General features: G+C 48.1%; 38 protein-coding genes, 1 pseudogene and 1 riboswitch. Of the genes and pseudogenes, 18 read left to right on the top strand and 21 right to left on the bottom strand.

Going from position 1 to position 44,742, the window contains the following annotated elements:
- The first annotated feature begins 364 nt into the window (after positions 1–364).
- Positions 365–1,588: an N-methyl-L-tryptophan oxidase gene (gene solA, locus AC58QD_RS31935; RefSeq protein WP_497339097.1), complete on the top strand. Its 1,224-nt coding sequence runs from the start codon at positions 365–367 to the stop codon at positions 1,586–1,588.
- Positions 1,589–1,641: 53 nt separating this feature from the next.
- Here solA and AC58QD_RS31930 read toward each other — a convergent pair whose 3' ends face one another.
- The 4 genes from AC58QD_RS31930 to AC58QD_RS31915 all read right to left on the bottom strand — a co-directional run bounded on the left by AC58QD_RS31930 (position 1,642) and on the right by AC58QD_RS31915 (position 6,202).
- The gene (locus AC58QD_RS31930; RefSeq protein WP_497339096.1) at positions 1,642–2,832 is read right to left on the bottom strand and encodes a KamA family radical SAM protein; all 1,191 of its coding nucleotides are present in this window, start codon (positions 2,830–2,832) and stop codon (positions 1,642–1,644) included.
- 170 nt (positions 2,833–3,002) lie between these two features.
- Positions 3,003–3,143, bottom strand: a riboswitch (cyclic di-AMP (ydaO/yuaA leader).
- 223 nt (positions 3,144–3,366) lie between these two features.
- The gene (locus AC58QD_RS31925) at positions 3,367–4,818 is read right to left on the bottom strand and encodes a nicotinate phosphoribosyltransferase (protein ID WP_497339095.1); all 1,452 of its coding nucleotides are present in this window, start codon (positions 4,816–4,818) and stop codon (positions 3,367–3,369) included.
- Complete coding sequence (locus tag AC58QD_RS31920; RefSeq protein ID WP_497339094.1) at positions 4,815–5,357, bottom strand: cysteine hydrolase family protein; 543 nt, start codon at positions 5,355–5,357, stop codon at positions 4,815–4,817. The genes AC58QD_RS31925 and AC58QD_RS31920 overlap by 4 nt, the downstream gene beginning before the upstream one ends.
- Positions 5,358–5,428: 71 nt before the next feature.
- The gene (locus AC58QD_RS31915; protein WP_497339093.1) at positions 5,429–6,202 is read right to left on the bottom strand and encodes an NUDIX domain-containing protein; all 774 of its coding nucleotides are present in this window, start codon (positions 6,200–6,202) and stop codon (positions 5,429–5,431) included.
- 148 nt (positions 6,203–6,350) lie between these two features.
- Here AC58QD_RS31915 and AC58QD_RS31910 point away from each other — a divergent pair, with 148 nt between their 5' ends.
- Positions 6,351–6,572, top strand: coding sequence for a hypothetical protein (locus AC58QD_RS31910; protein ID WP_497339092.1), 222 nt, complete (start codon positions 6,351–6,353; stop codon positions 6,570–6,572).
- Between the two features lie 603 nt (positions 6,573–7,175).
- Here the strand turns inward: AC58QD_RS31910 and AC58QD_RS31905 are convergent.
- The 8 genes from AC58QD_RS31905 to AC58QD_RS31870 all read right to left on the bottom strand — a co-directional run bounded on the left by AC58QD_RS31905 (position 7,176) and on the right by AC58QD_RS31870 (position 19,353).
- On the bottom strand, positions 7,176–7,355 hold the full coding sequence (locus AC58QD_RS31905; protein WP_497339091.1) for a CsbD family protein: 180 nt from the start codon (positions 7,353–7,355) through the stop codon (positions 7,176–7,178).
- A gap of 175 nt (positions 7,356–7,530) precedes the next feature.
- Positions 7,531–12,198, bottom strand: a complete 4,668-nt coding sequence (locus AC58QD_RS31900) for an OmpL47-type beta-barrel domain-containing protein (protein ID WP_497339090.1) — start codon at positions 12,196–12,198, stop codon at positions 7,531–7,533.
- Between the two features lie 336 nt (positions 12,199–12,534).
- On the bottom strand, positions 12,535–13,905 hold the full coding sequence (locus AC58QD_RS31895) for an extracellular solute-binding protein (RefSeq protein WP_497339089.1): 1,371 nt from the start codon (positions 13,903–13,905) through the stop codon (positions 12,535–12,537).
- 446 nt (positions 13,906–14,351) lie between these two features.
- Positions 14,352–14,573: a GapA-binding peptide SR1P gene (locus AC58QD_RS31890; RefSeq protein ID WP_497339088.1), complete on the bottom strand. Its 222-nt coding sequence runs from the start codon at positions 14,571–14,573 to the stop codon at positions 14,352–14,354.
- A 301-nt stretch (positions 14,574–14,874) separates the two neighbouring features.
- The gene (locus tag AC58QD_RS31885) at positions 14,875–16,506 is read right to left on the bottom strand and encodes an HD-GYP domain-containing protein (protein WP_497339087.1); all 1,632 of its coding nucleotides are present in this window, start codon (positions 16,504–16,506) and stop codon (positions 14,875–14,877) included.
- Positions 16,507–18,408, bottom strand: coding sequence for a SpoIIE family protein phosphatase (locus AC58QD_RS31880; RefSeq protein ID WP_497339086.1), 1,902 nt, complete (start codon positions 18,406–18,408; stop codon positions 16,507–16,509). It lies immediately after the preceding gene.
- On the bottom strand, positions 18,405–18,797 hold the full coding sequence (locus tag AC58QD_RS31875; protein WP_497339085.1) for a DUF1987 domain-containing protein: 393 nt from the start codon (positions 18,795–18,797) through the stop codon (positions 18,405–18,407). Before AC58QD_RS31875 ends, AC58QD_RS31880 begins: the two co-directional genes overlap by 4 nt.
- Positions 18,798–18,807: 10 nt before the next feature.
- Positions 18,808–19,353 carry a SiaB family protein kinase gene (locus AC58QD_RS31870; RefSeq protein ID WP_497339084.1) on the bottom strand — a complete coding sequence of 182 codons (546 nt, stop codon included), beginning with the start codon at positions 19,351–19,353 and terminating at the stop codon, positions 18,808–18,810.
- Positions 19,354–19,528: 175 nt separating this feature from the next.
- Between AC58QD_RS31870 and AC58QD_RS31865 the strand changes: the two genes are divergently transcribed.
- The 3 genes from AC58QD_RS31865 (at position 19,529) to AC58QD_RS31855 (ending at position 21,639) form a co-directional block, all read left to right on the top strand.
- A complete protein-coding gene (locus AC58QD_RS31865; RefSeq protein WP_497339100.1) occupies positions 19,529–19,801 on the top strand; it encodes a GNAT family N-acetyltransferase in 273 nt (90 codons plus the stop codon).
- 480 nt (positions 19,802–20,281) lie between these two features.
- Complete coding sequence (locus AC58QD_RS31860; RefSeq protein ID WP_497339083.1) at positions 20,282–20,833, top strand: C39 family peptidase; 552 nt, start codon at positions 20,282–20,284, stop codon at positions 20,831–20,833.
- Between the two features lie 29 nt (positions 20,834–20,862).
- Entirely contained in the window at positions 20,863–21,639 is a 777-nt protein-coding gene (locus AC58QD_RS31855) for a hypothetical protein (RefSeq protein WP_497339082.1), read from the top strand.
- Positions 21,640–21,937: 298 nt separating this feature from the next.
- Here AC58QD_RS31855 and AC58QD_RS31850 read toward each other — a convergent pair whose 3' ends face one another.
- From AC58QD_RS31850 to AC58QD_RS31840, 3 genes are read right to left on the bottom strand one after another with little or no spacing between them, the layout of a single operon-like run.
- The gene (locus tag AC58QD_RS31850) at positions 21,938–22,078 is read right to left on the bottom strand and encodes a hypothetical protein (protein WP_497339081.1); all 141 of its coding nucleotides are present in this window, start codon (positions 22,076–22,078) and stop codon (positions 21,938–21,940) included.
- Positions 22,079–22,104: 26 nt separating this feature from the next.
- A complete protein-coding gene (locus tag AC58QD_RS31845) occupies positions 22,105–23,058 on the bottom strand; it encodes a hypothetical protein (protein WP_497339080.1) in 954 nt (317 codons plus the stop codon).
- A gap of 14 nt (positions 23,059–23,072) precedes the next feature.
- The gene (locus AC58QD_RS31840) at positions 23,073–24,056 is read right to left on the bottom strand and encodes an Ldh family oxidoreductase (RefSeq protein ID WP_497339079.1); all 984 of its coding nucleotides are present in this window, start codon (positions 24,054–24,056) and stop codon (positions 23,073–23,075) included.
- Positions 24,057–24,179: 123 nt separating this feature from the next.
- Here AC58QD_RS31840 and AC58QD_RS31835 point away from each other — a divergent pair, with 123 nt between their 5' ends.
- The 5 genes from AC58QD_RS31835 (at position 24,180) to AC58QD_RS31815 (ending at position 29,505) form a co-directional block, all read left to right on the top strand.
- Entirely contained in the window at positions 24,180–24,881 is a 702-nt protein-coding gene (locus AC58QD_RS31835) for a winged helix-turn-helix domain-containing protein (RefSeq protein ID WP_497339078.1), read from the top strand.
- 1 nt (position 24,882) lies between these two features.
- Positions 24,883–25,854 (top strand): sensor histidine kinase, encoded by a 972-nt coding sequence (locus AC58QD_RS31830; protein ID WP_497339077.1) that lies wholly within the window; start codon positions 24,883–24,885, stop codon positions 25,852–25,854.
- 102 nt (positions 25,855–25,956) lie between these two features.
- Positions 25,957–26,727, top strand: a complete 771-nt coding sequence (locus AC58QD_RS31825) for an ABC transporter ATP-binding protein (RefSeq protein WP_497339076.1) — start codon at positions 25,957–25,959, stop codon at positions 26,725–26,727.
- Positions 26,702–28,648, top strand: coding sequence for an FtsX-like permease family protein (locus AC58QD_RS31820; RefSeq protein ID WP_497339075.1), 1,947 nt, complete (start codon positions 26,702–26,704; stop codon positions 28,646–28,648). The genes AC58QD_RS31825 and AC58QD_RS31820 overlap by 26 nt, the downstream gene beginning before the upstream one ends.
- Before the next feature lie 23 nt (positions 28,649–28,671).
- Positions 28,672–29,505, top strand: coding sequence for an undecaprenyl-diphosphate phosphatase (locus AC58QD_RS31815; RefSeq protein WP_497339074.1), 834 nt, complete (start codon positions 28,672–28,674; stop codon positions 29,503–29,505).
- Between the two features lie 253 nt (positions 29,506–29,758).
- Here AC58QD_RS31815 and AC58QD_RS31810 read toward each other — a convergent pair whose 3' ends face one another.
- From AC58QD_RS31810 to AC58QD_RS31795, 4 genes are all read right to left on the bottom strand, one after another.
- Positions 29,759–30,226, bottom strand: coding sequence for a RidA family protein (locus tag AC58QD_RS31810; RefSeq protein WP_497339073.1), 468 nt, complete (start codon positions 30,224–30,226; stop codon positions 29,759–29,761).
- Positions 30,227–30,257: 31 nt separating this feature from the next.
- A complete protein-coding gene (locus tag AC58QD_RS31805; RefSeq protein WP_497339099.1) occupies positions 30,258–31,856 on the bottom strand; it encodes an N-acyl-D-amino-acid deacylase family protein in 1,599 nt (532 codons plus the stop codon).
- 345 nt (positions 31,857–32,201) lie between these two features.
- Positions 32,202–33,362 carry an alanine racemase gene (locus AC58QD_RS31800; protein WP_497339072.1) on the bottom strand — a complete coding sequence of 387 codons (1,161 nt, stop codon included), beginning with the start codon at positions 33,360–33,362 and terminating at the stop codon, positions 32,202–32,204.
- The gene (locus tag AC58QD_RS31795) at positions 33,362–34,021 is read right to left on the bottom strand and encodes a helix-turn-helix transcriptional regulator (RefSeq protein WP_497339071.1); all 660 of its coding nucleotides are present in this window, start codon (positions 34,019–34,021) and stop codon (positions 33,362–33,364) included. Before AC58QD_RS31795 ends, AC58QD_RS31800 begins: the two co-directional genes overlap by 1 nt.
- A gap of 174 nt (positions 34,022–34,195) precedes the next feature.
- Between AC58QD_RS31795 and AC58QD_RS31790 the strand changes: the two genes are divergently transcribed.
- The 8 genes from AC58QD_RS31790 (at position 34,196) to AC58QD_RS31755 (ending at position 42,407) form a co-directional block, all read left to right on the top strand.
- Positions 34,196–36,016, top strand: a complete 1,821-nt coding sequence (locus AC58QD_RS31790) for a sensor histidine kinase (RefSeq protein ID WP_497339070.1) — start codon at positions 34,196–34,198, stop codon at positions 36,014–36,016.
- A complete protein-coding gene (locus AC58QD_RS31785; RefSeq protein ID WP_497339069.1) occupies positions 36,013–37,584 on the top strand; it encodes an AraC family transcriptional regulator in 1,572 nt (523 codons plus the stop codon). The genes AC58QD_RS31790 and AC58QD_RS31785 overlap by 4 nt, the downstream gene beginning before the upstream one ends.
- Before the next feature lie 94 nt (positions 37,585–37,678).
- Positions 37,679–39,004 (top strand): extracellular solute-binding protein, encoded by a 1,326-nt coding sequence (locus tag AC58QD_RS31780; protein WP_497339068.1) that lies wholly within the window; start codon positions 37,679–37,681, stop codon positions 39,002–39,004.
- A gap of 135 nt (positions 39,005–39,139) precedes the next feature.
- Positions 39,140–40,015, top strand: a complete 876-nt coding sequence (locus AC58QD_RS31775) for a carbohydrate ABC transporter permease (protein WP_497339067.1) — start codon at positions 39,140–39,142, stop codon at positions 40,013–40,015.
- Between the two features lie 18 nt (positions 40,016–40,033).
- On the top strand, positions 40,034–40,912 hold the full coding sequence (locus AC58QD_RS31770) for a carbohydrate ABC transporter permease (protein WP_497339066.1): 879 nt from the start codon (positions 40,034–40,036) through the stop codon (positions 40,910–40,912).
- Between the two features lie 130 nt (positions 40,913–41,042).
- Complete coding sequence (locus tag AC58QD_RS31765; RefSeq protein ID WP_497339098.1) at positions 41,043–41,546, top strand: ferritin; 504 nt, start codon at positions 41,043–41,045, stop codon at positions 41,544–41,546.
- Between the two features lie 170 nt (positions 41,547–41,716).
- Positions 41,717–41,944 (top strand): DUF1450 domain-containing protein, encoded by a 228-nt coding sequence (locus AC58QD_RS31760; RefSeq protein ID WP_497339065.1) that lies wholly within the window; start codon positions 41,717–41,719, stop codon positions 41,942–41,944.
- An 82-nt stretch (positions 41,945–42,026) separates the two neighbouring features.
- Positions 42,027–42,407, top strand: coding sequence for a hypothetical protein (locus tag AC58QD_RS31755; RefSeq protein ID WP_497339064.1), 381 nt, complete (start codon positions 42,027–42,029; stop codon positions 42,405–42,407).
- Positions 42,408–42,872: 465 nt separating this feature from the next.
- Here the strand turns inward: AC58QD_RS31755 and AC58QD_RS31750 are convergent.
- Positions 42,873–43,034, bottom strand: a pseudogene (locus AC58QD_RS31750) (slipin family protein); the annotation flags it as partial.
- 62 nt (positions 43,035–43,096) lie between these two features.
- Positions 43,097–44,320 carry a YecA family protein gene (locus tag AC58QD_RS31745; RefSeq protein ID WP_497339063.1) on the bottom strand — a complete coding sequence of 408 codons (1,224 nt, stop codon included), beginning with the start codon at positions 44,318–44,320 and terminating at the stop codon, positions 43,097–43,099.
- Positions 44,321–44,742: the final 422 nt, after the last annotated feature.

Here is a 44,742-nt window from a genome sequence, read left to right as displayed (position 1 = left end):
AGGTCTCATTATACCTTTGTCTCTTGTCGCCCATCGTTAACACCTCTCGGTTTTGGTATATTCATTATCTGTTTACCGAGTTATGGGTGTCCACTTTTTATTCTAGGTGCAGTGAGTGTTGCAGCGCGCTGCTTGGGGATCATTTAGTTGCTCAAAAGGCAACTAAATGAACTCCGCGCACCAGAATCAGCAGTTTAGTTGCTCGAAAGGCAACTAAACCAAGATGGTCTCCTTAAAATGGCGGATCATCTGCATTTAATTGCTTTTTGCGCAACTAAATGGAACGCAAATACAGGCAGCGCCTGATTAGTTGCTATTCGCGCAACTAATCAGTTATCCCGCTCCAGGGAGGAGTTTGCCTTATATGCGGAGAAAGGTATCCGTACAAAAAGAAGCTGTGGAGGTTCATGTGAATCAGAATCAGACTGCACAACTGAAACATTTCGACGTGATTGTTATTGGAGCTGGTTCCATGGGGATGGCTGCCGGCTATTCAACCGCCAAGCAGGGACTCACAACGCTGATGATCGATGCCTTCGATCCGCCGCATGTATTCGGCAGTCACCATGGAGATACGCGGATTATTCGTCACGCTTATGCGGAAGGCAAGGAATACGTCCCCTTGTTGCTCAGAGCTCAGCAATTGTGGAATCAGTTAGAGTCTGAGACGGGGAACAAGCTATTCCATCAAACTGGGGTGCTAAGCGTCGGGAGGAAGAATACTACTTACATCGAGACCATAATGGACAGCGCTAGACAATACGGATTGCCTCTTGAGCTGTTAGAAGCCCGGGAGATTTGCCACCGGTGGCCTGGAATTCGTCTGGAGGATGACTTCATAGGTTGTTTGGAGACTAGCTCCGGGGTGCTAAAGAGCGAAGTATGCGTCCAATCTTACAAGGGTCTTGCTTTGGCGCATGGAGCCAAGCTATTGACCGGCCAACGGGTTCGAGCGATCGAGCTCGCTCAGAGCGGAACTATAGTGAAGACAGACGAAGGGACCTTCCATGCAGATCGAATTGTTGTGAGTGCTGGAGCCTGGGTCCCTTATCTTCTGGAGACGGCGGGAATCCATGCGGCGGTACAGCCCACTCGCAAAACTGTTGGATGGTTCGAGTCTGATGCGGAGTTGTATCACTCAAGCCGCTTCCCTGCTTTTATATTCCAACTTGATGGAGGTACTTTCTATGGCTTCCCTGATATGGATGGGGGCGGTGTTAAGGTAGGCAGACATGATAGCGGTCTTCCAGTTCATCCTGACGAGGTGAATCGCCAGTTCGGCGTTAGGCCGGAGGATGAGGGCGATCTCAGAATGTTTCTTGAGACCTGCATGCCCCAGGCCGCAGGATCACTGCGTGAGGGGAAAGTATGCCTATACTCCATGACCCCTGATGAAGATTTTATTGTCGATGTGCTTCCAGAGCACCGGCATGCTGTTATCCTTGCCGGATTTTCTGGACATGGCTTCAAGTTCTCAAGCGTTATGGGCGAAATCGCGGCACAGCTGCTGACCGAGGGGAGCTCCAGCTTTGATTTGTCCTCGTTCTCTATAACGAGACCAGCACTTGCAGCTCGGCGTCGGCGATAGCAGGGGCCCTATTTACAAGAGTAACCGCCCGGATTGGGCGGTTACTCTGATATTCAGTCTCCGATGATCCTCATCGGATAAGAATGGATATATACGGTTGTATGATCGAAGTCTTCCAAGCCTGCCAGTTCAACAACTTTCAACTCGTCGGCAGCGTAATCTTCATTCCCGACTTCAATCTGTTCATCGAGAAACAGAGCTTCGTCAGGACAATCCCAGATCATGAACTGTCCGTCTCGATTGTCGCGCGACTGTACATATTTCAAATACGCCTTGCCCTGCTCAATCGCCAGCACTTCAATTCGTCCAGAAGCATGGCCGACGTATAGGCGAACCCGTTTGCCGAACCCGGATGTGCGTGTTTTGGTTTCTTCGACAAGTGTGTAAGCTTTGGCGAGAGGAAGAGATACGTCTGCAGCAACAGCCGCCTCGGAATTATGAACGTAAAAATAGTTCGGTGTAACCCCAACCTGTGTAATGCAGTCCAGCAAATGGCTCAGTACTACAGAATCGTCGTTGATGCCCTTCCATATAGGCGTGTGATTGACCACGATCGCCCCTGCTTGCCTCAAGGCCTCGAAGCAGCTTCTCGCCTCAAGAGTAAGCTCATCGGGATGATGGATGTGCGCCTTGACATAAATACGTTGATCAGGACGCGAGCAGGAACGAATAATATCCAACAATTCCATATCAGCGGTAACACGCATGGGGTATAAGATCGGAAGCTTGGATTCCAGACGGATCGTGCGTACATGTTCAGCTGCGCTTAACCGCCTCATAATGTAACCCAATAGAGAAGTAGGCATAACAAAGCTGTCTCGACCGCTCAGCCATACATTGCTAATCTCAGCATGCGACTCGATAAAAGCGAGTCCCGCTTCCAACTGCTCCATCGGAGCATTGAGCGTACTGCCATTCAGCGGTGCGCAGTTACTGCAGCCGCACCCCCGGTCACTTCTTACATCAGGCAAGCTCAGCCTCACTGTGTTCCCGCCGTAGCTGGAATAACCATGATCAACCTCGCCTTCCAGTTCAAGCCCAGCTTCATCCCATCTGTCATACTCATCCATTCCGTTCTCATTCTCCATTACAGCAATGAGCCTGCGCATCGATTCTTGTGCGTCCGTCCGATCGACTAGCCCCCGATAATAATCGTTGATGCTTAGAACACATTGATCTGTGACCGCATCCGGCGAGACACTCTCCTCCTGTGGTTGGGCAATGGATAACTTACGCTTCAGCATACTTCTCATCCTCCTCTTCACTGGTCCTGTTATACGATCCGGGGCAGCGGTGAGTACATGCCGAATAGACCCACTGCCGCAACGCATCGATAAGCGCTAGTGCATACAGAGGGTCATAAATATAAAAAAGACCCTTAGCCGGGTCAATTGTGCGTAATAATCACAAATAAACTTGACCCATCTACTGCTGACGAGGTTAGCTGACGGACTCGGGAAAGATGGTTCCCTACGATCACATGATCGATTCGCCCCTACAAATTGGTTCCCCCGCTTCCCGGAACACAAAACCGGAAATTAAGCGCTACTCTAATTTTATTGGATGATACCAGGTATGTCAATGCTGGAGCGCATATAGCATAGCTGCTACCCCACCTGGATTGTTGCTGCACGGCTATGCAAACGATCCGGAATCATCAAAATAAACAGAACCTAAATTAGTGTATGCAGGGCGATATCCTTTGGTGCACAATACGTTTCCAATTCATGCACTTTCTTACATGGAGTCAGCCCATATCCTTAATAAGCCAGATGTTACTAATTAGGTTTGCGATGTTTCTCGATCAGTTCCATCTTCAGCTCCCATACCGCAGTACTCAAGTTAACGCGATACATCTCCGGATTCAGCTTACGAAGTATTTGCGGCCAGAACAGGGTCAGCTGCTCCTCATGGTAGGCGCGAATATGCTCCAAGCCAGGCAGCTGATAAACCAACTCCCCCTCGTGAAATATCGGTTCCAACAGAGCGACAGCCTCATAATTCTCAATGAATTTATGAATATACGGATGGACGGGATCGAACAGCTTAATCCGCTCACCAGCCCGAACATCTACCTCATGCCCCAGTGCTACGTAATCGGCTTCCGCTTTCCCCGTCGCCTTGTTCACGATCCGGTACACATCCTTGAACCCTGGATTCGATACTTTCTCTGGGTTGCCTGAGATCTTGATGACCGGTACGTACTTTCCCGCCTTTTCCCTCGCGACTAGCTTATACACCCCGCCAAGCGCAGGCTGATCACCGCCAGTTATTAATTGAGTGCCCACTCCCCAAATGTCGATCTTTGCACCCTGTGCTTTGAGGTTGAGAATAATATTCTCGTCGAGATCATTCGAAGCTACGATCTTCACGTCCGACAGGCCTGCTTCATCCAGAAGCTTCCGCGCGCTCTGTGAGAGGTAAGCCAAGTCTCCGCTATCCAGCCTGATGGCGTTCAGCTTCTTGCCCATACCTTCCAGTAACCGCGCCGTCTTGATCGCATTAGGCACTCCGCTGTTCAAAGTATCGTACGTATCTACCAGCAAGGTGACTTGATCGGGAAGCGCTTCTGCATATTTATTGAACGCCTCTTCCTCCGTATCGTGCCCTTGCACCCAGGAATGGGCGTGTGTTCCTTGGGTCGGGATACCGAACATCATACCGGCTCTCATGTTAGAAGTAGCATGGAAGCCTGCGATGTACGCTGCACGTGCTCCCCATACTGCTGCATCTGCTTCCTGCGCCCGTCTCGTACCGAATTCAAGCAGCCGATCCTGTGATGCCACTTGTTTCACACGGGAAGCTTTGGTCGCAATTAGTGTCTGGTAGTTCATAAAGTTCAAGATCGCCGTCTCGATCAACTGGGCCTCGAACACCCTGGCCTCCACACGAACCAAGGGCTCGCTCGGGAACACAATCGTTCCTTCAGGGACTGCCTGCAGGCTGCCCGTAAAGCGGAAATTCCTAAGCTCCTGCAGAAATTCCTCCTTATAAGGCTCCTCCTGCTGACGCAAGTATTCAATCTCTTCGTTACCGAACTGCAGATTTTGAATGTAATCGACGATCCGCTCCAATCCAGCAAACACCGCGTAGCCATTGCCGAAGGGCAGCTTCCGAAAATACGCCTCAAAGACCACCTTCTCCTTCCAAGAGCCATGTACCCAGTGGGCGTACATCATATTGATCTGATATTTGTCCGTATGAAGGGTTAAGTTGTTGTTGAATGTCATACCGCGGATTCCACCTTTGCTCCTAGAGTTCCCTGAAAATGCGTCAGCGCCCATTCATGGCCTAATGGATTAAAGCTTGCTACAGCGTCGGCGTGGACAACAATTGTATATCCTCGATTGTAAGCATCCACTGCTGTGTGAAGCACGCATATATCGGTGCACACTCCGACTAAATGCAGCTCCTGTATGCCCCGTGCTCTTAACTGCAGCTCCAGCTCTGTCCCGCAAAAAGCGCTATATCTTGTTTTGTCCATCCAATAGATGTTCTCCTGATTAGCCTCATATACATCATTCAACTTGCCATACAGCTTGCGGCCTTCTGTCCCGCGAATATTGTGCGGAGGAAACAGCCGATGCTCGGGGTGATACGCATCATTCTCATCATGCAGATCAACAGCCATGACTACGAAATCACCCTGTTCTACAAACTCCTTCGTAAGCGAAGAGATTCGATCCTCAATCTGAATACCCGGGTCACCGCATGGTAATTTTCCAACTACAAAATCCACCGTGTAATCAATCACTACTAGTGCCTTCATCCTTCCCAGCTCCTTCGATCAAGTATATTTAATAGTATTAATAGACATTATTAACTAACAGGCCTGCACCCTTAACTATAGATCGACAGCTGCGGCACGTATTCGGTAAATCGATACAATTGCGCATGACGCTGTGAGTATTGGTTCGACATTTTCAATTCCCCGCGGTGGTCACGAACTTCTTCAAGGAGACCTTTGCGGCTCTGAGTAGAGGTAATCTTACGAATGAAATTATGCTCTGTGAACTCCGGGACTACCGTCTGAATGACTTGATACAGCTCACTAATCGTAAATTCATCCGGTAAAAATTGCTTGGCAATAGCCGTCGTCAGCATCTTCGTCTGGACCTGTGCGAGTGCGTCCGCCAGTATGCTCCGGTGATCAAAGGCAAGGTCCATCGCCAGAGCGGTCTTCACTTCGAATAACCGAACATCTGCAGCATCATCCGCCGCCCGGCGATTAGCCAGAAGCTTCTCATGCACAAGAGCAAAATAAGCATGCGAGATCATCCATCCGCGAGGATCACGTCCAGGTGTGCTGTACGCATTGAAAAACTCAATATGCACATCCGCTACTCCTGTCTCTTCGAACAGTTCACGCTTGGCACTCTCCAGAATCGTTTCCGTCTCCGTCGAGAAGCCGCCCGGCAATGCCCATTGCCCTTCGTAAGGCCATCGCTCCCTCTGGATGAGCAGCACTTGAAGCTCTCGGAGCGGGAGTGACTTCTTGGCAGTAAGTCTATCTGTTGATGTAATGGTGAAAATGACGATATCAGCAGGCGCGCCGTCAGGAGTGCGGTATTTGCTAGCTGTATAATTAGACTCGTTCTCGATCTGGTTGTTCATGGCATCATCACCCCTGATGTCGGATTGTTCTTCGTATTTGATATTGTCATTATGACATATTGAAATCGGATGTCAAGTCACATACATTCTTTTTGTTATGAAATAGATCATTTGGGGTAAACAATACCTATGAAAGGAGAGGATGAGCATGATAGACAATAATTCGAATAATCCCATACCGCCGGTAATCCCTAACATTAATCCCGAACAGAAGCCTGAGGTTATTCCGCCGACACCACCCGAGATCAAACCAGAGGTGCCAAGTCCGGAAATTCCGCCTAAGCCTGATCCAGAGATCAAGCCAGTGCCTACTGAGCCAGAGATTCAACCGGATACACCGCCAGAGGTCCCTCCGCAGCAGCTGCCATAAGCGGCTGACTCGCAGGCGGTCTAAGAAAAACCTGACCGGAAGTTTGGTCAGGTTTTTGGCGGTTGCGTTTGGGTGAGCGGGAAGGGCGGGCAGACGGGCTCCAATTGCTCTTCGGTTTGGGTAGAGCCTTTTCAGACCTCTAATTTTATCCAAATTGTTACTAATTAGGACTATGGAGATCCGTTAGCCAATGCTAGTATAGGTATTTCGGGCTGAAAAGGCGGTTCTTTCTGGAATAGCAAGTTTTACTATTGGTTATTGGGCTAGCTTTTAGGAGTATCGATTCATAATGAGGAAATAAGGGATAGTCAAATGGGCTAATTAGTGCCTGAGTAATGAAATGGCCCAAATAAACAATAGTAAAATGGCTTATTTATCAGCGAGGTACCCCTAAATTCAAGATTCCACAAAAAGCTTGGAGTGAAGCAGCAAAGAACACGGATATTTCGTTTGTGGAAGGCGGAAAATCACACTACGGATTCCAGAGAAATCAAGACCCTGTTAGGCTCCAACATGATCATAACAAAAAGGGCGTTCAGCGCTCCCGACTCCTAAGAGCGGGAGCGCTGAACGCCCTCTTACTGATTGATTGAAGGCCGAAGACTAGTCGAGCTTATCTTTCAACTCACCGATCTTCTTCTGCGCTTCACCTTTGGCTTTATCGATTTTCCCCTCTGCTTGAAGGGACTTGTTATCGGTAGCATTCCCGATCTGATCCTTCACTTCACCCTTAGCTTTGGAAACATTGCCTTTTACTTTATCACTTAGTCCTGAATCAGCCATGTGTTCTCAGCTCCTTTGTATGGTATATCCCTATATACCCCTATTAAGCAGGGATTCAAACAGAGTCTTGCGAACCTGAGCTGCAGCAAGACGCAAACAGAGCGGGATGCTTGTTGTTTTAACAAGCATCCCGCTCTGTTTTGTTTGAGTTATTACACAGCTGCACCCTGAGATATTACTTTCCGATTTTGATCTCTCCGGATAGCTCCGCTGTTAGATTAATCAGAGGCGCACCTGTAGGTTCATTTCCGTTCCAAACCTGGATGGATACGGCTTCTTTTTGTCCTTCTCCACCCTCCGAAACGATCAACCGCACAGTATAATCCTCACCATCTACTCTCTTCGCGCCTTGCAGATATGCGCTATCTTCAGAGACAATTACCCAATCCACGGCTGTTATATCCACATCAAAACCCTTCGGTTCAACGCGCATTCTCCATTTATCTTTCTTCTCCGGGCTCAGCTTTACATCGAAATGCAATTTGTCCCCGATGCGTCCGAACATAGTGTCGACCGGTAAATGGATAAAGCCATTAATCTTCACTTCAATGTCATTATTATTACTTACTGCTAATTCGGAAACCGCAGACGCGTTCATATAGTTCCCATTCTCCACAAGCTCTGTATGAACATCGTACAACCCTGCAGGCAGCGACACATGGACAGATACATTCCCTTGACTGTTGGTTGTATATATTTCCTGTAAACCAGGTACAACCACAGGCACTCTTGAACCATCCATCCCAATGGACTGAACCACGAACCGGATCGGTAATCCGTCCAGCTTGCCAAGATTTCCGTCCTGCTCCTGCTGTACTTGTGCAGCTAGAAGCAGAGGACCCACCTCGACTGCCTGACGGTCACCCGTATAAGCTACGGTTGCGTTCTCCTTACTAACTGTTAATAGAGCTGTGTTAGTTGTACCGCGTAAGAACTTGCTATCATTCTGATTATATACAGCGCTGATGCTGTAAGGTTCGTTGGTTGTATTCTTTGTGCCAACTGCCACAGTGTACATTGCAGCTGCCTGCCCTTGCGCATCGGTTTGCGCCGTTGCCACAACCTCTCCGTTCACTTGGAACGTGATTGTTTCGTCGGCTATAGGGGCACCGCTTCGATCCATTAACTTGGCATTAAGCTGCGTAGCGTCGCTGTATACCCCTGCCGCGTTGTCGACTGTAAGTATCGTGCTCGTATATAGGCTAAAATGAATCTCTTTTGTTGCAGAATTACCAGCTTTGTCCACGGCTGTTACAGATAGTGTGTGAGCACCCGCTGCGGTTATGGCATTACCTTCCGTCCACTTCTCTCCATCCAACAATACAGTCAACTGTTTCACACCGCTGCCTTGATCCGATACAGCTACGGTCGGCATAACAGTGTCGGTATAATCTTTACCCTCAGCCACCCCGTCAATCGTAATGGTTGGAGCGGTTTGATCTGCCTGCACGGTTACAAGAGGTAATTCAATAGTTGTGCTTTTACCGAGACCGGTCACATGTGCATAAACATTATACTTATGCGCACCTGCTGCAGGACCTGGAATCGTCACGGTTACTGGTGTATCCTCACCCGCTCCGCTCGCTTGGGCCACTATGAGGTCTCCCTCTTTAACCATAATCGTCGAACCGTTCGTTGCAGTCACATTGAAAGTAATATTCGTTCCCTCGGTTACATTAGTAACAGGTTCTCTTCGCAACGTTAGCTCAGTGCGTTCCTCTGGGGCAACTACGGTAGCTACAGATGCATTGTCCACATAGACGGATGCAACAAATGCTGTTGCTCCAACCATAATCAATCGAATGAATTTGGCACCAGCCGGTGCTGGAGTCGTAAGAGACACATTACCCCATTGATTAATCGTTGTCGTTACTTCCTTGCTCATCGTAACACCTGGAACGACTGCCATCTCTTTACCCGTTGCGTCATGGTAACGAACTTGCAGAATGGGACGATTGGAAGTGCGGCCTGGTGGATTGGTGGTACGGAATACATCCATGGACGAAGTATACGTCCTTCCTCCAATTACTGGAACTAATCCAGAATCTACCGCAACCTCCAGAGCAGTCTCATTATCAAACAGCCGCAGGCTCTTGCTCCCGCTCTTTGCCTGATCCGTTGAAACTTCAATAGCGGCTTGCTTGCCAACAAGAGTCTCTGGCTTGCGGATCAACCAGCCCGGGATCGTACCGTTCGCATTCAGCGGTTGCTCAAAGCCGGCATTCACTACATCAAGTTCCTGTGTTACAGGACCTGCTGGAGGAGCATCCGTTATCATCTTCTTAAATACTTTGACATTGTCAAAATACGCTGTTCCTACCCAAGCTAACGAGCAGAATAAGACCAATTTACCTGTCACCGCGCCTTCTGGCGCCATCGAGCTGAATTCTGCTTGGGCCCACTGCCCTGTCGGAGAGGAGAAGTAGTTCGCCGGTGCTGGCGTTAATTTGATTTCCTTCCCTTCCGAATCGTAATATCTCATAGCGAAAATGGTTCGTCCGCTGTTCAGGTAAATATCAGCTTTCCCTTTATACTCCAAACCTGGGGTGACCGGGAACGGAGCAGAGATAACACCCGTTTCTGCTTCAATCGAAGTATCCGCGATCTTCAAGCTACGGGTACCTTCGTTCGATTTCTCGTTCGTTACTTCATAATTTGCAGCACTCGTATGAGATGCAAGCTGTTCCCAACCTGGAATTGTACCATCTTGGTTCACTTCTTCGAAGTTGCCATTCACAACAGGAATTTCCACATCGACGTAAGTTGGTGGATTACCTGGCGTTACAGTAATTTTTTTCAAAATCGCTGCTTCGTTGTAGTAAATGTTGCCATCATGTCCTACGACCATCAGGTTGGTCTTGGTTCCTGGAATGGTAACGTGCGCCATTGTTTTGGGATCCACAACCGTTACGGTACTGCCTAGAGTCGTGAACAAGAAGCCATTTTTGTCCCAACGCAGTTTCACCGGGACCCAATAGTGACCGAATACCCAATTGGTCGAAATAATCTCTTTCTGTTTAACAATTTCATAAGTGTCTGGATTCATTGCGAACAGGGTACCGTAGGCTGCCCCCCATAATAATCCATCCGGACCGAACGACAATCCGCCTATCGCCTTTGGCTTTACTCCGCCTGCCTGCTGAATAGCGGGAGTAAACTCTTTTATTACTTTCTTCGTTTTAACATCCCAAACAAACATTTTTGCTTCTGGCTCGCTTGGTTCTATTCCTAAGCCACCCCATACCGTGGTAGATCCATATAATAAACCCTCACCTTTGACCGCACCCTTTCGGTACGCAAGCCCCATGATACTCTGGTTCTGTACGACATTTCGATGAGTTTCCCAGGTCGAACCGTCGTAGATCGTAAGAGCACCACCTAATTCACCCAGTTTCGGGATGGTTCCATTGAATAACAAATCATCACCCGTTACCATCACGAATGGACGATCTTGTTGATCCTCAATATGATGAATGATCTTCGGATTAATATTCCGTTCAAGAGGAAGAGTGGTATCCAGCTCATGTATAAAGCTAGCCGGGTATACTCCAAACATCATTTTGTTACCATATGGAGCCATTCCCTCCGCTTGCCCCATACTGAACAACTCTTTGTTACCAGTCTCAATGTTGTAACGAGCTCCGTAAGCACCCAGATAACCAGAACTGTATAACAAGCCTTCAGGACCTAACTCCAAGGATTGTATAGATACGGGTGTTCCAGGTACAACGGGTTCAAAAGTTTTCACTGTATTGGTCGTAAAGTTCAGTACGGAAATCCCGCCATTAGTTAAAACCGTAGCAAGTGACTTACCGGGAAGCTCAGGATCATTCATCTCAACCCACCCCGGTTGGCGAAGATACGTAGAGAATTCAAGATTGGTCGGTGTAATTTTTCGCGTTTCCAGATCGAATGTCTGAATTTTCCCTTCCATGCCTAAATACACTTTTCCATCCAGCTCTGGCGAGACGTTCATCCCTCGATAATATCTATCGAGATCTTCCGCCGATGACCACTCGGGCAGCCAAGCTTGAGCATTCAAATCATAAATGAGCAATCTCTGGGAACTCAATAGAATAAACATATAATTTCGCACGATACTAATCGAATAAAGTTGCATAACTTTTTCTTCTGTATACTGCGGAACGTTTGGAAAAGGAATGAGTACTTTACTGCCGTCGTTCGGGTTTACTTTATACAATTCACCGACGGCTCCAGTACCTGCATACAGATACCCATCATAATAAGCTAACGCTCTTATATAATCCTTGCCCTCTGAAATCCGACCAAATACGGTGAGCTTGTTTGCGGTAGTGTCATATTTAAAAATACTCGCTGTCGGAAATGTACCACCATAAATATTGTCATGTTCATCAACTGAGAGTCCGTATAGTTCGCTTGCACCTGCGATGCCTGCTAGTCTCTCTGCTTGTTTAGTGACAGGGGAGTAGCGGTATAGTCCATTTTTTGAACCCATATATACTTGCCCTTTGGAATCGATCACATGACTGTTTGAACTGCCCCCTTCAGGTAACGGAACAGTGCGGATCAAGCTGTAATTCTCCATATCCACTACGCTAAATAATCCCGGATCACCTGTTACGGTTGTGTACATGACCTGCTTGCCATCCTCTACACCAAAAACAGCATCTGACGCTTTAGGTGATGTTACCATTGGACCAATATCTTCTGGCGAAGAGAATTGCAACGGAACTACGGGAGTTGGTGCCGCCTCGACTGTTGTTTGCGGAAGGATGGGAACGAATAATGATACTCCTAGAATAGCGACCAGCATTTTGGTCATCACTTTACGTGACTTTCTTACAACGTGTTTGGATAACATTTTCTCAGCTCCTTTTTAACTATTGAGATCTATCACTAAATGTTAACGCTTACAGATCGAGAAGATTTTTTTATAAGTCCTTGCTCAAATTACCTGAACTAATCCGGAATCTACTGCAACCACGTCCTTCTAATCACCCTCCTAGTGTCAGTCTTAACTGTAAACGATTTCACTGTGGTTCATATGTAGTATATGTAACTTTGTATCCATAATAGCATATGCATTTTTTTAAGGTCAATTGGTTTTTTGTAGTTTTAAAAAAGAAAAAAGTCCTGGTGAAGGAATACACCTTCATTCAGGACTGTCAGTTCTATATCAAATCCAATCGTTAAGCCCCTATAACAACTTTAACTGTTTATTGAATAAACGAATCAATCCTTCTTCATCCACCAATTCGGAGAAGTACTGTCCCAAGCATTCGCCCAATATCTGTATCTCATCAAAAGACAGCTGCAGCCGATCATGGGTAGCATAGTGGGGAATGAGCTCCCTGTGGAGCTCCAGCCGTGCAGGCTTGTTCGGTAGTTCAGGCTGAGACGTCTCCGTCACCCATTTATTCGATGGCAGACTGAACGAATGACGTCGGATGTAGGTCTGACTTTCTTCGGACAGCAGGAATTCCGCGAAACACTTGGCCTCCTCCTTTTGAGCGGACATTGCTCCTACCGCAATGCCTGTGGTCAGAAGCTGTGTATCATGGGAGCGGGATTTGGGAAGCTGGGCAATATCGAACGGAAACTCTGCATCCCTTAATTGATTCAAACGATAATAGGTTGTAAGAATAACCGAGACCTTCTGCTGCTTGAACAGCTTCTCCGCATCATGCTCCCCGAACGACATCACGAGCGGGAACAGACCCTCTTCATGAATCAGCTCACGAAAGAAGCGCAATAAGCTAAGCGCATCCGGATCGGTGAGTGACAGAAGCCCCTCTTCGTCTCTATGGAATTTTGCTTGATTCTGTAAGAAGAATATCGGCCAACGTGTATAGGAGGATATGTGAAAGTATAAGCCAAAGCGGTTGGGGGCAGCGACTTTGCCCAGTGCTTCGCGCAAATCCTGCCAATCCCAGCTGCTGTCCGGCTCGAACAGCCGACGCTGCTGGAAATGTTCTTTATTGTAACAAAGCACGACTGGAGAAAAGATAAACGGCCGCACGGCCACTGTTCCCTCATCGGTTGCGAATAAGGCATTCAGGAAAGGGTACACCTCTTGCTGAGGAGGAAAGTGTTCGAACACATGCAGATTCTTAAACTCTTGAAAATGTAAATAATCCGTGTGATTCAATGTAATCACGTCCACAATGCCTGACTGCAAAAGCTGTTTGGTGCTTTCTGCTTGAAAGTATGGCAGCTTGAACTGCTCTATCCTGATGGAAGGATGAGCTTCCTCGAACCTTTCAATTAGCTCCCCTATATTCGCTTCCTCGTACAACGAAGGGTAAACACCGAAGCGAACCACCTTCTGCTGAGGCCTCGCAGCTACCTGGGTGCCAACTCTAGGAAGCTTGATAATTAGCCCTTCCTCTGTCAGCTTCTCCAATATAATGCGTACGGAATTTTTACTGAGCTGGAATTGGTCGGCCAAAGCCGTCTCCGCAGGCAGAAAATCGCCGGGCTTGTAAATTCCACTCAAAATGTTCTGACGTATGGAACTCAGCAGCTCATTCAATCGATTCTGAAATGTATTTCGGTCCGGTTTAGCCATCTCTTGCCTGCTCCTTAAAGCATGATATACAATCCCTTTATATACTGACACCTTCTGGTTCATATATAGTATACAAAAATGACAGAAAATTTACCACAATGCATATTATATAAACCAGAGTCTCAATAACATAGCGCAGCATAGCTCGTATAAAGTGCAATTGTATCGCCGCCCCACGTAGCAATAGATTACCGCAGTTTGTTCATGCTGTAAACGTTTCCCATCTGCTTCGATGCTGCTCCGGCGGACAAGCGCGCGACCTCAAATAGTAGTTTAAGATTGCAGGTGGTGCTAATACCGTCCAGCAGTTCATAAAAGCAGGATTACTTGATCACCAACGAATCGAAACCGAACCAATCCTGATCTACAATAAAACGGCTCTGTTCGCATGATTGCGACAGAGCCGTTCGAGTTGTCTTCCCCCGCTAGGTGCGTTGCATAGTCAACTAGCAGTCCTGGACTGTACGCCTAAGACTAACCAGTGGCTTGCGTTCTTCGCTTTCCTCCATGGAGATAGTCTGATAGTTGTTTGATTGTCCAACACAAGCCTTCTGATCGCAGACCCCATAATAAATAATGACTCGATCGGTATCCAAGGTATCAATCATTTCATTGCAATGCTTGCATAGTATAGTCCCCAGATTTATTGTGCGCGTCCGATTTTCCATGACTCCTCATCCCTTCTCCCACTATTTATGCCAAAATTTGCAATCCGGCAAGCATTAGCTTTCTAGCTGTCATTCATAATTCCACTTAACTATATATTACTACATAATTCTTATTTAGTGTGTACTAATTATAGGAAAAACAAATATTTATTACGCTTTTTATTATGGATTTTGACCTATATACAGAAACTATGCGGATTCTCTTTCATTTTACACCTAATAAACGAGAAAAATGCCAACCCATAATAGTTCGGGCTGGCATTTTTCTCTAACACTTTGTCTAAGTGGATATGGTCTTCCTCTACTTGCTGACATTAGCAGCTGTCCATCGCATATAGGCTTCGACCAGCTTCGGATCGAATTGCTTGCCGGAAGCTTCCTTGATAGCCTGCAGCGCTTCTTCCGGAGATATAGCCTGCTTATAAGGCTGGTCATTCGTCATGACGTCATACGCATCCAGAATAGCTAACAACCGGGAGTAATAAGGAATCTGATCCCTCGCCAATCCATACGGATAACCAGTTCCATCCCAACGCTCATGCACCCCGAGTATCGCTTCCGCAAGCTCCCATTCCCCTACGGACTGGGCCATCCGGTAACCGATCTCGCTGTGTGTCTTAACAATTTCCCATTCCTCGTCATCGAGCGGGCTTGTTTTGTCCAAGATATGACTGGGTAACGCCAAATTGCCTACATCATGCAGCTTCACCAGGTTATGCAGCAGTTTACGATCATTCGGATTCCCCGCCACATCTAAGTACTCCGTAAATTGGATCGCCTGGTCTAACATCCTGCTAAGATGCGCTTCATCCTGGACGCCTCGAGCTATCAATTCTACCGTTACACCCTCAATTAGCTCCTTGCGAAACCGCTTATTCTCGAGCAGCTTCTGTTTGTACATGTTCTTCTCGGCAGCAAGGAAGGTTCCGCTCAATTTGTCGTCTGCCGACATCACAACACTGCTTCCAACAGCCATGCTAAGCTGGACAGCGCCTATTTTCTCCGAAGCCGCTGCGGCCTGCAAGACCTGCTTCCATTCTGTACACTTGGCTTCATCGGTAATCGGCAGCAGTACGACGAACTCGTCCCCGCCCCACCTTCCAACGATGGCAGATTCATTGAACACTTGCAGCAGGATACGAGATGCAAGGACGAGCAATTGATCCCCTGTTCGGTGACCGAATACGTCATTGGCCAGCTTCAGACCATTAATGTCAATGACTAGCAAGCTCAAAGGCAACTGGTCATGAAACGGCTTCGCCTCAAGCACCTTCTCCAGATAGAATCGGTTATATAAGGAAGTCAGAATATCATGCGTGCTCAAATAGTGCACCTTTTCTTGCGTTTCTATCTGTTCGGTTACATCGGTCAGAATGAGCATCACCACCCGCTCTTCTGAAGTCACATCATTTGGAGAAATCCATTTGTACTCCACATCGACCTTCTTGTCCATAAGATCCAATCGCTCAGGCAGCCCCGCAAAAACCCCCTGTGCCTGCTCTACACCAGACTCGAATAATCGACTCAGCTGGTCATGAAGACTCTGCTGTTTATTAGCGTCTGTTCGGTATAACAGCTCATCAATCTTGGCCCCGCCTATACGGCGGCCGAATATATTCAAGCACTCCCGGCTGTGAGTGGAATGGACACGAAGATCAGAACCGAAGGATAGGAAGCCTTGATTGGCATGATCCAGCAAATTCATAATATCGTTCTCCCGCTGATTCAGCACCTTGCCCTGGGCATCGCTGATGGCGGAGATCTTCTTCAACATCTTGAACAATTTCTCATAATCGGTCAGTAAGGCTTGTAATTCCTTCTGCAGGTCACCCTTCGTCTCACTCTCACGGGGTTTGCTTAATTCCTGGCGGAATCGATCGAGTACGGACAATTCATAGCCGTAGATTGGATTGCGTATCCCATTCGGTTTCACTCAGACCCCCCCATTCTGTTCGGATCCGAACGGTTCATTGGTCCGGAATGAAAGAACTGTAATATCGTCGCGTTGAGGCTCATTACCCATGTACGCTTCCAACTCCTGCTCGAACAATGCTTTCTGCTCCGCCAAAGAACGGTTCCCATATCGGACAATCATCTCCGCAAACCGATTCTTGTTGAACGAGAAATCGCGTTCGCCGCCATTTTGGTCATAGAATCCGTCTGTGGTCATGTAATAACTCGCTTCTGCAGCCGGAAGAACATGGTTCGTATAGCTATAGGTATGCGGCGTTCTTCGGTATCCGATCGCTTTGCGATCACCTTTCCACACGTTCAGACCATTTCCATCCAACCTATATAAGGAGCTGGCCGCTCCGGCAAATACCACACGATCCTCTTCAAGCAAGCAGAGCCCTATATCCAAGCCGTCATCCGTAACGCCATGCTTATCGTCCTGATGTAGGGTTTCCTTCAGCAAGCGATTCAGTTGACCCAGTACAGCGGCAGGATCAGCGGCAATCCCATTGTCTCTGTCCACGATCTGGTTCAGCGCCGATACTGCAAGAAGGGTCATGAACGCCCCAGGAACACCATGTCCCGTGCAATCTCCGACAGCAATCAGCGTGCTTCCGCCTGCCTTCTTCATCCAGTAAAAATCCCCGCCTACCACATCACGCGGCCTCCAGATGACGAAATGCTCCCCCAATTGCCCCTGCAGTTGGACTTGAGTAGGCAGAACGGATTGCTGCAGCAATTTGGCATAATTAATGCTATCCAGCACTTCCTCATTCCGAATAGAGAGTTCTCTGGTCCTCCGTGCTACTTGCTCCTCCAATTGCTGATTGAGCTCGAGCGTGCGTTTATATGGATTAGCCAGCTTGCGGGAGGTGTAGAAGAAGAAAAAGATGATCGCCAGAATAGAGACCGCCACAGCCAGAACGGTATTCCATTTGATCGTCTGCAGGAATTGGATCGTCTCTTCCCGTTCAATCTCGACAAGCAGGTTCAGCTCAGTGGAGCGGAGCGGATAGCTGATCAGATCGAGCCGCTTCCCTGCTTGATCTTCGTAATCAATCACCTGTACACGATCATCGCCCTGAACACCTAATACTTGACTATGACCGGACTCGGGCAGGATATCCTTAAGATTCTTGCCGTTGTTCTCATAGACGTCAGACAGGTAGATCATGCCTTGCTTGTCGATTAACCATAGGTTAATGCCCTTTCCATCTTTGTAAGCGGCAAAATCCTCGGATAATTCATGCAGGTTCATCCCTACACCGACTACAGCAACAGGTGACGAAACGGGGCCGGCCAATGCATTAACGAAAGCAAATGAATCCCCTAGTTCCGGATTGTAGTCGAAATTAACAGCAGCGGCTTTCCCCGAAGTCCGAGATTGGAAAAACCAATTATCCTCTGGGTCCGTCTCGGACACATGGTCGATCACTTTTCCATCCTTATCCCAATACTGATGGCTCAGGTAGCTCACGATGAAGGTTGTGCTGTAATCTAGCTCATTGCGTAAATATCCGGTCTTTTGGAACACCAGGCCCTTTAGTCTCTCATCTTTTTCGCCAGACGCCAACCATTCTAGAAGCAAGGGGTCATGTGCAAAAGTAAGCGAGGTTTCTATTGCTTTGTCGATCCGTGAATCTACTTTTAGTGAAATCGCTTCAGCCATCGTAACCAGATCGTTGCTTTGCAGCTTTTTGACGACCTCCCGTTCCGTGAACATGTATACGAACGTCCCAATCAAGAGCATGGAGAATACGATCAAGCCGCTGGCTAATAAAATCACCTTCGTTACACCCTTGTCGAATCCAGGCTTGAAGCCGGATCCCGACGGGATAGGCATCGCTGTCGCAGCCTCAGCAGTTCCGATGGGGGCTGTCATTGCTGCTCTACCTTAGGTGTAATGTGGAAGGGTATGCTTAGATCTTCCTTGAATTCCTCCGCACACTCCAGCTCGCTCTCATTGTCAACGTTGTACCACCACTGGACCTGAACCTTTTTACCGGCCAGGAAGGCTTCATCTAATTTTTCCAGTAACATCATGAAGCATTTGGTACTGCTTGTATTGATATAGGGCAGATGTAGTTCGAACGATACGATGGTGTCTGCTTGTATTTGATCCAAATAGTCATCCATCCATTTCAACATCGGTTCATAAAATTTATAAGCATTCTCCGGATAGGATTGCCCTTTAATCAAAAGCAAACCATTCTCAGGGTCGAAGTTCACTTCAGGTGTACTTTTTGTTCCGGTAATTACTAATCTCTCCATAGCTGCACCCCTATACAATAGCCTTAAGTGTGAAAAAAGAAAGTGAGTCGTCTTGTGCGATAATGGAGTATTCGAGGGGTACGGTGGCTTTGCGGGCCATGTCTATAAGTCCCAGTCCTGCTCCAACATGATCCGGCGGGAGGTCCTGCTTCAGCCTGTTCTTGTACATCGCCTTAAGCCCAGCCTTGTCCTGCTGAATAATCGTATCCAAATGGGCTTTCAAACTCTCAATATCCTGATTCTCTATCAAATTACCGGAGCAAACGTAGGACCTGTTCTCCATTTTGCCTATAGTAACGATGCTAGAGTATAGAATGGTTTCGTAGAGCGGGCGATTCACTTTGGAGGCACAGTAGTTGTTGATATTCTGAGTCTGTTCAATAAACAATGAGAATATATTAAACGCTTCGTTCTGAGGACGATTATCCGTCTCAAGATACGTCTTCACGGCTTCACCATATTCCACGATCAAAGCTTGTGTAAGCTTACCCGAGAAACTGATTAAGATGCCGCGGGAGATTAATAGACGCTGGACCTCTAACATGTCTCTGTTCATTACGACATTCATTCCCTTATCTATAAATTGAGTTTGCGAAAACCGTTCAAGCCATTCTGGTATTTCTTACCTGAATCCCTACCGTCATTATTCGACAAAAAAGGCAATTTCCCTGCACAAGAAAAACCGCTAGAGAAGATCACTCTAGCGGTCCTTGGCGTTAGATATCAGATTGGTGCGCCTGAAATTCGGCTATGGAATACTTCCGTTAGCCAGAGGAAAGGGTTATGGTAAGAAAGCTGCTAAAACAACTCTTGGATGGATAGAGAAAATGTATGATATCCCACACATTATTGGAACCGTTGAGGTTGATAACATACCATCCCAAAAGGTTCTAGAATACTGCAAGTTCCAGCTCGTTGATGAGCAAAATTTGCTTATACATATGATAAATGAGCGTCAGGATTTTAAGTATTATCGTTATTTTTTGAAAAAGACCTGCCCATGATAACATAGACAAATACGCTTACGGCGAACGATTGCGTAGTAATCAGGGAGCAGATCGCCTCGCGGAAGCTTTCCCTGGATTCGATGAACCATCCTGTAGGGCTTAAGAAATGGCCATTAAATAGGAGCGCCTCGGTATGATGGAGTTGTCTACGGGAAGCCCACTACCATCACGGAGGCGCTCTTACTATGAAGTTTAAGCAATCTGACGTAGAAAATCATCGAATAGAAAGAATTACTACATCTCACTTAGTTGTTGGGATCGACATGGCGAAGGAATCGCAAGGTTCCCTCTTTAATTTGCAAAAGTTGGGTAATTATATTTTATTCGACAAAAGATATTCTTTTTCGCGATAGACTTTAATTCTACTATAATGGTAAATTTTAATAGGTATTTCATTTTGTACCAAGGAAGTTCAATTGCTGGCCAGCAATAAACTACCATTTTACGTTTGTTAATTTAAATAAAGGAGCTATTAAGATGCCATTTAGAAAAAGCATATCTACATTTATTGTGTCGCTAATCATGCTAACTCTACTCATTCAACCCGCTTCGGCATATGTTAGTTACAGATTACTCAGCATCTCATCCAGTACTCAACAGCAGACCAACTGGTGTTGGGCAGCGGTTTCGGAGATGATCGCCGATTATTTAGGGGCAAATGCCACACAAACGGCTATTGTAACAAACGTCAAAGGTGCGCCAAATAACGTAACAGGTAGCATACATGACATGGAAACAGCCCTCTCCTATTACAATATTAATTCAGACGCCACTGATGCAACTGTTAATTTCTCAACGATAGCTAGTCAACTGGCCAATGGTCAACCACAAGCCGCTGGGGTAAGATATCCCAACAATGATGGTCATGCCTTGGTAATTAGGGGATATTATGAAGACACCTCAAATTCTACTAGAGATGTCTACTATATCGACCCTGCGGATGGCTCATACAATTACAAGAGCTACAGTACTTTTGCGTACAGTGCAGTATGGTCATGGGTCAGTACACTTTACAATATTTACGTCTAAAAATCCAAAGCTCAGGGAGGAGTTCTTTCATGAAAACAACGAAATCTTTTCTGCTTATCCCTATCTTCGTTTCACTATTCCTTGTTTTTGCAGCCAGTTCAGTTATGGCGGATACTGCTGACTCTTTAAACGATAGCCCTGAGAAAGTGAAGTCCATTATTACTGCACAATTTATTAAAGCTCAACCCGGATTGGATCAAGCAAAAGAAAATTATGGGTTATCATCCAACGAATCTTTCAGAAATGCTACCCTTGCTGACGGAATTCCCTATTATCTGTTTAATGGTGGAAAACCACTATTTGATGGCTATGTTTACCCAATTCATTTAGGGGAAAAGCCAGTCGGCGTGATCCCTGCGCGGGTGGAGAAAGAGGGTTGGAGTATCATCTCGGTTAAAAACCTACTGACATTTGAACAAGACATAGCCGATGGCCGTAAATTGCTAAAAGATAACGAACCCTACAAGTTAATTTTAGATCTCTTCAGTCCCATCTTCGCCTTGCAAATCCAGCATAAGTCTGGCGAAGAAAGCATCCTGCCACTGCGAGATATTACTGCTGCAGGTCTTACCAAATTCGTACCTGTTCCTCTGAATCAGGTTATTGAGATATATCCAAAACAAGCCTTTCCACCTGGGAGCATCGATACCAAAAATTCGCTTCAATTGGGAGGGGGCGGTTTAAATGGGGCTCCTCCTGAAGGAAAACAATTTTCATCGACTTGGTCTATCCTAATAGCTGCCTCTTTAGGGATAGTTGTTCTTATCGTAGGCCTTGTCCGAAAATCAAGGAAGCAAGTAAGTTAGATCTATCACAAGTGGATCGGATCAGCCTGTCGGCACATACGGCAGGCTGTTCTGCTGAATGGACTCAGCCACTGCGATCCGAGCCCCCATTTACTTAATTATCACCGAAGACGAAGTAAACGCACCCCTCTCGACCATGTTCCTGTAATTCCGAGTTTGGTCATTCGTAATAAATAAGAACCTATACTTTCTTATCCGTTTAAAAAGGGGGAACCTTCGGTTCCGCCCCAAAACTTATACTTTCTATACTCTCAAGAAAAAGCTCCTTCTAATTGAAAGAGCTCACTTGAATCAAAACTTACTCTACGCGCCTCTCTTGCTTAACAGGCTCATCTACCGAATCCACGCAGCCGCATTTATTCTGATTGATCAAATTGCAGCCTGTAAGAGATACAAGTAACACGATTAAGAGGAATAGCTTCCCTTTGGACCGTATCATGCCAGCACCTTCCTCCTACCGTCTGATTATGCTTCAATTGTGCTGCGGATAGCTTCTACGGATTGACGGAAAAGATTAGCCTGATCTGGATTCTCGAATAACGGCGCTCCAGCAAACATCTGAATACCCCATGACGGAACCGCCGATGCTGAGGTCTCCACAAGACTATCCGGGTAATCCATCGCGTCCAGGATAAGCTGAACCTTGCTGGTTGGCGGAACGAATTCAGGTGAACGAGTCAGCCACTCCCTTCCCCAATCAGCATCCCGCCCGCTCTTCTTATCATAGATAAGCGGGGTGAATACATCGATGGAGTCACCGAGCAGCTTATAATCCTGGGCGAATATCCGGGTCAAAGCCCCGTCGAACTGCTCTGGCGTCCATGGACACATGTAGGCGCCGACTACACAATCCGGAAGCTTCTCCTTGATCAATGCCGCATAAAGACGGGCGTAACCTGCGATCTTCCGGCATTTGTGAGCCTTCCATTGCTCTGCATAGGCGCTAAGAATCTCCTCTGGTGTTGCAGCATCCACAGCTTCACTGCGACAGAAATCTTCCACACAAGCGGAACAGAAGCAGCTTTCCTGCAGGTCAGGCTCCGGTGTCTCGAACCATCCCGCATAGGTCAAATAATCCAACCAAATGCCTCTCGGACTGAACTTCTGTAATCCGCTTATCAAATGCTCCCGGATCTCAGCCAAATAGTCTTGGCGCGACAAACAAATTCCTTGTACCAATCGGCCATAGCGAATAGGCTTGCCGTCCATACCGATCGGAATTAACTCCGGGTGTGTATGGAAGTCTGCGCGGAAGGTTTTGAATTCCACGCAAGCCTCCAGGCCTCGCTGCTCACAATCCGCGAAAGCCTGCTCATTAAATCCATGAAACCACACCGCATTGACTCCATAATCACGAACATTAACGGGCAGGTTAGCACTCCCGTATGGGCCGAATAATAAAGGGATATTCTTAGGCATAATGAGCTGCTCCTCTAGAACGGTAGTTTCACATCAAATTCAGCTGCCACCTCGGCTAGTTGCTGTCGGTGCCCCTTATCTACAGGAATTCCTGACAAGCTGTATTCCCGCTCACGCCGTACCTCCAGAACCCCTGGCAACGTCGCTTCCTCATACCCAGGCATAGGCTTCATCGAGCGGGTGGTTCGCATGTAAGCGTCCATTTCCGATTTGAACTGATCAAGGGGGAGGAAACGGTTAATATCCAGCGCTATAATTAAAGAACCTTGATCCGCTCCTTCATAACGGCGCCCAACTGCTCTCTCCTCATGCAGCGGAACACCCGCCAGGAACCCCCCTAAGGCTTGACACATGAACCCTAGTCCCATGCTCCGGAACACAAGTCCTGGAGCAAGCTTGAATAACTCGCTGACATGCGGTGAACCCGCGTACAGATCATGCATCGCTCCAAAATCCAGCACCATGGGCACCTCTTGACCGGAAGGCACCGCGAATGACATCGGCGAACCGCCGGCAGCTATCATGATGGAATCTTCAGACTTCAAGTCCAGCTGATGTCCTGATGTTACATAGCCAACCAGATCATGCTCGGAGAGCATTCTGGAGTAAATCCCCGCAGCGCCGATATGTCCGTGATTCCGCGTGACAACAGCGGCAATGCCTTGTTCCCGGCAGCGGCTGACAGCCTCCTGTACGCCTCGATAGGCAGCATAATAACCGAGTCCGCCGTCACCATCTACAACTACCGTGGAAGGAGCGTCGTTCGTAACCGAAATCTGCGGATCGGCATTAATAAGTCCGTCTCGGATGAAGCGAGCATAATCGGCTATTTGCTTGGAGCCATGGCTGAACACGCCGCGCAGATCATTAGTTACTAGCAGCTCAGCCAGAAAGCGCGCTTTATCCTCCGGCATACCCGCCTTCTGCGCAAGCTCAGTAACCAACTCTCTCATTGTATCCGCTTGTACCTTAATATACTGATCGCGTTCTGTGTTCATTAGATGTTCCCTCCGATTTGGTATATCCTCGTGATTCCGCTATAGTTCTATTATAGCGTGATGGACAGTCATGATAAAATAAAGTTGGTTAATTGATTCGATAGTTAAGGAGACCTCATACCTATGTTTCGAATATTCATTGTTGAGGATGATAGACGCATAGTCAGTTTGCTCGAAGAGCATTTACATAAATTCGGCTACGAGACCCGGTCAGTTGTGAATTTCGAAGCAGTCCGGACCGAATTCGAGCATTTCACACCTCACCTCGTTCTATTGGATGTCAATTTGCCGAAGTTCGATGGGTATTATTGGTGCCGACAAATCCGCAGTGTGTCCACCTGTCCGATCTTGTTCATCTCGGCGCGTGACGGCAAGATGGATCAGGTCATGGCGCTTGAGAACGGCGCAGATGATTATATGACCAAGCCGTTCGACTACGAGATTGTATTAGCCAAGATCAACAGCCAGCTTCGGCGAGCTTATGGCACTTATGCCAGCGTACAGCAGGAGCGGACGGTTACTGTTGGCGGAATGACGCTCGACGTCGGGCGGCTTACGCTCTCCCTGAACGAGGACAAGATAGAGCTAAGCCATACCGAGGCCAAGATTCTCGATGAATTGATGCGCAAGTCGGAACAGCTCGTTAGCCGAGATCGCTTGCTGGAGAAAATCTGGGACGATCAGGCCTTTGTGGATGACAATACCTTGAATGTATATGTGAATCGGGTCCGCAAGAAATTACAGGAGCTCGATGTTCACGAGGCCATCTTGACGATTCGCGGGCAAGGCTACCGGTTATACCCCAATTGGGAGAGGGAGAAGTGAAATGAGACTCTTCTTTCGCGAACAAACTCCGCTGATTGTCATCTACATCATTCAATTGGCTATCATTACCTTGATCTACTGGCTCGACGGTCCTCATCACATTACTATTACTTTGTATGCCGCCTTACTCAGCACCTGTCTGCTCGTTGGGTATCTTGTGCATCGCTACACGAAGAATCGAGCGTTCTACCATCGTCTGGAGAGCCCTGTTGCCTCCCTCGATGAATTCACTAACGACTCCCACCCTTCACCGTTATCCGAAAGCCTTCACCAACTGATGCAGAGCCAGTATCGTCTCTATCAATCCGATCTGCTTCATTATCAGCGTCGAATCGGAGACCATATCCAATTTATTAACCAATGGGTTCACCAGATGAAACTGCCCTTATCGGTTATTCACCTAATGGTTCAAGATAAGGATGAGCCTACTTACATCGCGATAGGAGACGAGCTGGACCGATTGAAGAAGGGGCTCGAGATGGTGCTGTACTCGGCTCGCCTGGACGAATTCGAGCATGACCTCTATATAGAAACATTAGATATGGAAACCATTGTTCGCTCCGTAATCTCCAGTCAAAAGCGGCTCTTCATTCGCAGCGGCGTCTTCCCGGCAGTCCAGATAGAGGGTCGAATCAACATTGTTTCCGATGAGAAATGGCTTTCTTTTGTCCTCACCCAGCTTATTACAAATGCGGTCCGTTATACGGTGGATGAGGGTAGGAAGATCTATTTTCGAGGATACAGCAGAGGTCCTCGTCAGATCCTAGAGATTCAGGATGAAGGGGTGGGCATTCCGAAGAGCGACTTGCCGCGAGTGTTCGAGCCTTATTTTACGGGAGAAAATGGCCGCAGCTTTCAGGAATCTACTGGGATGGGACTGTATCTGGTCAAACATATTTGTGAGAAGCTAGGGACTCAGGTGGAACTGGAATCAACGGTAGGCCAAGGCACAGTCGTTCGGTTGGCGTTCTAGCTCTCTTACAAAACTGTAAGCCGGAGTAAGCTTGATCGATAGCAAGCAGGCTGCGATCCTTCCTATAATGTAGACATCCAGAACAACAAGGAGTCGTTATTTATGTCTATTTTGCAGGTCAATCAATTATCCAAGGTGTATGCAGGCAAAGTATCTTATAAAGCATTGGACAATGTTCAATTCTCAGTCGAAAAAGGCGAGTTCGTAGGCGTTATGGGTCCTTCAGGCAGCGGTAAAACAACCTTGCTTAATGTGATCGCCACCATAGACGAGCCCACCTCCGGACAAATCACGATTAACGGAAAGAATCCTCATGTGCTGAACAAAAAAGACAAAGCATTATTTCGCCGCCATGAGCTAGGCTTTGTATTCCAGCATTATAATTTGCTAGAGACATTAACGGTGGAAGAGAATATCGTACTGCCATTAACGCTTAGCGGGACACCGGTTAAGGAGATGGAGCGCAGAGCAGTCGAAGTGACAAGGAAGCTTGGCATTGAACACATTCTGCGTAATCGGACGTATGAAATATCCGGAGGCCAGATGCAGCGTACAGCCATTGCCAGAGCCATTATCCATCAGCCCTCGCTCATATTGGCCGATGAACCGACAGGGAATCTGGATTCCAAGGCAGCCAAAGATGTGATGGGCATGTTCGAGACGATCAATGGGCAGGATGGCGTGACCGTCTTCATGGTTACGCATGATGCTGTAGCGGCCAGTTACTGCAATCGGGTTATTTTTATCAAGGACGGCAAGTTCTACAACGAGATTTACAAGGGGAACAGCCGACAAGCTTTTTTCCAGAAAATTCTCGATATGTTGTCGTTGCTCGGAGGTGATCATCATGACCTTTCGACAATTCGCTTATAGGAATGTCGTTCGCAATAAGCGAACCTATGCCGCCTACTTCCTGAGCAGCGCATTCTCTGTTATGATATTCTTCGTTGTGGCACTCTTTATTTTCAACCCGCATTTACAAAAAGGAATTATATTTGCCGTTGCTCTGCAAGCGTTGTTGTCCGCCGAAATCATTATGTACATCTTCTCGTTCTTCTTCGTTCTGTACTCAGTCAGTTCGTTCCTGAAGACGCGAAAGCGGGAATTCGGCATTCTGATCATGCACGGGATGACAAGAGGTCAGTTGAACGGGATGGTTTTTCTCGAGAATATGATTATCGGATTAGGCTCCATTGTTGCAGGGATTGGAGCCGGACTGTTAACGGGCAAGCTGTTCCTGATGATTGGGGCTAACTTTCTAGGTATTGAATCGTTGCCGTTCTATCTGTCTATGAAGGCGTTATTTCTGACGATTGGCGCGTTTGTCCTTTTATTCCTGCTGATCTCAATCTGTACATCATTCTTAGTGCGCACGAACCGGTTAATTGAGCTGTTCCAATCTGGGCTGAAGCCCAAAACCGAACCGAAGGCTTCGATCTTCCTGTCGCTATTCGCAGCCATTCTATTAATCGCCAGCTACTACTTGGCTGTAACGTCTTCCGAGTCTACCGTTCTGCTCCGGATGCTACCGGTTATCGGGATGACGATTGTCGGGACTTATTTCTTTTACACCCAGCTCAGCATCTTCATCATCCGACTCTTGCAGCGCAATCGACTGTTATTCTGGAAAAGAACGAATCTGCTAACCTTCTCCAGTCTGGCTTATCGGATCAAAGACAATGCCCGTATGTTCTTCATGGTTACGATCATTTCGACCGTAGCTTTCTGTGCGGTTGGCTCATTCGCCTCTATGAATTCCTTATCCAGGCATATGATGGCCGATTATCCGGCAGCGATCGGCTATATGGCCAAACACGGCAGTCAGGTAGAGACCGAGCATCTGGATGCGACCAAGGCAGAGTTAGAAGCCAAAGGGATTGCTTATCGGATGATCACGATCCCGATCAAATATGCACCCGTTGCTTCCACTTCACAGAAGAAAGAATTAATGCGTCAGCAATTGCCGATCATGTCGTTCTCTTCCTATAAACAGGCTATTGAGATGGCGGGGTTCCCGTTCCATGAACAGCCTTTGAAGGGCAGCGAGGCGTTAATCATGCTCGCGCAGCTTAGGGATATTAATCTGGTTTCGGCAAGAGAGCTCGCCAGCTACACCTTACAGGAGAACGGACTGCAGGTGGAAGAGATTGGGATGACCGAGCATGTAGCGATGCCGGATTATTTGATAGCTGAGTTCGATGGCATCTTCGGCGGGCTTGTCGTGAGTGACTCGGTGTTCAATCAGGTTAGCGCCCCGGCACGGACCGATCGTTATACCGGTTTCTACGTAGAGAACTTCGAGGATACGTCCGGTATCGCGGAGCCGTTAATTAAGGATGGTGTCTCGCGTTATGAGAAGGAAGGCTCCTCCTATGCTATGGCGGTTAGCGGAACCTTGTACGGGCTGCAAAAGCAGTTATTCAGTATCATGTTGTTCACTGCTCTGTTAGTGGGTACGGTATTCTTTATTGCAGCAGGAAGCTTCCTTTACTTCCGCCTCTATGCCGACCTGGAATACGATCAGCGGATGTACAAGACGATTGCCAGGGTTGGACTGACCGAGCAGGAGTTAAACACAATCGTAACACGTCAGGTCTCCCTGCTATTCTTCGTCCCGATCGGGGTAGCGATTGTGCATAGTGTGTTCGCGTTTGTTGCCCTGCAGAGCTTGTTCTACATCCCTATTGCAGCGCCGCTAGGGGTTGTTCTGATCAGCTTCCTGATCGCACAGACGGTTTACTTCTTCTTCATTCGTCATCGGTACCTGGGGAATTTGAAGAAAGCTTTGATTTGATGATTTGATGGAGGGAAAGACCGATGTTAGAACTATTAAAAGCACTCTTATTAGGACTCGTTGAAGGTATAACCGAATTTGCTCCCGTATCTTCAACCGGTCATATGGTTATTGTGGATGACATGTGGCTCCAGTCGGAGCAGTTTTTGACCAAGTATGTAGCCAATACGTTCAAAGTCGTGATTCAGCTCGGATCCATTCTGGCGGTTGTAATTATATTCTGGAAACGATTCATGGATCTGCTCGGTCTAAGGCGTCGTGGTCAGGAAGCTACTGCAAATGCCAGCACACAGGGTCGTCTGAAGCTGACTCATGTTATCGTAGGGTTAATCCCGGCAGGACTGCTGGGCGTATTCACAGAGGACTACATCGACGAGCACTTATTCTCAACGAAGACCGTGTTAATCGGGTTAGTGCTTGGAGCTATCCTTATGATCCTTGCAGATCTGCTCCGGTCCAAACAACCCAAAGTTCAGACCGTGGACCAAATTACTTATGTACAAGCGTTGTCGATCGGATTAATCCAATGCTTCTCGCTATGGCCCGGCTTCTCTCGTTCAGGCTCCACCATATCCGGCGGTGTCCTGCTAGGTCTCAGTCACCGTGCGGCCGCGGATTTCACCTTCATAATGGCGGTTCCGATTATGTGCGGGGCGAGCCTCATCTCCTTGGTGAAGAACTGGGAGTACTTCACGATGGACGCACTGCCGTTCTTTATTGTTGGATTTATTAGTGCTTTTGTATTTGCGTTAGTGTCCATTCGCTTCTTCCTGAAGCTTATTAATCGGATTAAGCTGATTCCGTTCGCTATTTACCGCATTGTGTTGGCTGTGATTATTTATGTCGTTTACTTTTAATAGAGTGTAAGGGCGATCTTTGCAGAAAAAAACGAGCGAGAGGGCAAAAAGATGGGCTCCAACCGCTGTTGTACTTGAATTCTTTGATTATATTTTTTATGGTGAGTATTCAAGATACAAAGGCGGACGCTGACGCTTTTCCACTCCATCTTTCTGCCCTCTCTCGTTTTACAACCGATCAAATTTATAATTTATAACTAATATAACAACAAAAGAACCGTCCTCAACAGGACGGTTCTTGTTGTATTTAGTCTTAATCGCGAATTTCTGCGATAACCTCAATCTCAACCGGCGTATGGAAAGGCAGATCACTCGTCCCAATCGCGGAGCGTGCATGCTTGCCTGCCTCACCGAATATATCGACGAGCAGGTTGGACGCTCCGTTGATAACTAGAGGATGGTTGGCGAAGCCAGGTGCGCTGTTGACGAAACCAAGCAGCTTGACGATGCTGACAACGCGGTCAAGGTCGCCCAAATATCCTTTCATAACCGCTATACAGTTCAGAATCGTCTGACGAGCGGCTTCTTGACCTTGTTCGATTGTCAAGTCACTTCCGATCTTGCCTTCATAAATTAGCTTGCCATTGTTATCCCGGCAGTCTTGACCGGACAAGTAGATCAGATTACCCGTTCGTGTACATGGAACATAAGTGAACCTCGGTTCCGGGGACGGGGGTAGAATGATCCCCAACTCTTCAAGTCTTTTTTCTATCTGTGCCATTTATAGCACCTCCATGGAATGAATGATTACATTAATGATGATGACAGCAATGCTGGGCGCGAATAAGGATTCCTTCTCTTGCATGGGTATGCTGCTTGTCATGGAGTGTAAGCTTCCCATTCACGATCACATGGGAGATCCCTTCGGGATATTGACGGGGCTCCTCGAAGGAGGCAAGATCCTGGATCGTATTCGGATTGAATACGGTCACATCGGCTATATAACCAGGAACCAGGAGTCCGCGCTTCCCTAACTTGAATCTCTGCACTGGAAAAGACGTCAGCTTGCGAACGGCTTGCTCAAGCGACAATACCTTCTGCTCACGCACATACTTGGCGAATACGCGAGGGAACGTGCCATACAACCGCGGATGCGGCTTTCCAGTCTCACAAGTGAGACTATCTGAGGCGATCAGCGACTTCTCATACCCGATGACCTGCTTCACGTCCTCATCAGACATATGAAAGAAGATGATAGAGATTCGCCCTTCCTCCTCCAGCAGTAAATCTAACATGCAATCAACGGGATGCTGGCCACGAGCTTCGCTGATCTCCGCGAGATGCTTGCCTTCCAACCCCAGATTAGCTTCCGAGTTCACCGCCGATATATACACAGCGTCCCAACCCGTCGAGCAAACGAGATTATCCCAATCCTGCTGCTCTTGTCCAAGCTCCTCGCGTATTCTGGCGCGCAACTGCGGATCCTTGAACACCTCCAGCGCTCCTTCGATCCCGCCTTCCAGCACCCACGGCGGTAAGATCGTCGTCAAGGTCGTGGACCCCGCGTTATACGGATATACATCGCATGTAATATCCATCCCGCGGGCTCTGCCATCCTCGATCAATTCCAAGGCGTTCAGAACTTGGCCCCAATTGCGTTTTCCCGCCGCTTTCAAGTGGCTAACATGCAGCGATACGCCTGCTTTCTCGGCGATCCAGATCACTTCGCGAACAGAAGGGAGCAAGTTATTGCCTTCGCCTCGAATGTGGGTGGAGAACAGGCCATTGTACTTCGGAAGAACGGAGCACAATTCAGCTATTTCTTCTCTGGACGTATAGCTGCCTGGCGCGTACAATAACCCGATGGACAAGCCTATAGCTCCGGCTTTCATCCCTTCCTCGAGCAGCTGTTTCATCTGCTCCAGCTCGGCTGACGTGGCCGGTCTATTGGCGAAGCCCATCACAGAGATGCGAAGCGCCCCGTGAGCAACGTAAGTAGCGAGATTCTCAGACGGACTGGACCGGGCAACCGTGTCCATGTATTGTTCCACGGATTCCCATGGCCATTCCCACTGCGTCTTCCCTAGTACGGGCTGAACGTAGCTTTGCAGCAGTTCTCCCTTGCTTCGGACATAAGGCGCTGGAGCAAGTCCGCAGTTACCGACGACTTCGGTCGTAACCCCTTGCTGCATCTTGATTTCGCTGAGCGGATGGTCAAGAATCATCAAGTCCGAGTGACAATGTCCATCGATGAAGCCAGGCGAGATGACTTGGCCCTGTACATCAATTACATGATGAGCTTCCACATCGATTCGGCCGACTGCTGCAATAAGCCCATCTTTAATCCCGACATCCCCGAACAACCACGGATTTCCCGTACCATCCACTACTCTTCCATTCTTCAGGATCATATCCAGCACCGTATCCAAAGCCTCCTAACATAATGACAGTTGAAAAATAAGGCAGGTTTTCCGCGTTACAACCAACCTTCGCGTCACGCTCCCGCCTATAAGGCGGGTTTTCCGCGCTACAGCTGACCTTCGCGTCACGCTCTCGCCTGTAAGGCGGGTTTTCCGCGCTACAGCCAATGTTCGCGTCACGCTCCCGCCTCTAAGGCGGGTTTTCCGCGCTACAGCCAACCTTCGCTTCCCGCTCCCGCCTCTAAGATCGGGTTTTCCGCGCTACAGCCAACCTTTGCGTCACGCTCCCGCCTGTAAGGCGGGTTTTCCGCGCTACAGCTGACTTCGACCAGCCTGCTACTCCAGCTTTCCTCGTCCGAGCACAATTGTGCGCTCAAGCGAGCCATCTGGCGCCTGCAGCACAACAGAGTTGTGCAGATTAATGGTGCTGCAGATGTGATTCGGGATGATCGACAAGCGATCCCCCACCTTCAAATCTGCCGCCTGCGCCGCAGGACCGAGCTTCAGCATGCCGTGCTCCTCAGACATCCGCTCGAACACGGCATCCTCGAGCCCGACAACATGGCCGAAGCCGACTAGCTGAAGCGGAGCTATATTCGGCTGCACATCAGTGGCGAAGGTTTTGCTGCCGCCATCGATAATCGCCAGATCAGGCGTTGGTCGGCTAACGACTGTAACCACGACCGAACCGGCGCACTCGTCGAGCTTACACACGCCTAACTTAGTCTGCATCCAGTCGTGGAACACATATGTGCCTGGCCGAATCTCGGTTACACCCTTCACCGCGGCAGCATAAGCGGATGTAGGCGTCGAGCCGACGCTCACGTCCTCGATGGCGATGCCGTCGGCGCGAAGCCGCTCAGCCAGATCCACCATCAGCTTCCCTTCTTCCAAGCCAGCCGCTTCCAGATCAAGCGTCGATTTGCCTTGCAGCATCGCACCTCTGAACGTGTAAATCCCGGTCAGCCGCAGATGCTGCAACGCCTTAATGCGACGAGCTAACTCGAGCGCATTCTCATACACGACACCGGTTCTGCGCAGCCCTGTGTCGATCTCCAGCCTGACCTGCAGCACATGATTATGTTTAGCTGCCGTATCATTCAGTCGGGTTGCGCCCTCGAAGCTGTCCACACCTAAGATTAGTTCGATCCGTTCACTCAGACGGATAGCTCTCTCAATCTTGCTAACACTAATTAAGGGATAAGCAATAAAAATATTGGAGATGCCATGCTCAGTCATCACTTCAGCTTCCGAAACTTTCGCCACCGTAATACCGGATGACCCTGCCTGCAATTGCAAATGTGCAATACGAGGCATTTTATGAGTCTTCGTGTGGGGGCGCAGCTTCACCTGATGATCGCGAGCGACACTAGCCATTCGCTCAATATTACGCTCCATTTTGCTCGAATCAATCATTATACAAGGAGTCTCGACGGTTTGTACTAATTGGTTCTGCTGCTCAACCTGGTTATGCTCGTTTTTATCCGATAGGCTCATTATTCCGCACGACTCCTTTCTTCCGAGGATTTAATCTCTTCCAGATAGCTGTACAACGTATATTTGGAGATGTTCAGGTACTGGCATATTTTCTCTCCGCCTTTTTTCACCAACAAGGCGCCCTTCCGATCGAGCAGTTGAATCATACGCATCTTGTCTTCCTTCTGCATGACGGCAACCGGTTTCCCTACATGCTCCTGCGCCTCCTGAATCAAAGCATCCAGCAGATCGCTAACGTTGCTGACGAACGATTCTTTGACTTCGGCGGTTTGTCCATCTCGGATGAGAGACTGCAGAGTCTTCTCAGCCATTAACAGCTCCGTAATATCGTAGTTGATACATAACGAACCAATCGGTTCACCCTTGCTGTTCTTCATATAAAACGAGCTTGAGCGAAGCATTCGGCCTTCCTTGGTTTGGGTCACATAATTGAATTTATTGCCATTCACCTGTGTCCCGCGCAATAGCTCCAGACCGAGGTTCGTCCCTGGATCACCGACCTTGCGGCCCGTAATATGCCCATTCTCAATCGCCACAATCGTGCTTTCGTAAGGTCGATTCAGATCGTGAAGCACAACCTCGCAGTTGGAGCCGAACTGAGCGGCAAGCCCTTTGACCAAGTCACGCAGAAATTCCGATTCATCTTTTACTGACTCCATAGCTGCCCACCTCTCTGCCAAAAGTACTACATGACAAAAAGTCTAACACATACGAATTGACTTTCAAACTAAAAGTTTGTTAGCCAGAAAAAAAGTTTGATTACTGAAATACCTATGTTACTATATGTTCAAAATATGCATGGCTATTTATTCGCCTATTAAGGAGTTTTCAACATGAGACGCTGGCTAGGCAAATCCTTAAAGCGCAAATTAACCTTGTTTCTGCTGTTCGTGCTGCTTCTGCCGCTTTTGGGAACAGGAGTGATTTCCTATCAGATCGCAACATCAGTCACCGAGGAGAAAGCGAAGCAAGCAGGGATGAACACGCTGAAGCAGATTAAGGACAAGCTTGCATTCGTTATTCAGGATGTCGAGAATATGTCGATTTTCCTCATCGGGGAGAAAGATATTCAGCTCTATCTCAGCAATGACGTGGAGGATGTCGCGCGATATTCCTTAATTATCGGTACTTTGACGAACCTGGCCTTTTCTAAAAAATACATTTCCAACATCACGATCACCCCCAAGAACGGCAACCCGGGGCTATCGAACTCCACTATTCTGGAATCCGGTCTGCTCCCCCTTCTCGAACAAAATGAGGACGTGTACCGCAGCAAGCCAAGATGGTGGTCTTCCCTCTACGAGAATAAGACGACTGAAGGAGTGAAGCGTGTGATATCGCTTGTTCGACCCGTGCGTAATTTCTATACGTTCCAAGAGAATGGCAGACTCTCGATTAGTTTGGATCAGACAGAAATGGAACATTTTATTAAAGAAGCGGGATGGGAACCAAGCGGTCATGTGCTTCTTCTCGACAAAAACAACCAGATCATATCGAGCAGCGGCAATCCGAATTGGATAAGTCATTCGCTGCGGGAGTATTATCCTCAGATTGGAGCTATGGACGGAGATAACGGCATCTTGAGTTACGGTCGCGGGAATGATCAGGAGACTATTCTTTACAATACGATCCCTGGCCTCGATTGGAAGCTCGTCGGTTTCATTCCTACCCGGGTATATACCGCACAGAATACGTATGTTCTAACCGTAACGGCTTTTGCAACAGGAATTGCACTGGTGTTGGCGATCGGACTAATGCTGTATTTTCTGCAATGGGTGACCCGCCCGCTAACGAAGCTCACGCAATACTTGAAGGACCTGAATCCGGACGACAAGATTCCGACCTATGAGGTAAGGAGCTCCGACGAGGTAGGGCTGCTCGTTCATAGCTACAATAAGCTCAGTGATCGAATTGGGAGACTCAAGAATCAAGTTCAGCTGAATGAGGCTAAGAAAAAGGAAGCCGACATTCAAGCCCTGCAGGCGCAGATTAACCCGCATTTTCTATACAATACGTTGTCTTCTATCCATTGGATGGCTCTCATGAACAAGGATAAGCAGATTGCGGAGATGGTCGGGGCGCTCAGTGATTTTTTGCGCTTCAGCTTGAACAAAGGCGAGGAATATTGCTCCGTGCAGCAGGAAATTGCCCACGTGCAGAACTATGTGCATATCCAGTCCATCCGTTTCCCTGATCAGTTCGAGATCGAGTTCTTCATCGATCCGGCCATGCTGCAGACGCCCATGCTGAAGCTGCTGCTTCAACCGCTAATTGAGAACAGCCTGATTCACGGCATTCAGCGAAAAAAGGAAAAGGGCAACGTCTACGTCCACGGAGAACAATTCGAGAACTCGATGAGATTCGTCGTAGAAGATACAGGAGTTGGTATTGAAGAAGGAAAGCTTACGGAAATACGCCGATTGTTAACTTCCGCTTCTGCCGCCTATGCAGACTCGCAACAGCAGCAAGTGAAAAGCATGAGCAGCGATTACGCCAAACCGGCGGGCACCAGCAGCTATGGGCTGTTGAACGTTCATCAACGGCTCCAACTCCACTATGGACCAGAATCGGGCTTATCGATTGACAGCGAAGCCGGTGTTGGCACCCGCATATCATTCAACATTCCGCTAGAGGTTGGGGAGAAACCAATATGAAGATAATGATCGTAGACGACGAAGTGATTATTCGCAACGGGCTATGTACCGTCATTGACTGGAAGGAGCTTGGGTTAGAGCTGCTCCCTCCTGCTTCCTCCGCTGAGGAAGCACTTGAGCGTATACCGACGGAACGGCCTCATATTGTGCTAACAGATATCCGCATGTCCGGTAAAACCGGTATAGAACTGGCTAGAGAAGTGAATGAGATGTTCCCCGAAACGGAGATCCTCATTCTTACTGGTTACGATGACTTCGCTTATGCGCAGCAGGCGCTTCGCGAAGGGGTAACGGACTATCTGCTTAAGACCAGCCGTCCGGAAGAAATTATTAAGGCCGCCATGAAAGCAAAGCAGAACATAATGGAGAAATGGGAGCTGTCGGCTCAAGACAACCTCAAGCAAGCTGCATTGCGCAAACAACTGTTGGAGCGGCTGTTAACGACCGGCCTGGGTGAAGATCCACATGCGCTGGAACAAATCCGGCAATGGTTCCGCAAGCATGATGTCGACAAAGGGGACGCTGAGCTGGTTCCTATGCAAGTAATGCTACTGTCGGCTGCCGGCTGGGGCGAGAAGCCTTTCGTGGAATTGCTGCAGGGCGCGGCTGAGAATATATTGACCGAGTTATTGCCTAGTATTTCCGTGCTCAGCAAAGATCGTGTACTTCTCGTGATGCGTCATGAAGAGGGATTAACCGACCGCAATGGACTGCTTCAAACGCTAAAACGTGTAGAGAGAACGCTCAAATGCACCGTGTACGCAGCACTTGGACGCATGGTCACCCGCTATGAAAACTTACAATTGTCTTATCAAGAAGCGCAAGCCGTGTATTCGTACAAAGGTCTTATCGAATCGGAAGGTTTATTCACCATTAACGATATTAAAGAACGCAGCGGCGGACGCACGGTGTGCACCGAGAAAGAAGAATCCGAATTAGCCGCGATACTAATGAGCAATAATGCTACCGATCTCAGGCACTGGGTGAACCAGACCGTGCGAGCCCAAATCGAAGATCCAGCAGCTATTCCTGCGACTCTGCAAGGGTTCCTTCATTCCATCGTCATCTCCGGGTATCGTTGGATCGAACGCCACGCATCCGCACAAAATAATCCTGCCCTTGGGATAACGGCGCCCGTTGAAAGGAGCTTTGAGCTTGAAGGCCGTCCGGAGGATGAAGTATTCAAGCTGCTGTCTGCTGTCATGTCCGCTTACCATCATACGATCAGCCAGAGCCGTTTCTCCTATATCCATAAGGCGATCGCCTACATCAAAGACAATCTCGATCAAAATTTGTCTTTACTGCAGGTGGCCAAGTTCGTGCACTTGAATCCCAACCATTTCAGCGAGGTGTTCAAACGTGAAACGGGCTGTACCTATCTCGAGTTCGTCACTCAGGAGCGGATGCGTAAAGCTGTGGAAATACTGGCCAGCACAGAGAGCAAAGTCGGTGATGTGGCTAGACGTGTCGGGTATGAGGACATCAAGTATTTCACCCAGCAATTCAAGAAACATACGGGGCAAACTCCTTCTGAATATCGTGCGTCCATCCGAAATACTGAAGAATGACCCCCCTTGCTCCGAAGTCTCTCCCGTTACTCATCCGGGAGCTGTCCCCTATACTTAAGAGGTAAACATCAGACATTAGGAGGTCAAGAGCCTTATGAAAAAGACATTGACGATTGCATTAGTGATGGTGCTTCTGTTAACCATCATCGGGTGTGCAACGAAAGAATCTACCGATCCTTCACAAGGCGGAAGCGCAGCCAAGCCTGGTGACAAAGTAAAGCTGTCTCTCTGGCATAACTATACAGGCGATGATATGCGCGCGAAGATTATGAGAGAGACACTCGATACATTCAAGAAAGACAATCCGAACATAGAGTTAGACATTCAAGCGATTCCTCCGGACGGCTACAAAGCGCGCTTGAAAACGGTAGCCGCAGCGAACGAGATGCCTGATCTATTCGTAATGTGGCCGGGGGTTATGACCAAAGAATTCGTTGGCGGCGATCTTCTGCAGCCCATCAATGACCTGCTCGACAGCAAGCCGGAGTGGAAGAACGGATTCATGCCGAACTCATTCAGCGAATTTACGATCGACGGTAAAGTATACAGTGCTCCAATGGCGCTTTCCCCAACATCCTTGCTTTTCTACAACAAAACCTTGTTCGACAAATACAACGTCCAGCCGCCCAAAACTTGGGCAGAGCTTATGACTTTGGTTGAAACGTTCAAGAAAGAAAAAATTACTCCCATTGCACTTGGCAATAAAGCGGCATGGGTAGCACAATCCAGTATTCTTAGCTCCTTGGGTGACCGTGTAACAGGTACAGACTGGTTCCTCAAAGCAGCTGCAGGCGAAGGCGCGAAATTCACCGATCCCGAATTCGTGCAAGCTCTGACTTATTTGCAACAGCTTAGTAAGGCGGGCGCGTTCCAGGACGGATTCAACAGCATCGATAACACCCAGATGGAGCAAATGTTCGCCCAAGGAAAAGCAGCTATGATGATCGACGGAGGCTGGGCACTTACGAACCTTGCAGCCAATGCAAGCAAAGAAGCATTAGACGGTATGCGTGTAACGGTACTTCCTTCCGTGCCTAATGGTAAAGGCGATCCGAACTCTTTGTCCGGCGTAGTCGGAACTGGACTTGGTCTCAGCAAGAAGGTTGAAGGTGCTCGCAAAGAAGCTGCTCATAAGCTGATCTACGCACTTGCAAGTCCCGAAACTCAGAAGAAGACACTTGAAGGAAACCAATTGGTAAGCTATAAAGTAGAGCTCGATCCTACCAAAGTAACATCCATCTTCGCAGAGGTCTATAAATTGCTCGGTACTGTAAAAACAACACCGGTATATGACGGCAAGCTTAGCTCAGCCGTTGCCGATGTGGTCAACAATGGCTTGCAGGAGCTGCTGATGGGCGGCAAACCGGAAGACATTGCCAAGAAAATTCAGGATGCTAACGCCAAGGCACTTGGCAAATAATGAAGCATAACCATCCGATTCCAGTCATCTACTCGGGCTGGAATCGGCTTTTTATAATCTCATTTTTCGAGAAGCTCAAGTTTTAAGCTTATGCTTTCGAATTACTTTTCTACGAAAAGTTTTAGGAGGGTCCCCATGACAACTTCGGCGCGAATTAGAGGGTTTATTGTAATCGGTCTTCTCCCGGCCCTTTTGTTGTATTTGTTTTTCGTGATTGTGCCGATCTTCTGGTCCGCTTATTACGGTTTCTTCGATTGGAAAGGCATTGGCACCGCTAAGTTTATCGGATTAGACAACTATAAGGAAGTCATTCAAGATCCTATCTTCTGGCTTTCTTTTAAAAACAATATGCTGGTCGTTGCCGCCTCGGTATTCGGTCAAGTGCCAATCGCAATGATTCTGGCGCTCTTGTTAACACGCAGTACCTTGTTCCAACGAGCAATCCGCGCCTCCGTCTTTATGCCGATGGTGCTCTCCTCCGTGGTAGTCGGGATCATCTGGGGATATATTTATCACCCCCAAATCGGGATACTGAACTTCATTCTCGATGCTGCAGGGCTGGATATGTTGAAGAAAGCCTGGTTATCGGAGCCGAGTGTATCCATGTACGCGCTCATGGTGCCGATTATATGGAACTATATCGGACCTTACATGATTATATTTATAGCAGCCCTTCAGAACATCTCTCCTGAGATTAATGATGCTGCTCAGATTGATGGAGTCGGGCCCGCACGCAAGCTGTTCACCATCACCTTGCCTATGATCTGGGATACGATCAAAGTCGTTATCGTTCTCTGTATATCAGGCAGCTTGAAGGCATTCGACCTGATCTACGTAATGACTGGGGGAGGACCTGCTCATACGACGGAGCTCCTCGCTTCCTATATGTACAACAGTACGTTCAATGTATACCGGTTCGGGTTCGGCAGCGCTATCTCCACCGCAATCATTATCCTAAGCTTACTTCTGATCGCAGGCAGCCAATATTTAATGAAACGGGATTATCGTTAGAGGAAGGAGAATCTACACATGGGACAAACGTTATCTAAGAACAGACGCGCTGCATCTCTGGGAAGCCCTAATCCGAAGCTAACTTGGAAACAAAGCATTATCAATATTGTTCTTGCGCTTTACGCTATCGTTACGCTGTATCCGTTGTTCTGGTTATTCACCAGTGCGTTCAAGACGAACGAAGAGTTCGACTCCCGTCCCTTCTACCTGCCCAAAGTGTGGCAATGGGACAATCTTGTTCGAGCCTGGGATGTCTCCGCAATGGGTACTTCACTCATCAACTCGACGATCGTAACGGTACTTTCCTTAATCTTTACGCTTACACTTGGTGCCTTGGCCGCCTATGTGCTAGCCCGCTTTACCTTCCGTCTTAAAGCTTTTTTCATGGGATTATTCCTACTCGGAATGTTGATCCCCATTCACAGTACGCTCGTCCCTTTATTCATTATGATGAAAAAGATTGGGCTGCTGGATACTTATTGGGCACTCGTTCTCCCATATACGGCATTCGAGCTCCCTCTTGCTATCTTCGTTACCGCAGCATATTTAACAGCCATTCCTAAGGAAATCGAAGAAGCGGCTCTGATCGACGGCACCGGATACTGGGGAATCTTCTTCCGTATGATGCTTCCGCTAAGCTTACCCGCGCTTTCCACAGTCGCGATTCTTGGGTTCCTGCGATTCTGGAATGATTTTGCCTTCTCGCTCATTTTTATTAGCAAGCCAGCTCTGAAGACAGTCCCGCTAAGTTTGTCGGTGTTCGCAACAGGGTATTCTACGGACTATAAGCTGACGATGGCCGCTATGACCATTGCAGTTATCCCTACCATTGTCGTGTTCCTGATGTTCCAAGAGCAGATTATGAAGGGCATGACAGCGGGGGCTGTTAAAGGGTAAATAGATCCACCATCCATTATTTAATGAGCTAAAGCAATTATTCGACTCACTCTGGGGTACAATGTTATACTGATAGCAGGTGTAAAACAGAGAATGTGTTAATAATGAAGATGGGATGGTGCGGCCTATGATGAATCAATCTTTAAGTGATGCTCTTAACGATCAAATGAACTTCGAATTCTACTCCGCTCATGTGTATCTGGCCATTGCCGGTTATTGTTCTGGAGAGAGTCTAGATGGCTTTGCCAATTTCTTTATCGTGCAAGCTGAGGAAGAACGTTTCCACGCCATGAAAATTTACAAATATTTGAACGACCGCGGGAAAAGAGTCAATCTGGTTGGCATGGATACTCCGCAGAACACCTACGAGTCGATTCTGGATGCATTCAAGCATGCTTTCCAGCACGAGGAGATTGTGACCAAACGGATTTATCATCTATCCGACTTAGCGATGAATGACCGTGAGCATGCTACGATTCAGTTCCTGAAATGGTTCATCGACGAGCAGGTGGAAGAGGAAGCCATGTTCGATACGATCATCAACAAGCTGAAGCGAATCGAAAGCGATAGCAACGCATTCTTCATGATGGACGCTGAGTTCGCTCAGCGCACCTTCACTCCGCCGACATTGTAGTCGACAAATACCCTTTCCGAGTTTTCGGAGGGGTATTTTTATTACGTCATCGACATAAGATAAAGGCGTCTAAAATAATTATTGTCAAGAGAACCCTTGACACTGATAATGAGAACTATTATCATCAAGGTGACAGCGCAAAAACCACTTCGAAAAGAGGTCAGGTTCGGATGCCCAAGATCAAGTATTGCTGCCGCAACTTCAAACACGGCTCTCAGGACATTTACAAATCGATTAAGAACGAATTTCCTGAGATTAAACAGAAGAAGAAAGATTGCTTGGGCAATTGCAAGATGTGTTCCAAGCAATGCTTCGTCATGGTCGGTAAGAAGAAAAAGGTTCTGTGCGCAATGACTGCCGATGAATTATATAAAGAACTGAAGCAGCTGATCGGCTGAGACCGCCTCGTGTGTCATTCGAGTGGACATAAACAAATTTATATGGAAGCTGAGCAGCTAATCCCTCGGGATGTAGCTTTTTTTGTTATTGCGCTTTAGCGCCAGACCGGGCGTCGCTGCGCGGGCTGTAAAGCGGATTATCCGCTTTAGCGCTAGGCCGGGCGTCGCTGCGCGGGCTATAAAGCGGATTTTCCGCTTTAGCGCTTGGCCAGGCGCCGCTGCGCGAGCTGTAAAGCGGATATTCCGCTTTAGCGCTTGGCCAGGCGCCGCTGCGCGAGCTGTAAAGCGGATATTCCGCTTTAGCGCTTGGCCAGGCGACGCTGCGCGGGCTGTAAAGCGGATTTTCCGCTTTAGCGCTTGGCCAGGCGACGCTGCGCGAGCTGTAAAGCGGATTTTCCGCTTTAGCGCTTGGCCGGGCGCCGCTGTGCGGGCTGTAAAGCGGATTTTCCGCTTTAGCGCTTGACCAGGCGTCGCTGTGCGGGCTGTAAAGCGGATTTTCCGCTTTAGCGCTTGGCCAGGCGCCGCTGCTCGAGCTGTAAAGCGGATTTTCCGCTTTAGCGCTTGGCCGGGCGCCGCTGCGCGGGCTGTAAAGCGGATTTTCCGCTTTAGCGCTTGACCAGGCGTCGCTGCGCGGGCTGTAAAGCGGATTTTCCGCTTTAGCGCTTGGCCGGGCGCCGCTGCGCGGGCTGTAAAGCGGATTTTCCGCTTTAGCGCTTGGCCGGGCGTCGCTGCGCGAGCTGTAAAGCGGATTTTCCGCTTTAGCGCTTGGCCGGGCGTCGCTGCACGGGCTGTAAAGCGGGTATTCCGCTTTAGCGCGAAGTCAGGCGCCGCTGCGCGGGCTGTAAAGCGGATTTTCCGCTTTAGCGCTAGGCCGGGCGTCGCTGTGCGAGCTGTAAAGCGGATTTTCCGCTTTAGCGCTTGGCCGGGCTCACACCCTTCCCTCCCCCTTTTCCCCCAACAAGGAATTCAGCTTTTCAAGCAAGTTCCCGCCGCCTGTGAGCGAGATTGTGCCTATTTTCTCACAGATCTTCTCCAGAAACTCAAGCTCCTTCAAACGATACAGCGTTTGATTCTCATCCATTAGCTTAGCGAGTCAGCCGGAAAGGCTCTGGGACGGTATGGAGAGTAAACTGTTCCAGAGCCCCCGATTGTTTATCCACAACATTTCTTGAACTTCTTTCCGCTGCCGCAAGGACATGGATCGTTCCGCCCGACTTTTTGGCGAGTAGCAAAATCAATAACCTCTCCTGTGGACGCTGGCGAAGGAACCGGCTTTGCAGGAGGACGGCCTGTGACTCGATTCGCCGACATTCCAGTAGGCGTGTGTCCTTTGAGAAACCATTGTCGGGTGTGGTTATAAAGCTCCTCGATATGTTTCATGAAGCCCATAATCTCGGGCATTTCCTCTATTTGAAATACATTTTGAAGATAGCCTAAAATATCGCCCGGAGTCTCGCCGTTATAGATCGCATATGCACACTCTTCGACTTGACTGTCGGCCATATCCTGAGATAAGTCGTAATGCTTCCTAATATATTGGACAAAAGCTCGATAACTCGGATTCCGATCCATGTATCCAGGTTCGCCTGCTTGCAGCAATTCAGCCTTCGTGAAGGGATAGTATGGGACTGTGGGTCTAAGTGCGTGTTCTTCCTTCACCCTCTCCGAATCAAACACTCTGCTATTGGAGAATCCATGACTATCATGCTTAATCTCGTTATAGAAGGTCAGCGATTCAAACAGAATATCTATATATTCACGCAAACCAATCGTCTTTTCCATGTACTGCTGAAGAAAATGATCCAGCTGATCCAAGCTCAATGTTCCGTAGTGAAATAGCAGGCCTTGTGTGAGCTTAATAGCCTCCGAATTTCTTCGTACCAATTCACGATAAGCGGCACTGTTGTGCGATTTAAACACTTCGATCACTTTCTGATGCATGATCAGGGTCTGCTTTCCTTTATAACGTACTGGGAACATCAGACCCCTGTCCCTGAAGTAATCGATTTGATTGGATTCCAATGCTTGTTCGGCTTGGCCTCCACGATCTGCTACTCTTCTTAGAATCTGATATCGAGTATCATCCAATAGATCCAGGATTCGTGGCAAGGCTTCAGGGATAAGTTGCTCCAAAGCAACGATTAGCTCCTGTTTATTCAGCGTGCTAACTCCTCGAATATCCAGCTTAAGTCGGATCGTGTGCAGATCGTCTTTGGTCAAATTGGCAAGGCTGCCCGTGGAAGTCACTGGGAGCTGTTCCACCTCGGGCCAACGCTTCTCCTCTTCTCTCTCCTCCATTTTTCTCCTCGCATCTTTAGCTGTACTTAGTGCAGTTAATAGCATTTTTTGATTTGGATCGTTCAAATGTTTATCCATAGCTCCTCCTGTTAAACTAGTTACTATATTAAACTTTTACCACCTATAGGAACATTGATACCGCCTTAGCGCTAGGTCGGGCTCCGCTGCGCGGGCTGTAAAGCGGATTTTCCGCTTTAGCGCTAAGTCGGGCTCCGCTGCGCGAGCTCTAAAGCGGATTTTCCGCTTTAGCGCGAGGCCAGGCGCCGCTGCGTGAGCTGTAAAGCGGATTTTCCGCTTTAGCGCTTGGCCAGGCGCCGCTACGCGGGCTGTAAAGCGGATTTTCCGCTTTAGCGCTTGGCCAGGCGCCGCTGCACGGGCTCTAAAGCGGATTTTGCACCTAGAATAAAAAGTGGACACCCATAACTCGGTAAACAGATAATGAATATACCAAAACCGAGAGGTGTTAACGATGGGCGACAAGAGACAAAGGTATAATGAGA

The organism is Paenibacillus sp. J2R1T-4 (assembly GCF_059692235.1).
The sequence above is the reverse complement of the archived record's forward strand: the minus strand, read 5'-3'. Positions and strand labels throughout refer to the sequence as shown.

Coding starts and splice junctions, on each gene's coding strand:
- solA (WP_497339097.1), top strand. CDS start 365: ATGCGGAGAAAGGTATCCGTACAAAAAGAAGCTGTGGAGGTTCATGTG.
- AC58QD_RS31930 (WP_497339096.1), bottom strand. CDS start 2,832: ATGCTGAAGCGTAAGTTATCCATTGCCCAACCACAGGAGGAGAGTGTC.
- AC58QD_RS31925 (WP_497339095.1), bottom strand. CDS start 4,818: ATGACATTCAACAACAACTTAACCCTTCATACGGACAAATATCAGATC.
- AC58QD_RS31920 (WP_497339094.1), bottom strand. CDS start 5,357: ATGAAGGCACTAGTAGTGATTGATTACACGGTGGATTTTGTAGTTGGA.
- AC58QD_RS31915 (WP_497339093.1), bottom strand. CDS start 6,202: ATGAACAACCAGATCGAGAACGAGTCTAATTATACAGCTAGCAAATAC.
- AC58QD_RS31910 (WP_497339092.1), top strand. CDS start 6,351: ATGATAGACAATAATTCGAATAATCCCATACCGCCGGTAATCCCTAAC.
- AC58QD_RS31905 (WP_497339091.1), bottom strand. CDS start 7,355: ATGGCTGATTCAGGACTAAGTGATAAAGTAAAAGGCAATGTTTCCAAA.
- AC58QD_RS31900 (WP_497339090.1), bottom strand. CDS start 12,198: ATGTTATCCAAACACGTTGTAAGAAAGTCACGTAAAGTGATGACCAAA.
- AC58QD_RS31895 (WP_497339089.1), bottom strand. CDS start 13,905: ATGGCTAAACCGGACCGAAATACATTTCAGAATCGATTGAATGAGCTG.
- AC58QD_RS31890 (WP_497339088.1), bottom strand. CDS start 14,573: ATGGAAAATCGGACGCGCACAATAAATCTGGGGACTATACTATGCAAG.
- AC58QD_RS31880 (WP_497339086.1), bottom strand. CDS start 18,408: ATGACAGCCCCCATCGGAACTGCTGAGGCTGCGACAGCGATGCCTATC.
- AC58QD_RS31875 (WP_497339085.1), bottom strand. CDS start 18,797: ATGGAGAGATTAGTAATTACCGGAACAAAAAGTACACCTGAAGTGAAC.
- AC58QD_RS31870 (WP_497339084.1), bottom strand. CDS start 19,353: ATGAACAGAGACATGTTAGAGGTCCAGCGTCTATTAATCTCCCGCGGC.
- AC58QD_RS31860 (WP_497339083.1), top strand. CDS start 20,282: ATGCCATTTAGAAAAAGCATATCTACATTTATTGTGTCGCTAATCATG.
- AC58QD_RS31855 (WP_497339082.1), top strand. CDS start 20,863: ATGAAAACAACGAAATCTTTTCTGCTTATCCCTATCTTCGTTTCACTA.
- AC58QD_RS31850 (WP_497339081.1), bottom strand. CDS start 22,078: ATGATACGGTCCAAAGGGAAGCTATTCCTCTTAATCGTGTTACTTGTA.
- AC58QD_RS31845 (WP_497339080.1), bottom strand. CDS start 23,058: ATGCCTAAGAATATCCCTTTATTATTCGGCCCATACGGGAGTGCTAAC.
- AC58QD_RS31840 (WP_497339079.1), bottom strand. CDS start 24,056: ATGAACACAGAACGCGATCAGTATATTAAGGTACAAGCGGATACAATG.
- AC58QD_RS31835 (WP_497339078.1), top strand. CDS start 24,180: ATGTTTCGAATATTCATTGTTGAGGATGATAGACGCATAGTCAGTTTG.
- AC58QD_RS31830 (WP_497339077.1), top strand. CDS start 24,883: ATGAGACTCTTCTTTCGCGAACAAACTCCGCTGATTGTCATCTACATC.
- AC58QD_RS31825 (WP_497339076.1), top strand. CDS start 25,957: ATGTCTATTTTGCAGGTCAATCAATTATCCAAGGTGTATGCAGGCAAA.
- AC58QD_RS31820 (WP_497339075.1), top strand. CDS start 26,702: ATGACCTTTCGACAATTCGCTTATAGGAATGTCGTTCGCAATAAGCGA.
- AC58QD_RS31815 (WP_497339074.1), top strand. CDS start 28,672: ATGTTAGAACTATTAAAAGCACTCTTATTAGGACTCGTTGAAGGTATA.
- AC58QD_RS31810 (WP_497339073.1), bottom strand. CDS start 30,226: ATGGCACAGATAGAAAAAAGACTTGAAGAGTTGGGGATCATTCTACCC.
- AC58QD_RS31805 (WP_497339099.1), bottom strand. CDS start 31,856: ATGATCCTGAAGAATGGAAGAGTAGTGGATGGTACGGGAAATCCGTGG.
- AC58QD_RS31800 (WP_497339072.1), bottom strand. CDS start 33,362: ATGAGCCTATCGGATAAAAACGAGCATAACCAGGTTGAGCAGCAGAAC.
- AC58QD_RS31795 (WP_497339071.1), bottom strand. CDS start 34,021: ATGGAGTCAGTAAAAGATGAATCGGAATTTCTGCGTGACTTGGTCAAA.
- AC58QD_RS31790 (WP_497339070.1), top strand. CDS start 34,196: ATGAGACGCTGGCTAGGCAAATCCTTAAAGCGCAAATTAACCTTGTTT.
- AC58QD_RS31785 (WP_497339069.1), top strand. CDS start 36,013: ATGAAGATAATGATCGTAGACGACGAAGTGATTATTCGCAACGGGCTA.
- AC58QD_RS31780 (WP_497339068.1), top strand. CDS start 37,679: ATGAAAAAGACATTGACGATTGCATTAGTGATGGTGCTTCTGTTAACC.
- AC58QD_RS31775 (WP_497339067.1), top strand. CDS start 39,140: ATGACAACTTCGGCGCGAATTAGAGGGTTTATTGTAATCGGTCTTCTC.
- AC58QD_RS31770 (WP_497339066.1), top strand. CDS start 40,034: ATGGGACAAACGTTATCTAAGAACAGACGCGCTGCATCTCTGGGAAGC.
- AC58QD_RS31765 (WP_497339098.1), top strand. CDS start 41,043: ATGAATCAATCTTTAAGTGATGCTCTTAACGATCAAATGAACTTCGAA.
- AC58QD_RS31760 (WP_497339065.1), top strand. CDS start 41,717: ATGCCCAAGATCAAGTATTGCTGCCGCAACTTCAAACACGGCTCTCAG.
- AC58QD_RS31745 (WP_497339063.1), bottom strand. CDS start 44,320: ATGGATAAACATTTGAACGATCCAAATCAAAAAATGCTATTAACTGCA.